Origin of the sequence: Chryseobacterium oleae (genome assembly GCF_900115055.1) — a bacterium.
Taxonomy (GTDB): Bacteria; Bacteroidota; Bacteroidia; order Flavobacteriales; family Weeksellaceae; genus Chryseobacterium; species Chryseobacterium oleae.
The window spans coordinates 519,043-576,713 of record NZ_FOVD01000002.1; the positions used below are offsets into that span (position 1 = coordinate 519,043).

Genomic DNA, 57,671 nt, shown 5'->3' on the forward strand with positions numbered 1-57,671 from the left:
ACTGGATCTTCCGATTCCTGATACCAATAATATTGCAAAACTGATTCCGCCAAGTCCCGGAATGAACATCGCAAAAGCTTTGGCTAAATATGATAAGCTGAAGCCTGAAGATCAAATGCTGGTGGATGAAATGAGAATGGTCCTCGATAATCCTGATGATCCGCGTTTCGATGTATTGGCGAGTGCCAGGAAAATGGAAGGCTGTATCAGGAATACCGGAATCCACGCCTGTGGGGTGATTATTACTCCCGAGGATGTAAGTAACCTGGTTCCGATCACCATTGCAGCGAAAGATGCAGATATTCTGGTTTCCCAGTTTGATAACTCGGTGGCGGAAAGTGCCGGACTTCTGAAAATGGACTTCCTGGGACTTCGTACGCTGACGATCATTAAAGATGCTATGAAACTGGTAAAGCAAAGGCATAATATAGACCTTGATCCGGATGAAATTCCGCTGGATGATACAAAAACATACCAGTTGTTTAAAGAAGGTAGAACTGTCGGGATTTTCCAGTATGAAAGCCCCGGAATGCAGAAGTACATGAGAGAGCTTAAGCCTACGGTTTTTGCCGATCTCATTGCCATGAACGCCTTATACCGTCCGGGACCGATCAAATATATCCCGAACTTTATCAACAGGAAGCACGGGATTGAAGAAATTGTTTACGATTTACCGGAGACCGAAGAATATTTAAAAGAAACCTACGGGATTACCGTATACCAGGAGCAGGTAATGCTTTTATCCCAGAAGCTGGCCAACTTTACAAAAGGTGAAGCCGATACGCTGAGAAAGGCGATGGGTAAAAAGCAGATTGATGTTCTGAATAAAATGTACCCGAAATTCATTGAAGGAGGACGGAAAAACAATCTTAATGAAGAACGTTTAGAAAAAATCTGGAATGACTGGAAAGCCTTTGCAGAATATGCCTTCAACAAATCTCACTCTACATGCTATGCAATGATTGCGTATCATACTGCCTATCTGAAAGCTAATTTTCCTGCAGAATATATGGCGAGTGTGATGAGTAATAACATTAACAATACGGACTCTATCACCATGTTTATGGAGGATTGCAAGAGTATCGGGGTAGATGTTTTGGGGCCGGATGTGAATGAATCTCAATATAAATTCTCTGTAAACGAAAAAGGTCAGATCCGTTTCGGTTTGGGAGCAATCAAAGGGATTGGAGAGGGGCCGAGTGAGGCGATTACAAGAGAAAGAGCCAATGGAAGGTTTAAAAATATTTATGATTTCTTCGAGAGAATTCAGCCTTCCCAAATGAATAAAAGAGTGGCTGAAAGTTTGGTGTTGGCAGGAGCTTTCGATGAACTGGGTTCTTACCACAGAGGTCAGTATTTCGATATTGATATGGCTGGGAAAACCAATCTGGAAAGATTGATCAGATACGGACAGAGCTTCCAGGAGAGTAAAAACGAAATGGAACACTCTCTTTTTGCAGACTTTGCCGATGAGGTGCAGATCGAGCAGCCGAAACTGCCGCCTTGCCCGGAATGGCCGAATATGCATAAGCTTAATAAAGAAAAAGAGATCATTGGATTCTATCTGTCTGCGCATCCGCTGGATGAATTTAAATATCATTTTCAGTTTATGCAGGGGCAGTTATCTAAGAAGTCTGTCCTGGAAAAAGATGAAGAGGAAAAGTTGGTGACAGATGAAGTTCCTATTTTGGAAAAAGATTCTCTGGATGAAACGGTGGATCTTATTGAAGTTGTTTCTGATGAATTGTCGATAGGAGAAGAGGAAGTGATAGAAGAAGTCACGAAAAAAGCCGAACCAAAGGGGAATTTCATGTTCCTGAATCTCGATGAGGTAGATGCTTACAAAGAACAGGCTTTTGCCAATAAACAGGAAGAGCTATTTGAAGAGAAGAAGAAAGACTGGAAAACACTTCAGAAAGAAAGAGAAAACGGCGGTGGCGGAAAAGAATATACCGTAGCCGGACTTATTACTGAGTATAGAGTGCAGGATGGCTTCAGAAGCGGTGAGAAAGTCGCTTTTGTAACATTGGAAGATTATTCCGGATCCTATTCTTTCAGGCTTGGAGACAGGGATTATATGCGTTTGAAAGAAAAGCTGGAAGTTCAGCGATTTGTGATTTTTAAAATAAAATTCGCACAGGTAAAAGACGGAAGGGTTTTCGTAAATGTAAACGATGTCATAGAGCTTCAGGAAGCTTTTGAAAGGTTTGCAAAAAGCATTTCTCTGGTGATGGATGTCATGGATGTGCGTGCTGAAGATCTTGACTTCTTCAGAACTGTTCTCGACAGGAATAAAGGAAATCAGAAACTTAAATTCTATATCAAAAATATTGAGGATGATTCCCAGATAGAAGTTCAGTCTATGAAACATTCCGTAGATCTGAACGGAGATCTGATTAAGGAAATTCAGCTCCTCAATAAATATGAGTTCTATCTGAATTGATCATAGGGGATGATAAAAAATATAAAAGCGGCATTTTGTCGCTTTTTTTGTTTTTTAAATTGAAAATGAGGGCAATAGATTTGAAAAATTATTTTATGTTAACTTAATATTTTTCCTTTTTAAGTGATTTTAATTTTTGACGTAAAATATTGATAGTCAGTATTGTTTAATTTATCTTCTGATTGTGAATTTTAAGTTAAAATTAAACAAATATTTAATTTTGTTTAAAAATTTAACTTATTTATGTTATTTGATTTAATGTTTTATGTTAATTTTTGATTCATTATTGAATATTTAAGTACATTTACAACCCTAATTTTTATTTTTACTATTTATGAAAAAAACTCTATTGTCGTTTTTATTCTTCTTAATGGCGACACTCATCAATGCCCAGGTTACTCTGGGCAGCGGAACTGCCCAGGGCGGATACATGCCTGTGGATGTGAATTTCGGCTATAATTATAGTCAGCAGATCTTTACCAAGACTGAAATTAATACAACAGCAGCAGGTAATATTACAGGCTTAAAATTCTTTCTTCCGAGTACTGCAGATATTTCTAAATCTGTTGATTGGGTGGTGTATGTAGGACATACCACTAAGACAAGCTTTAGCTCTGTTACAGACTGGGTTCCTGTAGCCAGTTTGACTCAGGTATTTTCAGGAACAGTGAGTGCAGCTGGTGGTGAAGTTACCGTTAACTTCAGTTCACCATTTGCCTATAACAATACAGATAATCTGATTATCGCTATTGATGAAAATACGGCAGACTTTACAGCCACCAGCAATAAGTTCTACACGTATACAGGACCTTCCAATTCCGGATTGGCGTACAGAAGTGACACCACCAACCCGGATCCTGCATCACCTCCTTCAGGAACACGTGGAACCGTTAAATCTGTTACAGGATTACTGGGACTTTCCCCTGCGGCGCCGCTTTGTCCGGTAGTTTCAGCTCCTGCAGCGAATGCTACCAGTGTGTCTGTTTTACCTACAATTACCTGGGCGGGATCCAATTCTGCAACTTCTTACAAATTGAGCGTAGGAACTACACCGGGAGGTACAGATGTAATGAATATGGTAGATCTGGGGAATGTGACCACTTATACTTTTACCAATGCTCTTAATTTCAGTACGCAATACTACTATACGGTGACTGCTTTAAACGCAGTAGGAACAAGTAGCGGGTGTGCGGAAAGAAGCTTTACTACCGTTTCGTTGGGCTGTCCTTCCGTAAGTCTTCCTGCATCGGCTGTACTGGGAACTTCGGTGAAGCCAACATTTACATGGTCTTCCATAACAGGCGTTCAGGGATACCGTTTAAATATCGGAACATCTGCAGGAGCTAATAATGTGTTGAGTAATTTCGATTTAGGAAATGTATTAACTTACACTTTAACTGCAGCACAGCAGCTAAACCCTTCTACTCAATATTTTTATACCATAATAGCTTACACTGCCAGTACTTCTTCTACAGGATGTACGGAAAGAAACTTCACTACAGGAGCTACATTGCCTCCTGCCAATGATGACTGTTCAGGAGCAGTTGCATTAACAGTTAATCCTGGATTGACCTGTACTGCTACAACACCGGGGAATACCCTTGGTGCTACTTTCTCTATGGCAGCTACACCTTGTAGCGGTAACCCGGGAGATGATGTTTGGTACAGCTTTACAGCTACCGGAAGCAGCCACCTGATTACCATTTCTAATGTAGTTTCAACGGGTGTGAGCTCGGATACCGATATGTACTTCCAGGTTCTTGGAGGAAGCTGCGGTACAATGACCAGTCTATTGTGTTCCGATGACAATATCAATATGGTGAACGGACTTACTGCAGGCCAGACCTATTATGTAAGAGTGTATACGTACTCATCCAATGCCAATACAAACGCAAGTTTTAATATCTGCGTATCAACACCTCCGCCGCCACCGGCAAACGACGATTGTGCGAATGCTGTAACAGTTACGGTAAATGCTGATATGAACTGTGGTTCTGTAACTGCAGGAAACACTTCAGGAGGAACTAATTCCAATGTACCTTTAGGAACTTGTACCGGAGGAACTCCGGATGATGATGTATGGTATAAATTTGTTGCTACAGGCACAAAGCATACGATCTGGTTTAAGAATGTAGCTTCTGTAGGAACTTCTTCATCTACTTCATTGTATGCTCAGGTGTTCAGTGGTGCGTGCGGTACATTGACGAGCACTACATGTATTACCTCAAATTCAACTTATACTGTTTTGTCTAACCTGACAGCAGGGGAGACTTATTATGTAAGAGCTTATAACTCAAATGCTAACTCCGGGGCTTCATTGTATGCCAATACATTTGATCTGTGTATAGGAACACTACCTCCCCCTCCGGCCAATGACGAATGTTCAGGGGCTGCCACTTTGACTGTGAATCCAGATATGGCCTGCGGATCTGTAACTTCAGGAACTACTTTGGGAGCAACCAATTCTTCAGTTCCGGTAGGTACCTGTTCAGGAACTCCTGACGACGATGTGTGGTATGCATTTACAGCAACAGGAACTGCACATACAATTTGGTTAAAGAACGTGGTATCAGCAGGAAGCAGCTCATCTACGAGCCTTTATGCACAGGTATTCACAGGAGGATGCGGAGCTTTGGTTAACAAAACCTGTATCACTTCAAATTCAAGCTATACTGCACTTACAGGCCTTACAGCCGGAGAAACGTACTATGTAAGAGTGTATAACTCCAGTGCCAATACTTCTACTACAGTTTACGCCAATACATTTAGTGTATGTATCGGTACACTGCCTCCTCCTCCGGCCAATGATGACTGTGCTAACGCAGTTTCATTAACTGTGAGCGGAACAGGAATTTGTACAAATCCTGTAAACGGTTCTACGTATAGTGCGACTCAAAGTACAGGAACCACTCCAACCTGTGCTGCCAGCGGAATCAATGATGATGTTTGGTATTCGTTTACGGCTACTGCGGCCACCCATTTGGTAACAGTAAATTATACAGATAATGCTACGGCTACACAGGTGTATTCAGGAGCTTGTGGCAGTTTTACTGCAGTGGCGTGTACAGATGGAGCCTTTGGGAATTCAAATGTGCTTTTACAGAGCTTAACGGTAGGTCAGGTTTATTATGTAAGAGTGTACTCTTCATCAAGTACAGCTACAATAGCTTCATCTTTCAGCATCTGTATCACTACACCGGTAGCACCTGCTAACGATACCTGTGATACTGCCATTGCAATCCCTTGCGGTGGAACAGTAGAAGGCAACAATGCGCTTGCTGCCAACGAAACTTTACCTGCCAGTACCTGTGGCAGTACAACCACTACAGCAAGTTATAAAGGAGTATGGTATACGGTAAAAGCTCATGCAGCAGGGCCTATTACAATCAGCGCTTGCGGAGCAGAATTTGACAGCTACTTAAGAGTGTATTCAGGAAGTTGTGCTGCACTTTCATGTGTGAACAATACTTCGGGAATTGGTTATGCTGATGGCGGATGTCCTGGTGCCAATCTTAATGATGCATCTACTTTAACATTCAATGCTACGGCAGGAACTACGTATTATGTATTGCTGACAGGTTATACTGCAGCAAGATTTGGAAAATATACGATTTCTGTAACGCAGGATTGTTCTACAATGGGTACTTCTGAGGTTAAAAAAGAAAACAACCTTAAAGCGTATCCGAATCCTTTCGCAGATGTTCTGAATATCTCTGATATTTCTAAAGTGAAGTCGGTATCTGTTGTTGATCTGGCCGGAAGAGTTGTAAAAACGATTGATAATCCTTCTTCAGCCCTTCAGTTGGGAGATCTGAAACAAGGAATGTATCTGGTGACTTTGAATATGAAAGACGGATCTAAACAAATCATTAAGGCCATTAAAAAATAAAATTTTATTGACCATATCTTATTATAGAGCAGCAGCCGAAAGGCTGCTGTTTTTTTTGATGATAATAATCTTGTGTGGTTATCTGGTATAAGTGGGCGATAATTGGCAAAGAATTCTTTTTATTTTAATACTCTTAATTAGGTGAATTATTAGGAGGTGTTAAAATATAATATAAAATACTATTATTAATGAAAATGATTTAATTGTTTGTATTATTTGTATTTAATTTATTCATTTAGTGCAGTTATTGTAATTAATTAAGTAATTTAATGTCATTAATTTAAAGCATTTACCCTATGAAAAAACTCTTATTTTTTATTATGATGTTTCCTGTCTTTATTTTTGGACAATGGACAGAAACTTTTGATTCTGGTACTGCACTTCCGGCAGGCTGGGCCGTCATCAATAATGGTGGAAACAATAGTTGGGATATTCGTATGCCCAACATAGATGTGGCACACTCAGCAACCAATGTAGCGGGAATTACCTACAACAGTACAGCCCATAATGATTATTTGATTACAAAGTCTATCAATGTACAGGCAGGGATTAGTGAAAGAATTTCTTTCTATATAAAATCTGGTTCTACAACATTCCTTGAAAATTATGAAGTATTACTTTCAACAACAGACCAAACGCAGAGTGCTTTTTCAACTGTACTTCAGGCAACTGCGAAAGCACCGGCAGTATGGACCAAAAAAACAATTAGCTTATCTGCATATACTGGTCAGACGGTTTATGTGGCTATTCATGCAACAGACACTGACCAGCTTTATCTTTTTGCTGATAGTTTTATTGTAGATGCGAATCCTACCACAATACCTTCATGTACAACAATTACTTTACCTGCAAATGGAGCTACGGGAGTAAATGCAGATGGAGTACTTAATTGGGATATGGTATCTTCAGCTACAGGATATAAGGTAAAAGTGGGGACAACCACCGGAGGAAATGATATTGTAAATAATATTGATGTAGGAGATGTATTTACCTACAATATCCCGGGACTTCTCAATGCAGGTACTACTTATTATGTTACAATTACGCCTTACAATCTTGTTGGTGATGCCTCTGGCTGTAGTGAGAGTTCTTTCACAACAAATCAGGTTCCTGCTAATGATGACTGTACCAATGCAGTTTCATTACCGGTAAGTAGTACGGGAACCTGTACAAATCCTGTAAGCAGTACCACTGGTGGAGCGACTCAAAGTACAGAAACGGTTCCTGCATGTTCTGATACTGGAATTAATGATGATGTGTGGTATTCGTTTACGGCTACTGCGGCCACCCATTTGGTAACCGTAAATTATAAAGATAATACTACTGCAACGCAGGTTTATTCAGGAGCTTGTGGAAGTTTAGTAAAGGTTGCTTGTGCAGACGGAAGCTATGGTAATTCAAATGTTCTGTTGCAGAACTTAACAGCAGGTCAGGTATATTATATTAGAGTATATTCTTCATCAAGTACAGCGACAATAATTTCAAGATTCAACATTTGTGTTACAACACCGGTAGCGCCTGCTAATGATACCTGCGATACTGCCATTGCCATTGCTTGTGGTGGTACAGTAGAGGGTAATAATGCACTTGCAGCTGATGAAACTTTACCTGCCAGTACTTGCGGTGGAACAACTACTACAGCAAGTTATAAAGGAGTATGGTATACCGTAAAAGCTAATGCGGCAGGGCCTATTACAATCAGTGCTTGTGGAACAGAATTTGACAGCTACTTAAGAGTGTATTCAGGAAGTTGTTCAGCACCAATATGTGTCAGTGATGCTTCAGGAGTAGGGTATGCTGACGGCGGATGCCCGGTTCCTAATATTTATGATGCATCTACTTTAAAATTCAATGCCACAGCAGGAACTACCTATTATATATTATTGACCGGTTATAGTGCAGCTAGATTAGGAAAATACACGATTTCTGTGACACAGGATTGCTCTACAATGGGGACTGCTGAGGCTAATAAAGAAAGCCGTCTTCAAGCACACCCAAATCCTTTCGCAGATGTTCTGAATATTTCTGACATTTCTAAAGTGAAGTCGGTATCTGTTGTTGATCTGACCGGAAGACTTGTAAAAACGATTGACAATCCTTCTTCAGCCCTGCAGTTGGGAGATCTGAAACAAGGAATGTATCTGGTAACTTTGAATATGAAAGACGGATCTAAACAAATCATTAAGGCCATTAAAAAATAAAATTTTATTGACCATATCCTATAGAACAGCAGCCGGAAGGCTGCTGTTTTTTTTATGATAACTATTGAATAAGATCAGTTGAAAAAGATCAGTAATTCAATAGTTAATGATATTTTTTAGAAACATTGTTTTTTAAATGTAAAAAATGATTATGTTGTGTTTTTTTTATTAAATTAGCTAATACCATTAAAAAATATTATATGAAAAAGATTTTACTTGCGAATCTGTTAATGATTGGCGCGTCCGTATTTGCGCAAACCTATTGTATCCCCGAGTTTTCAAGTGGGTGCGATGGAGGAGATGTAATTAACAGTTTTACGATTCCGGCAGCGGGATTCAGCCATCTGGATACAGGGTGCTCACAGGGAGCATACGGAGATTATATCACGCAGACCATCAGCATGAATGTAGGTGTGAATTATGCCTTTTCTATTACCCATGGCTATTCTGATCAGAATATCAGAGTATGGATCGATTTTGATAACAATGGAACCTTTGATGATGCAGCACCAGAATTGGTTGCTGAAGCAAGCAGTACCGGGCCGGACGCCAACTCAGTTACTAATGGTACTATCACTATTCCTTTAACTGCTGCACCAGGAACTTACAGAATGAGAGTTGGAGACCGTTTTTCCAGCCAGCCGGAACCTTGTAATACGGCAGGCTATGGAGAAGCCCATGATTATACTGTAGTCATTGGAGCTGTTCCAAGTTGCCTTGCACCAGGTGATTTATCTTCAAGTACAGTTACTTCAAACTCAGCGTCTATTTCATGGACAGCTCCTTCAAGCACTGTTGGGGTAGGGTATGAATATTACCATTCTGAGACAAGTACAGGACCTACAAGCACTACCGTAGCTACAGGAAGTGTAGGGGCATCCGCTCTTACGGCATCATTATCTTTACTTTCTCCTGCTACTACCTATTACGTATGGGTGAGATCCGTATGCAGTACTTCCGATAAAAGTGCGTGGTCTGTAGGAACATCGTTTACAACAGAATGTGCCACCATAGTACCTACGGTAACATATACCAATGATTTTGCCACATTCCCGGGCGACTGCTGGGCACAGGCCTCTGGTGGAGATCCTGCTACAGGACCGGATGATACTGAAGAATTATGGTATCAAGGAGACTTCCTAAACGCTGATGACGGCAATAATTCTGGTAAGATCAATCTTTATTTTACAGGTAATGCGGCATGGCTGAAGACTGTACCTTTCGATCTTTCAGCGGGAGGCTACAGAGTTAAGTTTGATTACGGAGTTACAGAGTTTTTCGGTACCGCACCGTCCGGTATGGGGTCTGATGATGTTGTTCAATTCCTGGTATCAGGAGATGGAGGAAGTACATGGACCATTCTGCAGACCTGGGATGCTGCAAACGCTCCTTCTAATACCTCTGCTACCTATTCTTATAATCTGACTTCCTACACCGGAGCGAACACGGTTTTTGCATTTTATGCCTCCGACGGAACCGTAAATGATCCGGAAGACTACGAATTCTTTATCGATAACTTTAAAGTAGAAACTGCATCACTGTCAACATCTGAAGTTTCCAAAGCAAAAGAAACCATTAAAGCATATCCAAACCCGTTTACAGATGTTCTGAATATCTCAAAAGCGGATCTGGTGAAATCTGTTTCCATATCCGATGCTTCGGGAAGACTAGTGAAAACCATCGATAATCCTTCTTCAGCCCTTCATCTGGGAGATTTGAAACAGGGATTGTATTTTGTGACACTGAATATGAAAGACGGCTCCAAGCAAAGCATTAAAGCGATAAAGAGATAATCTTGTCATTTATCATAAAAAAAGCGGTTATAGTATATCCGCTTTTTTTTATCTTTCCATATTGAAAAAAGACTAACATGAAACTATTAAACAGATCCTTACTATTATTAATATTAACCTTTAATGTATATATATCAGCACAAATACTCCCTCCCCCTGCCAATGATGATTGTGTCAACGCAATTCCTTTAGCGGTAAATGGAGATATGAGCTGTACAATTATTGGTTCCGGAAATACTTTGGGTGCTACATCATCTGGAATACCTTCAGGATGTTTTGGTAATCCAGACGATGATGTTTGGTTTAGTTTTATAGCAGTTGGAACCTCACATACGGTTAGCACTTCAAATATTGTCAATACCGGAACTTCGCCCAACCAACAAAACGTGACTTTTGAAGTAATGAAGGGGGATTGTGGGGCATTGGTGAATGTACTTTGTGGTGAATGGAATTTTGTTACGCTAACAAATCTTACCCCGGGAGAAAAATATTATATCAGAGTTTATACTACTAGTTCAGGTATTGCTAATGCTTCTAGTTTTAAATTATGTATAGGTACTCACGTTCCTCCTCCAAATGATGAATGCGCAAATGCTATTGCTTTATCAGTGAATCCAGATTCAAATTGTGGGATCGTTACATCTGGAACTACGCTTTCTGCTACTTATTCAGGAATGTTACCATCTCCTTGTACGGGCAGCACTGATGATGATGTTTGGTATAAATTTACAGCAACCGCGAATACTCATACGCTATGGTTGAAAAATACGGTAGCTTTAAGCCCTTATTTAAGCCCTAAACTATATGCACAGGTATTTAAGGGAAGCTGTGGAAGTTTAGTAAGTACGATTTGTATTACTGCTAATGATATAGCATCCGTTATGTCTGGGCTAAATATCGGGGAAACATATTATATTAGGGTTTATAGTTATGGAAGTACTACGCCTACAATACTTCATGCTTTTACATTTGATATATGTATTGGTAGTATTGCTGTGCCGACTCCGGTTAATAATGAATTTGCCAACGCTACTGTACTGCCTGTAAATCCTACTAAAAACTGTGGGACCTTTGTTTCAGGAACTACTTATGGAGCATCTGAATCTCTCCCTTCAATACCGTCACCATGTTCAGGAAGTGTATCTAATGATGTTTGGTATAAATTTACAGCAACCAAAACCTTACATACTGTTGATTTTAAAAATATTAGTTCTGTAGGGCCTGTTTATTCAAATTATCTTGTAGCAGCAGTGTATAGTGGGTCATTAGGAAATTTAACGAGTATTGAATGTATCAGCGTCAGCATCTATGCAACTGGTGGTGGATATTATTCAAATCCTACGAATTTGATAGGTCTTACTCCTGGAGAAACATATTATATAAGGGTTTATGCATCAACTACAAATATGGCGTATAAGTTTAATATTTGTGTAGGTACTCCGAATGCTCCAGTCAATGATTATTGTAGCAACGCCATTGTTGTACCTGTAAATACCGGAACAACTTGTAATCTAACAGTTCCAGGTACGACTTCTGATGCTTCGGAATCTATTCCTAATTTGGTGGGATGTAATTCAACAAGTAATACATTTATCGATGATGATGTATGGTATAAATTTACAGCAACTCAAAATGTTCATGGAATTAGTTTAAAAAATCTGACCTCTGTGGGAATTAATCCTTCAACAGTTTGGATAAAGATATATAAAGGCTCTGATTGTGGGTCGCTGGTCGCTTTCGAATGTACTCAGAAGGAAATGACTTACAATTATGACAGTATTTTTGGCTACATAAATAGTAAATTGTTTGTACCAGGTGAAACGTACTATATAAGGATTTATACTGAATATAGCGGTCCTTCCTATGCATATACATTTGATTTATGTATAACGTCCCCACTTACAAATACCATATGTGATAATCCTATATCATTAGCGGTCGCAGACAGTTTTGATGCTGGTGCTGTTACAGTATCAAATGTTGGAGGTACCCGTTCAGGTTCTACGTGTTCAGGCTATGGCAGTTATTACGCTTGGTTTAAAGCTATAATTCCGGCTTCAGGAAGTATGATTATTGAAACAGGTCCTGTAGCAGGTTCTCCATTTGTTGATTCTGTAATTGCAAATTCATCAAGCTGTGGGACTACATTTAGCTTTTGTAATGATAATATTTCTCCAACTAATTTATTTTCACGAGTAATATTAACCGGAAGAGTCCCGGGTGAAACCATTCGGTTTGCTGTTTTAAGCAACGGAACAGTGGAACAATATAACGGGATTCCTAGTGCTAAGGCAGGTGAGTTTAAAATTTCAGTATATGATCCGGGTAATTTATTAGCAACTGATGAAACCGATATGAAGAATAAGAGTATCAATATTCATCCCAACCCGTTCACAGATGTACTGAATATCTCAAAAGCAGAACTTGTGAAATCTGTTTCCATATCCGATGCTTCGGGAAGATTGGTGAAAACCATTGATAACCCTTCTTCAGCACTTCATCTTGGAGATCTGAAACAGGGATTGTATTTTGTGACACTGAATATGAAAGATGGTTCTAAGCAAAGTATTAAAGCAATTAAGAAATAATCTGAATTTAACGAAAATTATAAAGGCGAATATTTTTATTCGCCTTTTTTTTGTAAATAAAATTTATCATGAGAATCGATAGGATAGTATTTTTTTAACTTATTTTTTTTTCAATAAGAGAATGAATGATTGAAAATAATTGACTAATGGGAAAAATAAATTCAATAGGGTAATATACACTGATCCATGAAAAATAATTTTGTTGAATTTATTTTTGAAAAAAATGATCATGTATTTAAATTGCCGTATAATTTAAACACATACATATGAAAAAAGTATTATTTTTTATTCTAGGATGGCCTTTGTTATGCTTTGGGCAATGGACAGAAAATTTTGATTCCGGCAGTGCATTACCATCAGGTTGGGCGATTATCAATAATGGAGGAGTCAATAGTTGGGAAGTTGGTGGCTCACTTAATCCACAATCCGGATCAAATTCTGTAACAATTGCTTCTGAAACTGCAGCTCACAATGATTATCTGATTACCAAAGCTATCCCTGTACAATCCGGTGTCAGTGATAAAATATCTTTTTATGTTGTATCAATGGTAGAATTTGTTCCTGATAATTATGAGGTTTTGCTTTCTACAACCAATCAAACGGCAGGCGCTTTTACAGTAGTACTTCAGCCGTCACAACAAGCGAATGATTCATGGGTTAAAAAAACATTTAATCTTTCATCATATGTAGGACAAACAGTATATATTGCGATTCATGCTGTCGGAGCCAATCAGGGGCAGCTTGCTGTTGATACTTTTGCAGTGAATTCAGCAACATTATCAACTTCTGAAACTTCAGGTGTTAATAAAGAGAGTGTAATAAGTCCTAATCCGTTTTCTGAGGCCCTCCATATTTCTAATTCAACCCATGTGAAATCCGTTTCAGTATCCGATGTTTCAGGAAGATTGGTAAAAAACATTGATAGCCCTTCTTCTATGCTTCATTTAGGAGATCTGAAACAGGGATTATACTTTGTAACCATGAATATGAAAGACGGCTCAAAACAAATGATCAAAGCCATAAAAAAATAAAGAATAACAACAGTGTTATATTGAAAAAAGACGGTGCCAGCCGTCTTTTTATATTACTTATTACCCATCACTTATTACTCATCATTTATTTGGTACCGGCTGTATATCTCCCGTATTCATATGTTCAAATATAGTTGGGAAAAACATGACAAGGATAAAATAAATAATGATCATTAATACAATTAAGGAAAAAAGGATAATGACCAGACTGTTGGGCTTATTTTTCTTTTGTGGTTCCATGATTTTTGTGGTATTTGGTTAATAGATTAATTCAATACCAGATACTAAGCTAATTTCTTGCCACACTGTTTGCAGTATCTTGCGTCGTCATCAATATCTTCGTTACCACACTGTTCGCAGATCTTCTCCAGATTCTGTCTTTTATTTCTCATTTCGGCAGTAACAATTCCTGTAGGAACTGCGATGATGGAATAACCTGCCAGCATCAGAATAACAGCAAAGAATTTACCCATCGGTGTGATTGGGGAGACGTCGCCATAACCCACAGTCGTCACGGTAACCACAGCCCAGTAAATAGACTGGGGTATGGTTTCAAAACCAGGCCTTCCACCTTCCACCATAAACATCAGGGACCCCACGATCACGGAAAAGATAATCAGGAATAAAAGGAAAATATAGATCTTTCTGGAACTGTGCTTTAAGGCTCTTACGATGAGGTAACCATCGTTCATGAAATCCAGAAGATTAAAAATTCTGAAAACCCTCAGCATTCTCAGCATTCTGAAAATCAGGAAATATTTAGTTACCGGAAAGAAAAAGCTCAGGAAGAAAGGAACCAGTGCCAAAAAATCGATGATTCCGAAAAAACTGAAAATATAGTTTTTCTTATTTTTTACCACACTGATACGCATCCAGTATTCGACCGTGAAAAAAATAGAAATAATCCATTCGAGGATCAGAAAAGTTCTGTGAAATTTTTTGTCGAGTTGAGGTACACTTTCCATCATAATAATGGCCGTACTAATCAGGATCAGAGATAATAATGTAATGTCAAATAACTTCCCGAGTTTGGTGTCGGCACGGTAGATGACCCTGTAAAGAAACCTTTTCCAAAGCTTGTCTTCAGGAACAAGATTATGTTCTCTTTCCATTTTTAATGTTTTTTAAAATTAACAAATTATCGTTATTTTCGTAGCAAACATACAGAATAAAATGACAATAAGCGAAGTAATTTCAAAAATAGAACAGCGCATTCCACTGCAACAGGCAGAAGATTTTGACAATGTAGGATTGCTGTGCGGCGTTCCGGACCGGAATGTAAGCGGAATACTGGTTTGCCATGATGCTCTGGAGAATGTTGTGGATGAGGCTATTCAGAAAAACTGTAATCTGATCGTATGTTTTCATCCCATAATTTTTTCGGGATTAAAATCGCTTACGGGAAAGAATTATGTGGAAAGGGCTGTATTAAAAGCTATTGAGAATAAAATTGCCATCTATGCCATTCATACGGCATTTGATAATGATTTCTTTGGAGTCAATCACGGAATCTGCAGTCAGTTGGGATTAAAAGACCTTACAATTCTTCAGCCTAAAAGGAATAATTTGAAACAGTTAACGGTTTTTGTGCCAAAAGAGCAGTCTGAGCAGGTGAAGGAAGCTCTTTTTTCTGCAGGAGCCGGAAATATAGGATTTTATGATGAATGTAGCTTCACCCTCAACGGAAAAGGAACATTCAGACCAACGGAAGGCTCAAATCCATTTTCGGGACAGCAGGACGTTCGTGAAAATGCTGATGAAGACATGATTTCTGTGATTTTTGAAGGATACAAACAAGGGAGAATCATCTCAGCCATGAAGGCAGCGCATCCCTACGAAGAAGTCGCTCATCAGGTTTATCAGCTGGAGAACAATAACCAGCATACAGGTTTGGGGATGTACGGGGATTTGGAAGAAGAAATGGAGGAACAGGATTTTTTAAGATTTGTGAAAGAAAAATTCGGGCTGGAACTGATTAAACATTCTGATCTTACAGGCAAAAAAATCAAAAGAGTAGGCGTTCTTGGAGGTTCAGGAGCAAGCGGAATTAAGGCTGCATTATCCCAAAAATGTGATGCTTACCTCACCGGAGATATCAAATACCACGACTATTTTCTGGCAGAATCCAAAATGATGATCTGTGACATAGGCCATTATGAATCAGAACAATTTGTAACTCAACAATTATTTGAAATTTTATCACAAAAATTTAGTACATTTGCAATTTCAAAATCTATTGAAAAAACAAACCCAGTAAATTATTTCATTTAAGATATGGCAAAAACCAACGATATTTCAGTTGAAGAAAAATTAAGAGCTTTATACGATTTGCAGATCATTGATTCAAGATTGGATGAAATCCGAAATACCAGAGGAGAATTGCCAATTGAAGTTGAAGATCTTGAAATTGAGATTGAAGGACTTGAAAAAAGAGCTGAAAAATTTCATGCAGACATCAAAGATCAGGACGATCAGATCAAAACTAAGCATGAAGTGATTAACCATGCAAAAACTTTAATTGAAAAATACAAATCTCAGCAGGATAACGTAAGAAACAATAAAGAGTTTGAAGCATTAGGAAAAGAAATGGAATTCCAGGATCTTGAAATTCAGCTTGCTGAAAAAAGAATTAAAGAATTCGGAGCTAAAATTGCTCACAAAAATGAAACTTTAAGCGAACTTAACAGTAAAATAGAAGATCTTAAAAACCATTTAAAATTCAAAAAAGAAGAATTGGATGGTCTTGTATCTGAAACTCAAAAAGAAGAAGAGTACTTAATAGAGCAGTCTAAAGAGTATGCAGGTAAGATCGACGAAAGATTACTGGCTTCATATAACAGAATCAGAAAGAGCTCTATCAACGGACTTGCTGTAGTAGGATTAGAAAGAGGAGCACCGAAAGGTTCATTCTTCACTATTCCTCCTCAAAAGCAGATGGAAATCGCTCAGAGAAAGAAAATTATTATCGATGAGCATTCAGGAAAAATCCTGGTTGATGACGAATTGGTAATGGAAGAAAACGACAGAATGAAATCTGTAATTAAATTTTAATTACAATTCAAACCATATAAAAAGTGCTTCATTTCTGAAGCACTTTTTTTGTGTTTAACAGGATGCCTTGAAATCCTTAATCACCAAGAAGATTCAGTGGCAATGGGCTTTAGCCCGTTGCCTCGTCCCGGAAACAAAACAATGTTCATGTATTTTGACAACCTTATAAATGCTTAATGATAATATTCAATAGGAACGGGCTTTAGCCCGTTTACGTCGCGTTTAATAATTTCACCCACGGCTTCAGCCAAAACATAAAAAAAGCTGCTTCATTGGAAGCAGCTCATTGTATTTTTAATCGTGATGCTCATACATTTTATTGTACAGATCCATGAATTTCTCTTTGACTGCTTTTCTTTTCAGCTTTAAAGTAGGCGTCAGAAGTCCTGTTTCGATCGCCCAAACTTCAGGGGTAAGCTCGATTCTTTTGATCTTTTCCCAGTTGCCGAGGTGTTCGTTGATGCCTTCTATTTCCTTTTCAATTCTTTCTTTTAATTCAGGGCTTTTGGCGATTTCTGCCGGAGTGGAACCGATATTCAGGTTGTTTCTCATGGCCCAGTTTTTAGCAAATTCGAAATCAGGTTGTACCAGGGCACACGGCATTTTTTCACCGTCACCTACTACCATGATCTGTTCTATGAATTTTGAAGCCTTCGCTTGATTTTCAATCGTTTGTGGAGCAATGTATTTTCCACCGGATGTTTTGAACATTTCTTTTTTACGGTCGGTGATCTGAAGGAATCCTTCCGCATCAACATGTCCGATGTCTCCCGTTTTAAAGAATCCGTCTTCTGTAAAAGCTTCTTTGGTCATTTCTTCAGCCTTGAAATAACCTTTGAAAATAGAAGGCCCTTTTACTGTAATTTCGCCATCTTCCTGAATCTTCACTTGCAAGTTATCCAACGGTAGCCCAACGGTTCCAACTTTCATTTTCTCAAAACTGTTAACAGCAATTACCGGTGAAGTTTCTGTCAGTCCGTAGCCTTCCAGAATAGGAATTCCGGCATTCTGAAACATCATATTCAGCCTCGTAGACAATGCGGCAGAACCGGAAACCAGGGTGACGATTTCTCCCCCCATACCTTCTCTCCACTTGGAAAATACCAGTTTGTCGGCAATGATTTCCTGCAGTCCGGATGGTTTTGAGATGGTTTTCTTTTTGCTGATCAGATTTAAGGCCCAGAAGAATATTTTAGATTTCAGGCCTCCCGCAGAAGAGCCTGTATTGTAGATCTTATCGTATACTTTTTCTACCAGTCTTGGTACCACAGTCATATAATGAGGCTTCACTTCTTTGATGTTTTCCCCCATTTTATCGATGCTTTCAGCGAAATAGATGGAAAATCCATTGTACTGGTACAGATAGAAAAGCATTCTTTCAAAAATATGACATATCGGAAGGAAGCTCAATGCTCTGGAATCTTTGTAATCAAGGCTTTTTCGCTTAGGAATTCTTGGAATTGAACCCAGAACATTCGAAACGATATTATGATGGGTAAGCATCACTCCTTTGGGCCTTCCCGTAGTTCCTGATGTATAAATAATAGTGGCGAGATCCTCAGAATTAATTGCATTGGAAAGGTCTTCCACTTCAATCTGGGTGGAATCATCTTCGCCAAGATCCAGGATTTCTCTCCAGTTGGCGGCTCCGCTTATGGTATCAAAAGTGAAAATACCCTGTAAAGAAGGGATATTATGCTTTACCTTCATCACTTTCGTCAGAAGTTCTTTATCGGACACAAAGCAATACTGTATTTCAGCATTATTAAAGATGAATTCATAATCTTCAGCAGAAATACTCGGATATACAGGAACGGAAACTACACCGATCTGAGAGAGTCCAAAATCCATCACTGCCCATTCTGTACGTGAATTGGTAGTAATAAGAGCAATCTTATCTCCGGGCTTGATCCCTAGTTTCAAAAGTCCTCTGGATATTTTATTTCCCTGATTGATAAACTCTAACGTTGAAGTTTTTTTCCATTCGCCCTGATATTTGGTAACAAACATATCCGTTTTAGGAAATTTTTCTAAAGCGTAGTGTGGAATATCGAATAATCTTTTGATCGTCATGATTTTTTAAGCAATTTTTAAAGAATTTTAAATATAAGCATTTTTTTTAATTGTAGTAATCAGAAATCACCAATTGAAAATTAATTGAATGCCTGCCATAACAAACAAAGAATTTATGACCATTATATAAAAAATACCGATACTATATATCATTTAACCTGACCCTTAATTTTAGTCTCTATCACCTTCATTCACTGATCCCTGCCACCTAATCCCTGCCACCTGCTCCCTAATTTCTAATTCTATTTTCAGATTTCGTTAAAAAGTGTAAATTTACGGCTATCTAATTATTATTTTTTATGGACTTTAATTTATCGGAAGAACAGCTGATGATTCAGCAGGCTGCAAGAGATTTTGCACAAAATGAACTATTACCCGAAGTTATCGAAAGAGACCGCGAGCAGAAATTCCCTACAGAGCAAGTAAAGAAAATGGGAGAGATGGGGCTTCTGGGAATGATGGTAGATCCTAAATACGGAGGTGCTGGTATGGACAGTGTTTCTTACGTTCTGGCTATGGAGGAGATCGCAAAAATTGATGCTTCTGCAGCTGTGGTAATGTCTGTAAACAACTCATTGGTATGTGCCGGTCTTGAAAAATTTGCTTCCGAAGAACAGAAAGTGAAATACCTTACACCTCTTGCAAGCGGAAAGGTAATTGGAGCTTTCGCATTATCTGAGCCTGAAGCAGGTTCTGATGCTACTTCTCAAAAAACAACAGCAGAAGACAAAGGAGATTATTACCTTTTAAATGGTATTAAAAACTGGATCACAAATGGTGGAACAGCTTCTTACTATATCGTAATTGCACAAACGGATCCTGAGAAAAAACATAAAGGAATCAACGCTTTCATCGTAGAAAGAGGATGGGAAGGTTTTGAAGTGGGCGTAAAAGAAGACAAATTAGGAATCAGAGGAAGTGATACACACTCTTTGATCTTCAACAATGTGAAAGTGCCTAAAGAAAACAGAATCGGGGAAGACGGTTTCGGCTTCAATTTTGCAATGGCAGTATTGAACGGAGGAAGAATCGGTATTGCTTCTCAGGCTTTAGGAATTGCTTCAGGAGCTTACGAACTGGCTTTAAAATATGCTAAGACAAGAAAAGCGTTCAAAACGGAGATCATCAATCACCAGGCGATTGCGTTCAAATTAGCAGATATGGCTACTCAGATTACAGCGGCAAGAATGTTATGTTTCAAAGCTGCATGTGAGAAAGATGCCGGTAAAGATATCTCTGAAAGTGGAGCTATGGCAAAACTATACGCTTCTCAGGTAGCAATGGATACCACTATTGAAGCGGTACAGATCCACGGTGGATACGGATACGTGAAAGAATACCACGTAGAGAGAATGATGAGAGATGCGAAGATCACGCAGATCTATGAAGGTACTTCTGAAATCCAGAAAATTGTGATTTCAAGAAGCATCGCAAAATAAATGATTTAAAACACATTACTTATGAAAAAAACTTTGTGGATCAGTCTGGGCGTAGTCCTTATTCTGGTAAGCGTTTTTGTATGGTACAAATACTTTTTCGTTTTTGGAGAGGGCGTAAAATCCGGCTACCTGAATTATGCCATGAAAAAAGGCTATGTCTTCAAAACCTATGAAGGAAAATTGATCCAGGAAGGTTTTGGAAAAGGGAAAACAGGAACCATTACAAGCTACGAGTTTGAATTTTCTGTAGATGATCCTGAAATTTTTAAGCAGTTGGAAACCAACAGCGGTAAAACTTTTGATCTTCATTACAAAGAATACAATGGAGCACTTCCCTGGAGAGGAAACACAAAGTTTGTTGTAGACAAAGTAGTGAATATGAAATAGCGAAAGGCTCCCATTGGGGAGCCTTTCATTTACAAACCACTTACTTTAATAATATATAAGCGCTTTTTCAAGCGATATTATTCACTTTTAATCTTCTGTTTTATAATGAGCTGGTCTGACTTCGGAAACTGATCAACAATATCATCACCTACACCAAAATTACCTTTTAAAATATCCTTCGGATTTCCACTGATCCAGCTGCTTAGGTCAATCGCTTCGTAAAGACCGTTATTAAATCCTAACAGAACAATCAGTTTTTCAGATCCTATGTTTTTGATGTAGTGTCCGGCTCCCATCGGAACATAGCCTACGTCGCCTTTTTCAAACTCATCTTTTACAAACTGCTCTTCAGCCAGGAATACACCCATTTCTGCACGCCCCTGAATATAATACTGCCATTCATCTGCATTCGGATGCCAATGCATTTCTCTCAGGCCGCCGGGTTCTATCTCGAAAATACTACCTGTAATTGTCTTTGCAATAGGGAACTCTTTCTGGGTAACCACTTTTTGCAAACCTCCGCCCGGAACCGTAATCGGCTGTTGGGCCCCGAGAGGATAGCGATGGGTGGATACCAATGAAATTTCACCTCTTGCCGTAGAAAGCCCCGATCGGATGTCGGGAAGCTCACATTGGGCGAAATAGGCTTCACCCTGATATAGCTTTCTAACCTCTTCTTCAGTAATCCCAAGATTCTGTGCCGCAATGTCTGCAGGAACACTTGAAATAAAATCTGTAATGCTGAACGTATGATCTTCGGAAAAATCCCCGTTGTCAAATATCAGAATGAAATGACAGCTTTCATTACTGATGCACTGCAAAACATGACCAAACCCCCTGGGAAAATACCAGACATCTCCCGGATTGAAAATATCAACAGAAACATGGCCCTCCGGATCAATCACCGTGGTTCTCATTTGTCCTTCCAGTACATAACCCCATTCCGCAGCATTGGCATGCCAGTGAAGTTCGCGGATGGCTCCCGGATCCAGATGCATACTCACTCCTGCCAGATTTGGTGAAGCTTCAAATTCCTTTACGGAAACACCTCTCGCGATCCCACCGGGTCCTAATCTGGGTTCCTTTTTTTCCAGTTCATATTTAAAATGGGGAAGCGTCTTATCCATGGATTATTATGCTTGTCTTAATAAATATAAATATAGGAAGAAGTAATGGTTTTAAATTTTTGTATTCATTAAAATAATATTAAAAAATCCATCTTTCGATGGATTCTGTTTTATTGAGGATGGTCGTCGGTTGTTTTTTTGTTTTTCTTCTTATAAAAATAGTATCCTATTCCACCGATAACGAATAATGGCCACAGGGGAAGAATGAAAAGAAAGGCAGATGTGATGACTCCCCAGCCGGATGAAATGGCTGCCAGTGATTTCCCACCGAAAGTTTTAGGTTCTTTTTCAATATCCGATTTGTCGCTCAGGGTTACCGTTATCGTACATAGGGTATTGTCTGCATAGTTATTTCCGGTAACCTGTATATTTTTGGTTTCTATATCACCAATGTTGCTCAGGTCATTCATTAAGGTGTCAAAATTTCGGATTGGCACTTTAATATCCATATAATATACCCTTTGCGTATTTTCTGTGTAAGAAGATTCCCTTCTGACAGGCTCTGCAGTAATATAGGCAAGCTCTTCACCTTTTACGTACCCGTTATTTCTCAGGGTCTCTTCTCTTACCAATTCTTTTACGGTATCAGCATTGTCTGCCTTTACAGAGAGCACTCCGGTTTTTACCATTCTATTTTTCGCATTGAGCTCGTAGCTGTCGTTTTTCAGCTGGTCTTTGTATACGATTTTGGTTTCTTTGATAACTTTCGGGGCCGGAACATTCACAACGATCTTTTCAGTTTTTTTCTCTGCAGAATCTTTTTTCTCAATTTTCGATTCCAGTTTGGTAGAGGTAATTTTATCAGACAGAGAGTCTACCATTTTCGAAGTATGTTCTATTTTCTGCTGAATTTCACCTTTCGCATCTTCAAAATCTTTTATTCTGATACTCGCAGAATCGAGAGCTTTATCCGCAGCATTGCTCATAGAATTAACGGTTTCGCTCACTGCCGCAGCTGTACTGTCTGCTGCATGTAATGTATCTTCTATCTTGGATTGGGTACCTTCTGCCTTTTTACACATTATAAAAGTGCTGGATATCGCCACGAGTAATATGAACTTTTTCATAACATTATTTTTTTTGATGAAGTAAAATTAGCAGTGAACGGAGCCAAACTTTTGTAAATGGAAAGTATTGTCCTGGTAAAGTTGTAATTAACTTGTTATCAGTATTTTGTTTTTATTTTACAAAAGATTTACAAGGGATTTGCCGATGAAATAGTGTGTGTTTTCAAGCAGAAATAAAAGAATCCATAGGAAATTTCCATGGATGGTGTGCTTTTTAAATGTTGAGGAGATTATTCCGTTGCCAAGTTTTCATATTTATATTTTGCAGGGAAACGCTGCTTCAGTCTTGCTTTGTTATTTAAATTATTAGTTATTTTAAAGTATTTATATGATTTTAATAATTCATTATTGTGTTTTTTGGTTAATTTAACAGTTATTTGATAGTTTTTTAAAAAATATTTATAATTTACATTTTGAATTTTTACATTTGTGTTTTAATATTTTAATAATGAAAAGATTATTTTTGTTGAGCTTTTTACTGCTTTTGTTTGGATTCGGAGGAGGATTAGGCTGTACAAATGTTTCTGCTTCAAAAAATAGTGTTAAAACAGAATCAGTCATGAGTAGAAATAATACTGAAATTATATTTTCAGAAGTACGAAGACTGAATAAAGATATACCATTAAAAGAGTACACCATTGTACAATCTTTTGAGGAAACCATGAAATTATACCGTTTAATGGAAGATAAGAGATTTTCCCGGTCAGCACCAATTCCTACATTAGATGAAAATGAGTTTCTGCTGGTACTGAAACCCAAATTGAAAACACAGCCATACGGAGATATTGAAATAGAGAAGATAGAAGAAGTGAAATCTGTTTTACATGTTTATTACAAAGAAATTAATAACGAAGAATATCAATTGAACAAAGAAAAGAATCCCATACTGATTCTTAAAATAGAAGGGAAAATTCCTTCAAGTGTTAAGCTAATAACCTCTTAATTTAAATTAAAAAAAAATAAATAGATGAGAAAAAAATTACTGGTTTTGGGAACCTTACTCATGTTTTCAGCAGTGGGGTTTGCTCAAAAAAATTATTGGAAAAAATCTGACTCGAAAATCAACAGTGAAATTCGTGAAAGTAATGTAAAGATTACTGATTTCACTTTGTTTAAACTTAATGTCAGTGAGATTCAAAATCAACTTAAAAATTTGCCGGACAGTGACCTGCATTTGTCCCGAAAAGGAGTACTCTTGAATTTTCCAAACCTTGAAGGAGGTTTCGATACCTATGAGGTTTTCGAATCATCAACGATGCATCCCGACCTTCAGAACAGATATTCAGAGATCCGTTCTTATACTGGCTTCAAAAAAGGTGACCAGTCAGCAGTTTTAAAGTTTACCATAGATCCTTATTTTGGATTTAACGGGATGATCAGAAATAATCAGGGAATTTATTATATCGATCCCTATACAAAAGATAATAACGTTTATAAACTTTATGACAGAAAAAAAGCTTCATCTCCTAATCAGTTTGAATGTCTTTTTGATGGAAATAGTGAACTGAATGAATCAGCTCTACATGTTCAGAAAACAGTTATTGACGGATTACTTCGAAAGTACAGGCTGGCTATTACAACCACAACAGAATATACTGCTTATATTGCAGGACAAGCCGGTGTAGGTTCTGGAACTGATGCTCAGAAAAAAACGGCAGTTCTTGCAGCTGTTAACCTGGCTGTAACAAGACTAAATGAAGTTTTTGAAAAAGATATCTCCGTAAGATTACAGCTTATTCCCAATACAGATTCTTTATTCTTTATCAGTACAGATACTTTTAATACCCTGGATGCCGGCCAGATGTTAAATGAAAATATTACGGTTACCAATACTGTTATTGGTGCTGCCAACTACGATATCGGACACCTGTTCTTTCAGGCAAACGCAGGAAATGATAATGGTTTAGCCGCTACTCCTTCAATTTGCGGAAATAGTAAGGCGGGTGGAGTTACAGGTTCTGCAATTCCGGTAGGAGATCCTTTTGTAATAGATTATGTAGCCCATGAAATGGGGCATCAGTTTGGTGCCAACCATACGCAGAACAATGGCTGTAACAGAAATACCCCTACATCCATAGAGCCGGGAAGTGCCAGCTCTATTATGGGATATGCAGGTATTTGTGCTCCCAATGTACAACCGCATAGTGACGCTTATTTTCATGCAGTAAGTATTGCAGAAATGTATACCAGGTTAACTTCAGGGACAACTTCCAACTGCGGTGTTAAAACGCCTATTGCCAATGCAGAGCCTATTGCCAATGCCGGCTTAGACAGAAGCATACCGAAGAGTACACCGTTTTTGTTAACAGCAACTGCTACAGATGCAGATAATGACGCGCTTACCTATACCTGGGAACAAACTGATTTTGGGGTTGCGGCTCAACCGCCTCAACCGACCAATGCAGTGGGACCTCTTTTCAGGTCTGTAATGCCTACGTCATCACCTTCAAGATACTTTCCGAGACTTTCAACCATTGTTTCAGGCTATAACCCTGCCATTGTAACTCCTACAGATGTGAGAGCATGGGAGAAGCTTGCCTCCACAGGAAGAGATCTTAATTTTTCAGTTCTTGTAAGAGATAATAATCCTCTTGGAGGACAGACAGGACGTGATAATGTGAAACTTACCGTTGTAAATGCTGCGGGACCTTTCGTGGTTACTTCACAAAACACTGCAGGAGTTGTTTGGACTCAGGGGCAGTCATACGCCATTACATGGGATGTTGCCAATACGACAGCTGCGCCTGTAAGTACACCTAATGTAACAATCCTGTTGTCAAAAGACGGTGGTCTTACTTTCCCAACGGTTTTGGTAGCAAGTACTCCTAACAGTGGTACTTATAATTATACCGTTCCGGCTGGTCTGGGAACGATTTCGAACAATGCCAGAATTATGGTGAAAGCTGTGGATAATGTATTTTTAAATGTTAATTCACAAAATTTTACAATTAATTCAGCCGTGATAGTAGATCCAGGTCCAAATCCGGGGAATCCAGTAATAACCCCTACAAGAATTTACCAGGGGCTGATGATATATCCTGTACCTTCCAACGATGGTTATGTTTATATTAAAGCAGATTTCCCTAGACAGGTTCCTTTACGTCCTTATGTTATTTCTTACGAAATATTTTCAATGGATGGAAAACTGGTTGTTCCTAAAAAGACTAAATATATATTTGACAACGATCTGGAACAGATTAACTTAAAACATTTACCTACCGAATCCTATATGATTCATGTTAAGGTAGATGGAGAAAAAATTGTTAAGAAATTAATGATGGTACCGAAGTAAATTATTCCAATAAATTCAATAAAAAAACCGTTCATAGGAACGGTTTTTTGTTTTTTATGGGATTTAATATTACTCATTATTAAACTCACTGATGAAATGCAGTTTCACATTCGGGAATTTCTCCTGTGTCATATGTATTGTAAATGAAGAATCTGCCAGGAATACCAGCTGATCATATTTATCTCTTGCAAGGAAACGCTGCTTCAGTCTTGCAAACTCTTTAAATTCCTCAGATTTCTCATCAGCTTCCACCCAACATGCTTTGTGCATGGAAAGAGGTTCGTAGGTACATTTTGCACCATATTCATGCTCAAGACGGTACTGGATAACTTCATACTGAAGGGCACCTACCGTTCCAATGATCTTTCTGTTGTTCATTTCAAGGGTAAATAACTGGGCAACCCCTTCATCCATCAGCTGATCAATACCTTTGGCCAGTTGTTTAGCTTTAAGCGGATCATTGTTGTTGATATAACGGAAATGTTCCGGAGAGAAGCTTGGAACTCCTTTGAAGCTCAGTTTTTCACCTCCTGTCAGCGTATCACCGATTCTGAAACTTCCGGTATCGTGAAGACCTACAATATCTCCAGGGAAACTTTCGTCTACAACCTCTTTCTTATCAGCGAAGAATGCGTTCGGGGAAGAGAACTTCATTTTTTTGCCTTCTCTAACCAGTAGATAATTTTCATTTCTTTTGAATGTTCCCGAAACAATTTTCACAAAGGCCAGACGGTCTCTGTGCTTCGGATCCATATTCGCATGGATCTTGAAAACGAATCCTGTAAAAGTACTTTCTTCAGGCTTCACAAGACGTGTGTCACTTTCTTTAGGCTGAGGCATCGGTGCGATTTCAATGAAAGCATCCAGTAGCTCACGTACCCCGAAGTTATTCAAAGCAGAACCAAAGAATACAGGCTGAAGATCACCCGCCATATAATCCTCACGGCTGAATTCAGGATACACAGACTGTACAAGCTCCAATTCATCTCTTAAGTTTTGAGCCGCTTTTTCTCCAATCACTTCGTCAATTGAAGGATCATTGATATCGTCAAACTTAATCGTTTCACCTACTTTCTGTTTTTTCTCTTCAAGGAATAACTGAATATTGTTTTCCCAGATGTTATAAATTCCCTGGAAGTCACTTCCCATCCCGATCGGAATAGATAACGGAACGACTCTTAATCCTAATTTCTGCTCTACTTCATCCAAAAGATCAAAAGCGTCCTTACCTTCACGGTCAAGCTTATTAATAAAAACAAGCATCGGGATGTTTCTCATTCTGCAGACCTTCACCAATTTTTCAGTCTGTTCCTCAACCCCTTTTGCAACGTCGATCACAACGATTACGGAATCTACGGCAGTTAAAGTTCTGTAGGTATCTTCAGCGAAATCCTTGTGACCCGGTGTATCCAGGATGTTTATTTTATGGTCTTTATATTCAAATGCCAATACGGAAGTCGCTACAGAGATCCCTCTCTGTCTTTCGATTTCCATAAAGTCGGAGGTAGCTCCTTTTTTTATTTTGTTGGACTTTACCGCACCGGCTTCCTGAATAGCCCCCCCGAAAAGAAGTAATTTTTCAGTAAGGGTTGTTTTTCCGGCATCCGGGTGGGAAATGATCCCGAAAGTCTTTCTTTTTTGTATTTCTTTGATTAAGTCTGACATAGTGTATTTTGAAGTTGCAAAAATCGGGATTTTTTGCGAGGTTTTCAAATAATTTAGGCGAATAAATGGTTGGTAAGGTTGAATAGGGGCTTTATAGGTTGCGAGGGGGAGAGTTTTAAGGTATGAATGCTTAGTTAAGGCTTAAAGTTGAACATTAGTCTAAATTCTTTTTTTACGTAAAATAAAATACCAGCCAAAGGATAAGTCCACAGATTAAAAAAGCTGCTAATATAACGAACAGAAGGATAAGTCCCTCACTTTTCCGATCTATTTTCCATGTTTCCGGATCAATGAAATAGCTATGAAAAACCTGAGGAGCAATTGTCAGGTCCGGTCGAAAAATACTGATTCCCTGCAGAAAACGAGCGTATAGTGTATAGCGGTCTTTGACGACATGGAGTGGAAGAGTCATTTCAACATATAAAGAATTTGAAGCTCCTTTTTCAGATTTGGTAAAAACCTCGAGCAACGGTATAATCCCGCTATTCCTGGTATTGTGTGATGAGATGTCAAATTCTTTTCCGGAAGCAACAAGATCGGCATACAGTATTGTTTTTACAGTTTCATTTTTTGAATTACAATAAAGAATTCCGGTTTCATTAATGATAATTTTACTTGCTGTAAGATTTCTTTTGATGATATAATGCTTTACTGAAGGAATTAAAATGCCAAATCCTATAGGGAAACAGATTAATGCCGGAATAAGCATCACCTCAATACCTCTTTTGTAAATTCCGTACGCGGGAAGAAGGATGAGAAAACCACAACCGAAAAGCAATACGCCATAAAGAAGTGTCTGAAGTATGAATGTCGGAAATATGTTGATTTTAGATTCTAAACTTTGGAAAGACTTTTCTGAGTTCATTCTGGCTGTGATTGTGATGAATAGGCGAAAATAAGTATTTCCTTTTTTAGTTGCTTAGGGCTTTCAAAAAAATTATCTTTGTTTTCATAAATTTTTTACAGAGAAAAGCATGGAAAATAGCAGTTATCCGAAGTTTACGTTCACATGGATCGGTGGGCTTGTCCTGGTGGCAGGATTATTCATAGGAACAATGGCTGTTACCTTTTTTGGAAGTTTCTGGAAAATTGCCTTCAGAGAAAACCTTGAACTGAAAGACTGGTTTTTAATGCTGACGAATGCTGTTGGATTTTTGACGGCGATTGCTTTCTTTGATTTTTTCATTGTGAGGCCAAGCACAGGAAAAAAACTGAATTTCAACTTTTCACCCACGAATTTTTATACCTACATCCTGATATTCCCTATGATGCTTGGGATGATGTTTATCTCAGAATTTATCACTTCACTGATTCCTGTCACGGGACCGTTTTGGGGAAAGTATTATGAATATTTTGCCCAGCTGATGGAGCAACTGACCTTTGAACCCGTGATTATGATCATCATGACTGTGATTATGGCTCCGATTTTTGAGGAAATTATTTTCAGGGGAATTATCCAGAAAGGATTAATGAATAAAGGAGTAGATCCTAAAAGAGCGATCTTTTATGCATCCGTAATCTTCGGACTGATCCATGGAAATCCATGGCAGTTTGTAGGTGCGGTATTGCTGGGAGGTGTGTTAGGATTAGTCTATTATAAAACAAAATCCCTGTTGCTGCCCATGTTGCTGCACGGATTTAACAACCTGTGTTCTTCAATGCTGGTGACTTACACGAAAAGCGAAAGTTTTGCAGATGCTTTAAAAATTTCCGAATGGGTTATTTTAGCCGTTGGAATTGTTCTTTTTTCTTTATTCTACTACCTTTTTATGAAAAAGAATAAAGTGCATTACGCTGAAATTTAAGAATAACAGGAGTAAATAAGCCGTAACAAAATACGGACAAACGAATTGAGCAAAAATGAATATAGATATGGAATTATTGGTTGCTACGCACAACGTACACAAAAAAGAAGAGATCCAGCAGATTCTGGGAAATGATTTTACAGTAAAAAGCCTTACAGATTATAATATTCACGAAGAGATCGTAGAAGACGGCGATTCTTTTAACGCCAATGCCCTGATCAAAGCGAAATACTGTTTTGAGAAAACGGGAATTCCCAGTCTAGGAGACGACAGCGGACTTGTCGTGGAAGGTTTGGATGGCAGACCCGGAATTTTTTCTGCCCGTTATGCAGGAGACCATGATTTTGCTAAAAACATGGAAAAGGTTTTAAGCGAATTGGAAGGTGAAGAAAACAGAAAGGCTTATTTCATCACCGTTTTGTGTTATTATGATGAAAACGGAGCCCGCTATTTTGAAGGGAAAGCCCATGGGAATTTACTGACAGAAAATAAAGGCCATAAAGGATTCGGATATGATCCTATCTTCGCTCCTGAAGGATATGAGATGACTTTTGCAGAAATGAATCCGGAAGATAAAAACAGAATCAGCCACCGTAAACAGGCATTAGACCTGTTCCTGGACTTCTTAAAAGTAAAAGATTAATTCTAAACCTATGTTTAGATTTTCTGTCGTACATTTGTTTCAATAAACTATTGATTTGAGTACTTATTTAACGATACTGGGTTTTAACTCAGCTATTCCGACCATTAATTCTTCGCCTACAGCCCAGCTGCTGGAAATAGAAGAAAGACACTTCCTGATCGATTGTGGAGAGGGAACACAGGTACAGTTGAGAAAAGCAAAAGCAAGATTTTCAAAGATCAATCATATCTTTATTTCACACCTGCACGGCGACCATTGTTTCGGGTTGCCGGGGCTTATTGCGTCTTTCCGTCTGCTTGGAAGGGATATTCCTATTCATATTTACGGTCCGAAAGGAATAAAAAAAATGCTGGAAACCATCTTTACGATTACGGAAACGCACCGCGGTTTTGATGTCATCTATCACGAGCTGGATAAAGATTATTCCGAAAAGATCTATGAAGACAGCAGGGTAGAAGTATATACCATTCCTTTGGACCACAGAATATACTGTAACGGTTATCTTTTTAAAGAAAAACCGAAAGACAGACACCTCAACATGAAGGAAATCGCTAAATACAGCGAAATTGCAAGCTGCGATTATCATAATATAAAAGCAGGAAAAGACGTTGTACTGAGTGATGGGTACGTTCTTAAAAATGAAATACTGACTCTGGATCCGGCCCCTCCGGTTTCCTATGCGTTCTGCAGCGATACCCGTTATCTTGAAACAGTGCTTCCAATCATTAAGAATGTAACCGTTTTGTACCATGAGTCCACTTTTCTTCATGATCTGAAAGAAATGGCGGATTATACAGGACATTCAACGGCTCTGGAAGCGGCAACAATTGCTCAGAAAGCTGAAGTGGGGAAACTTATTCTGGGGCATTTTTCAAACCGATACGGAGACCTTACGGTATTTACCGATGAAGCCAGAACTGTTTTTCCCAATACCTTCCTTCCAAAAGCCCTGGAAAGTGTAAAAATTTAAAACCTGTATGCTTAATTTTGAAGAATTAAAAAGCTTTTTGAACGAAAAGGCAGACCAGTACAACAGTCCCGATTTTATAGAAGATGACCCGATACAGATTCCACACCGTTTTTCCTTACAACAGGACGTAGAAATTGCAGGGTTTCTGGCGGCCACTATTTCCTGGGGAAACCGGAAATCGATTGTGAAATCTGCAGAGAAAATGCTGGATATCATGGGAAATTCTCCTTATGATTTTGTGTTGAATCATTCCGAAAAAGATCTGGAAGCCCTTCAGGACAAAAGTATACACAGAACTTTTAACGGCCAGGATTTTGCTTACTTCATCAGGCAGTTCAATAAGATCTATAAAGAAAATGAAAGCCTCGAGAACTTATTTTTAGTAAAAGATCAGGAAACCAATTTTCTTCATGCCATTGAAAGGTTCAGAAACAGTTTTCTGGAAACGGAGAAGCACAGAAGCCATAAACATGTCAGCTCGCCATATAAAAATTCTTCCTCCAAAAGGATCATTATGTTTCTGCGCTGGATGGTAAGAAAAGATAAACATGGCGTAGATTTCGGGATTTGGAAAAATATAGACCAGAAACACCTGTCGATTCCTCTGGATGTTCATACGGGAAATATGTCGAGAAAGCTCGGTTTGGTTTCCAGAACACAGAATGACTGGAAAACGGTGGAAGAATTGGATATTGCTATCAGACAATTTGATGAGAAAGATCCCGCCAAATATGATTTTGCTCTGTTTGGACTGGGAGTGACCAAAGAACTCTTATAACACTAAAAGGATGAAAAAAGAAGAAGAAAAAACAGAAATCTTAGAGAAAATAGCCAACGGTATTACTTGGTGGGTAGGTTCTATTCCGTCACTTATCGTTCATACCTTATTTTTTATTACGTCATTTCTATTGCCGATGCTCAATCTGGTTGAGTTCGATAAAATGCTTTTGATTCTTACAACAGTTGTATCTCTGGAAGCTATTTATCTGGCTATTTTCATTCAGATGTCGGTGAATAAAAGTCACGAGAAAATTGAAGATATCCAGGAAGATATCGAGGAAATCAGCGAAGATATTGAAGACATTCAGGAAGATATTGAGGAGATCAGCGAAGACATTGAAGAGATCAGTGAAGATATCGAGGAGATCAATGAAGACATTGAGGATATTCAGGAAGATATTGAAGAGATTAATGAGGACGAAGATGACGAAGACCACAATGAAAGAGCAAAAAATGTGATTCTTAAAAGCAATGTGAATTCCAACAAAAATGAAATCAAAGCTTTAAAAGATATCATCAGCCAGCTTAAGAATGAAATTGAGGAGTTGAAGAAATAAAATTTACGATTATTAAATTCAAAGACAGTTTCTAATGATTGTCTTAATAGATAGAAAATCAGACAGGTAGATTTTACATGTCTGATTTTTTTTCTTTCATTTTTAAACTAAAAAGTAAATCCTACTGATTTTATCGAATATGTAATTATAAAATATATTTGTTGTGAATATTGGTGGTGAATTATTTGTTTGTGCTAAAAGAGAGTGGTTTTAATGATATTTTTGCTACATTTGAACAAACAATAATAAAATGTTAAGTTATAGATTGAATAATTACTTTTTAGTTACACTGTTTCTACTCACTTCTGTTTTGGTATTTTCCCAAAGGGCAGATAGAAAACCAAAACCTGAAAAGTTTACTGCAGAAAGTAAGAAAGCAGGTGTATTCATAGATGTCAATGTACCCACTTATCCACCTTCAGTCTACACAATAGAAGATATTGTAAAAAAAGTGCTGATTTCCGGAGGATCGGTCTGTGCGGCTCCCAATGTGAGCAATGTAACCATAACTCCCAATCAGCTCTCAACAGATACGGAGAGAGCCTGGGGATATTTCAATAAAGGAACGACCAATTTCCCTTTTACTGATGGAGTTCTTTTGGTGACAGGAAAAGCAAGAAGAGCAGGAAACGGATTGGAAGGACCGAATTCATTAAGCGATGTCGTTCCGGGTGCCGGAATGAATGATCCCGATCTGGTAGCAGCCATTAATCCACCGGGTAATCTTAAAGATGTAGTTTCCCTGGAATTTGACTTTGTGCCGAATAGCAATCAGGTGAAATTTAATTATTTGTTTGCCTCAGAAGAATACACCAGCGGGTTTCCTTGTGGTGACTTCGCAGACGGTTTTGCACTTTTACTTAAAAAAGTAGGAGATCCTACCTATGAAAACCTGGCTATTCTTCCCAACGGAGACGGACCTGTGAGCGTAACGAATATCGTTCCGGCAGGAGTAGGGTGTGGTCCTGCAGACATTAAAAATGAACAGTATTTCGCTGGATTGAACACACTGAATGTAGAAACTAATTTTATAGGAAGAACGATACCTCTTAAAGCGGTTGCTACCGTTATTCCTGGCCAGACTTATCATTTTAAAATGGTTTTGGCGGATGCGATAGATAATAATTATGATTCTGCTGTATTCTTACAGGGAGGATCTTTTGATATCGGAATGACCATTGTTGACAATAACGGAAACCCTCTGGGAGAAACATTGAATATGTGCGACAATACTCCACAGGTTTTAAAAGCACAGGTGACAACCGTTCCGGGAATGACTTACAAATGGTACAAAAACGGCGTCCTGATTCCTAATGCAACAAGTGCAATATATATAGCCACTTCTCCGGGAGTATATGAAGTGAAAACTTTTGTGGGAGGAACGGAATGTCAGAAAGCAAGCATCACGATCATAGGAGGAACTTCTCCAACAGCTCAGAGTGCAACACTCAAACTTTGTGCTACTCCGACTTTAAGTACTTTTAATCTGGACAGTGCTAAACCGCAGATCAGTACAACAGCTGGAGCTGTATTCCGTTTTTATGCTAATCAGGCTGATGCACAGGCACAAAATAACAGTTTCATTACCAATACCACAGCTTATAACGGTACAGACAATCAGGTTATTTATGTGTTGGTTTCCAATGGAGCTTTCTGTAGCAAAATTGTTACCCTGACATTAAGAAGAGAAGAAACTCCGGTTGCTCAGGTGACTGCTCCAAGAATGAGAATCTGTGCCGGTGAATCTCTGATCTTAACCGCTTCCGGCGGAGTAACTTATCAGTGGGGTGATACGTCAACGAATGGCGGAGTAAGAACTGTAAGCCCAACCCAAACGACAACTTATACAGTATATGCTATTGGCGCACAGGGATGCAGATCTCTACAGCCAGCTACTATTACGATTGATGTTGTACCGGCTATTGTATCTTCTCTGAAAGGAGGGCACATCTGTGAAGGCGATATGATTCTTTTAGACGCCGGATCAGGACCGGGATATACTTATGAATGGAATACCGGTGAAACCACTCAGGCTATTACGGTGGGAACTCCGGGAGAATATACCGTAAAGATCAGCAATGGAGTGTGTTTCAAAGAATTTAAAACCCAGGTGATACGCGCTATTGTTCCTCAAATCATAAAAGTGGATTATAACGTGAACGGAACCATGGTTCTTACCGCAAGTAACCCTAGTAACGGAACACTTGAGTATTCTGTAGATAATGGTTTCACATGGCAGTCTTCCAATGTGTTCTCCAATGTTCCTAAAAATAAGGTGATCTCTATCCGTGTCAAAGTGAAAAATACCAGCTGCGTAGGATTCCTTGAATATTTTACATTTGTAATAAAGAATGTGATCACGCCAAACGGTGATAAAGTAAACGATATCATCGATTTCAGCGGAGTGAGTGGGTATAAAGACTTTAAAGGTCTTGTTTTCGACCGCTATGGAAGAGAGGTGTTTAAGGCTGTGAAAACCCGACCGTACTGGGATGGTTATTTCCAGGGAAAACGTCTGCCTACTTCATCTTATTGGTATCAGGTGACCTATGAGGATCCTGCCAGTAAAGAGCTGGCAGTGAAAACAGGATGGATCCTTCTTAAAAATCTGGAATAATTTTTTTATACAATATTTACAAAGACTGGTATTTTTGCCAGTCTTTTTTATTATTTTCAAATAAAGCAAGTTTATATTGTAAAATAAATAAACTTGTATTAGTGATAATGTAAATTGTGCTAAATTGAATTTCAATCAAAAAAAATAGTATTTTTGTTTCAAATACTATAAAATGTTAAATAGGAGGATTGGAAGTTTATTTTTGGCGTTATTTTTTGTACTCTTGGGAATTTCTGTTTTTGCTCAAAACAGAGACAGAACAACAGTAACTCCAAAAAAGGTAAACCCAGCTTCTATGAAAGCCGGTGCTTTTATAGATGTCAATACACCCAATTATCCGGAATCCAATTACAGCATCACACAGCTGGTGAAAGACGTGTTGATATCCGGGGGAGCCTGTTCTACGTCAAATGTGAGCAACGTTAATGTTTCTCCCAATTTATCAGTCAATGATCCGAATCGCAGCTGGGGATTTTTTAACAAAGGAACTACTGCTTTCCCTTTTGCGAAAGGAATTATCCTTACTACAGGGTTTGCCAGAAGAGCAGGAAATAGCCTTGAAACGTCATTAAGTGATGCTCTGCCTTCTTCTTCCGGAGATATAGATCTTGCTGCCGCATTGAATGTAAACAATAATTCACTGAAAGATGCTACCTACATTGAATTTGATTTTGTTCCTACCTCTACTGAGATTACATTCAGATATTTATTTGCTTCCAAAGAATACGATACAAGCCACCAGTTTGCCTGTAATATATCAGATGGATTTGCTTTACTGTTAAAGAAATCCACAGATCCTACCTATACGAATCTTGCAGTACTTCCCAATTCAGCGGGCCCCGTGAGTGTGACCAATATTCACCCGACCGTTCCCGGAACTTCAGGTTGTGGTCCTGTCAATCAGCAGTATTTTGCAGGGATCAATAATAACCCTATGATTGAGACCAATTTTGACGGGCGTACTGTGCCATTAATTGCAAAAGCAACAGTTGTTCCCGGTCAAACCTATCATTTTAAAATGGTTTTGGCGGATTATTCAGATTCCAATTTCGATTCAGGTGTTTTTCTTGAAGCGGGATCATTCGATATCGGGGTGAAAATCCTGGATCCTGCTGGAGTACAGCTTCCTGCTACCATCACGATGTGTGACAATGCACCACAGACATTTACAGCTTCTGTACAGGCTCCGAATGTTACCTATCAGTGGTTTTTAAATAACAACCCTATTAATAATGCAACCGGACCAAGCTATACTGCCACACAGCCGGGAGTATACAGTGTACAGGTATTTATTCAGGGAAACAGCTGTCCGGGAACGGCTACTGTAACGGTAGTGGGAGGAACGTCTCCTACTGTACAAAATGCAGTGCTTACAGCCTGCTATGCCGCCGGAAATGCAATTTTCAATTTGCCTTCAGCACAGGCTTCCATAAGCACAACACCCGGTGCTACGTTTGATTATTACATCAATCAGGCCGATGCACTTGCCGGAAATGCAAGTACGATTCCAAGTCCTGCCACTTATTCAAGCCCGGGAGGACAAACGGTATATGTAAGAGTCAAGAACGGCTTCTGTGCCAAAGTAGCTGAACTCCAGCTCGTAAAGGCAGCTCAGATAGCCCCGTCTATTTTGCCTGCGGCCGTATTAACCTGCGCCAGTTCTCAGACCACTTTAGATGCTTCTGCTTCGGTATATCCTGCAGGATCTGTTTTCAGCTGGGCAACTACAGGAGGGAATATAGTTTCAGGAGGAAATACATTAACTCCGGTTATCAATGCTCCGGGAACCTATACATTAACGATATCAAACACCTTCCAGCCGGGTAGTGTGGTATGTACTGGAACTGCAAACGTGACAGTGACAGGAGACAGTGCCCCGCCGGTAACAGGCCTTACAGCAAGTAAAATACAAATCTGTAACGGTGAATCTGTTACTTTAACAGCATCCGGAGGGACCACTTATAACTGGGCGACGCTTCCGGGAACTGGAAATACACAAACAGTAACCCCTACTGCTACCACTACTTATACAGTAACTGCTGTAGGAGCTAATGGATGTGTGTCTCAAAACCCTGCTACCATCACCATTGAAGTTTCCCAACCGATCACAGTACAGAATGCCATACTACATAAATGCTACGCTCCGGGACTTACTTATGATCTTACCACTGCCCAAAGCCAGATCACTGCTGCCGGAGGTGGGGTAACATTTACTTATTATGTTCTGCAGGCTGATGCTCAGGCAGGTAATGCCAATTTTATAGCAACACCTACGACATATGCACCACCGGCCAATCAAACCATCTATGTTTTAGTGAAAAACGGAGGATGTCATTATGTGGTTGAACTTCAATTATTGAGAACGGCTGAAACAACACTTACAATCGCTGCACCACAGGAAATTACCTGTACAAATCCACAGACGACTCTCAATGCTTCGGCGTCTGTCGTGCCTGCAGGCTCTACTATTGCCTGGACAACAACAGGAGGCGGAAATATTGTATCAGGAGCAAATACCCTAAATCCTGTAGTGAATGCAGGTGGAGTGTATACCCTTACAGTGACGAATGTTTCTCAACCGGGTAATTTAACCTGTACTTATACAGCTTCGGTTACAGTAACACAAAACACAACACAGCCAACAGCTACAGTAGTATCTTCACAACCCAGAATATGCGTAGGAGAATCGGTAACACTGACTGCTTCAGGAGGCGTAACTTATAACTGGGTAGGACTTCCGGGAAATGGAAATACTCAGGTAGTTTCTCCAACGCTGACCACTGTATATACGGTATTTGCAGTAGGAGCCAACGGATGTATTTCTGCAACTCCTGCAACGGTTACTGTTGTTGTTGGTCCGCCAACAGCCGGGGTCTCTGCGTCTAAATTAAAGATATGTGCCGGAGAATCTGTAACCCTTACCGCTACCGGAGGATTTACCTATAACTGGGTAGGACTTCCAGGAAACGGAAACACACAGGTGGTTACTCCGGCAGTGACTACAGAATACTCAGTTTTTGCATTGGGAGGTAACGGCTGTAGCTCTGTACTTCCTGCAAAGGTGACCATTGAGGTAGTGCCTGCCATTGTTTCTACATTAAAAGATGTGTACGTCTGTGTAGGAGATACCGGAATACTGGACGCAGGAGCAGGTGTTAATTATACATATTTATGGAGTACGGGAGCCACTACCCAGACCATATCTACCAATCTTCCGGGAACCTATAGTGTGACCATCAGTAATGGGGTATGTTCTAAGGTTTTCACTGCAAAACTGATGAATCCGGAACTGCCTAAGTTTACGAATGTGGTATATGAAAAGAATGTCCTTACTCTTACCGCCAGCAATCCTTCGGGAGCCGTTTTAGAGTTTTCAATAGACGGGGGAGTGGTTTGGCAGACGTCCAATATTTTCAATAATGTTCTGGATAATACAAATTATCATCTGAGAGTAAGAGAAAAAGATGCAAAATGCTATACATCGCTGGATTACTTCACATTTGTAATCAGCAATGCCATTACACCGAATATGGACGGTATTAATGATACCATCAACTTTACGGGAATAAGCGGCTATAATAATTTTGCAGCGTCCGTTTTTGACAGGTACGGAGCAGAACTGTTCAGGGCCACCAAAACCGATGCGGTCTGGAGGGGGACTTTAAAAGGCCTGAACCTCGCCACAGGCACCTACTGGTACAAAGTACAATGGGAAAATCCAGCCAGTAAAAAACTTGAACAGCGTTCAGGTTGGATATTGTTAAAAAATAGGAACTAATAAGCAAACCTTCCACATTTGGGAGGTTTGCTTTTTTTATGTTAAAAAAAAAGTAAAAAATACGCGGTATATTTGAAAATAAATTAAATTTGTTGAAACAAAAGTATTATGCGAAGAAATCTCCTGTTTTTTTTATTTTTTTTAGTCACCTCGACTCTTTTATATTCACAAACTGGCAAGCCCAGAGTTCCCCACAAAGAAAATATTCCCACAGCAAATAAGGCTGGAGCTTTTATTGACGTTAATGTTCCTCCATATCCGGAATCCTCATATTCCATTACACAGCTGGTAAAAGATGTTCTGATATCTTCGGGAACAAACACCTGTGTGACACCCAGTGTAACCAATGTGAAAATAACACCTAACCATGCAGTAAGCAATGCTGACAGATCATGGGGTTATTTCCATAAAGGAACAACCAATTTCCCTTTTAAAGATGGGATTGTGTTGTCTACCGGGAAAGCCAGAAGAACAGGAAATGGTCCTGAAGGAAACTTAGGAGATGATAACGGAGGCGGAACAGACTCAGATCTTGCTCAGGTGATCGGAGGTACCGGAACACTTGCAGATGCCGTTCTTCTGGAATTTGATTTTGTCCCTACAACTTCTCAGATTAAATTTAATTATATCTTAGCCTCTGAAGAATACTACGGAGGATTCCCTTGTGATTATGCCGATGCTTTTGCGATTCTGCTTAGACCTACGGCAGGAGGACCGTATCAAAATATGGCCATACTTCCCGGTGGTGCAGGACCTGTAAGTGTTACCAATATTCACCCGGCAATACCAGGTGGATGCGCAGCGGTTAATGAGCAGTATTTTGGAGGATACAATACCACCAATATTGAAACCAATTTTGAAGGAAGAACAGTTCCTCTGACGGCTACCGCTACTGTAGTGGCAGGTCAGGAATATCACTTTAAGATGGTGATTGCAGATTATACCCCTTATACTTTCCCGGATCACATTTATGACTCTGCTGTATTTCTGGAAGGAGGATCATTTAATATCGGTGTAGAACTATTAGATCCAAGCGGTGCGACTTTACCTTCAGATATCAATGTCTGTGATAATGTACCACAGGTAATCACAGCTTCAGTAAGCGATCCTAACTTATTATACAAATGGTTCCTGAATGGAGTTGCCATCCCGGGTGCTACCACAAACACTGTGACAGCCGTACAGCCGGGAATCTACACCATTGAAGTAAGTGTTCCCGGAAATCCTTGTCCAGGGAAAGCAAGTATAGAAATCCATGGAGGAACGACTCCGCAGGCACAGGATGCAACATTACTGCTTTGTGCTACTCCGGACATCACCACTTTTGACCTTACGAATGCGATGCCATCCATCAGCCCAACACCCGGAGCTGTATTTAAATTCTATGCCAACCAGGCAGATGCAATTGCTCAGAATACGAACAATATTCAGAATATTTTAAATTATAATGGTACAGACGGCCAGATCCTTTACACCGTGGTGTCAAACGGAGGCTTCTGTAGCAAGCTTATCGAATTAAAATTACTTAAGGAAACTACACCAATAGCGGGTGTGAAATCTTCCAGAATAAAAGTATGTCCCGGAGAATCTGTGACGCTGACTGCTGAAGGAGGAGTAACCTATCAATGGGTAAACTTCCCGGGCACAGGCAATACACAGACGGTAACATTGCATCAGACTACCACATTCACCGTGTATGCAGTGGGAGCAAAAGGATGCCGTTCATTGAACCCTGCTACCATAAGAGTTGAGGTTACACCGGAAATCACTTCTCCTCTGAAAGATGTGGAAATGTGTCTGGGAGACCGTGTAGTTCTGGATGCCGGTGCAGGACCTAATTATAAGTATTTATGGAGTACGGGAGCATCCACACAAACTATTACGGTAGACAGCTGGGGTGTTTATACGGTAGAAGTAGATAACGGATTCTGTAAAAAGATTTTCACTGCGAAAGTAGGTGGAGCAGCCACTCCGTTTGTAACCGCCATAAATTATGAAAGTGCTAAAAAGACAGTCACTATTATCGCAGAAAACCCTTCTATGAACAATACACCAAGCACCTTGGAGTATTCTATCAACAATGGAATCACATGGCAGGATTCCAATATTTTCACCAACCTTTTAGATAACACGAATTATACGGTACAGGTGAGAAGAGTAGGAACACATTGTGTAGGAGCATTTGATTTCTATACCCTGCAGATCAATAATATCATTACCCCTAATGACGATGGAGTGAATGATGTGCTGGATCTTAAAGAACTTATTGGATTCAAAAACTTCACAGGATCAGTCTTTGACAGATACGGAGTGGAAATGTTCAGGTTCTCAAAAGAAAAACCGGTATGGGACGGAACCGTAGGAGGGAAAAAGCTCTCTACTGCTACATATTGGTACAAATTTAATTTCGAATATCCTAAGTCTAAAGTTCAGATGAACTGGTCCGGATGGATCATGCTTAAGAACAGAGAATAAAAGATAAAGCATACAGAAAAAGCCTTTCAAGAGAACTTGAAAGGCTTTTTTGTTTTTTGAAACAGACTTTACTGATTTTCTTTCCAGAGATTGGTAAAGCCAATAAAATCCATGACGCTGAGCTCTTCCGCTCTTTTGTCTAAGAATTCATGGGTTTTTAAAGCCTCAGGAATGTTCAGTATTTTCAGGGAATTTGACAGTTTTTTTCTTCTCTGATTAAATCCTGCTTTCACGATTTGTTTAAAAAGAACCTCGTTCCCGGCCAAACCTTCTTTAGGATTTCTCGTAAGTCTGATGACTCCTGACTTTACTTTCGGAGGTGGATTGAACACATTTTCATGTACGGTGAACAGATAGGTCACATCGTAATACGCCTGAATCAGGACAGACAGAATACCGTAATCTTTAGTTCTCGGCACCGCGGCCGTTCTTTCTGCGACTTCCTTCTGGAACATGCCTACCATTTCAGGAACCTGTCCGTAATAATCAATTATTTTAAACAGGATCTGTGAAGAAATATTGTACGGGAAATTACCAATGATCGCTATCTGCTCTCCATTGATAAAATTGAAGTCCTGTTTCAGAAAATCGCCTACAAAAGTGTTTTCTGTAATCTTTGAATAGTTCTTTTTCAGGTATTCAATAGATTCTGTATCAATCTCGGCAAGGTAGATCGTCTGATCCTTATCGAGCAGATATTTGGTGAGGACTCCCATTCCGGGACCAACTTCCATGACGTTTTTATAGTCTTCAAAACTAAGACCTTCCACGATTTTTCTCGCGATATTTTCATCTGTCAGAAAGTGCTGTCCAAGATGTTTTTTTGCTTTTACACTCAAAGTTTTTTATGATTTTATTAACATTGATTTTCTCAATTTCGTCCCAAATTTCGGAAGTTTTTTTCTAATTTAGCCAAAAATTTTAATATTAATGGCTAAATCTGTAGATGAGTTTAATAAGAAAAGGCTTCGGTCCAGCAATATTACAGTAGTAATAAGTATTGCCTTAGTGTTATTTTTGTTAGGATTAATGGGGCTTATTTTAATCAATGCCCAGAAATATTCTGACTATATCAAAGAACAGTTGGTAGTAAATGCTTATTTTGATGAAAACTATGACGCGAAAGATTCTGTGAAAATTGCAAAACTGGAGGAAGAAACTTTTAAAAAGGTACAGACGTTAGCTCCTGTAAAAAAAGCGACCTACATCTCAAGGGATATGGCGGCAAAAGAAGCCAAGAAAACCATGGGGATAGACAGCGATGCGCTTTTTGAAGAAAATATTTTCCCTTCATCTATTGAGGTGGCTTTAAAGCCTGAATACGTAGACCCAGCGAAAATAGACGGTGCAATTAAAATAATCAAATCTGTTCCGGGTATCGTGGATGTGAAAAATGACAGTACGCTGATGGTGGATGTTTATAACAACCTGAGCAGGATTTTAAAGTGGATCTTAGGATTCTCCGTTCTCTTCCTGATCCTGGCTGTCGTATTGATCAACAACTCCATCAGGCTGAAGATCTTCTCTAAAAGATTTATCATCAAAACCATGCAGCTTGTTGGGGCAAAAAGAAGGTTTATCCTTAAGCCGTTTATCATCGAAGCTGTTATTTTAGGTGCTATCGGTTCTGCAATTGGACTTCTGGCGCTTGGAGGCGTATGGTATTATTTCACAAGTCAGATTGGTTCGGCTTTCGTGCAGGACAATAATCAGTACTTCTGGTTAGTTATTTTAGTACTTGGAGTAGGGGTGTTTATTTCCGTCCTAAGTACCATTTTCGCTACATGGAGATTCTTAAAATCAAACGTTGACGATCTATATTACTCTTAATAATGAGCAAAAAAACAAATAAACTGGCCGCTTCAGAGTTTGGCAAAGAAACCGAAGTTACACAGGAAAGTACCTTTTACTTCGGGCAGCAGAACTTCAAGTGGATGCTGATAGGTCTGGCATTTATCGTAGTGGGATTCCTGCTGATGATGGGGCCTGATGCTAATACCGTAGATGGTAAATTTGATCCCAATTCATGGAATGACGATATTTTTTCCATTCGGAGGATCAGAATTGCGCCACTGTTCATAGTGATAGGCTTCGTCATAGAAGTGTACGCTATTTTAAAAAGAAAATAAATACAAACTTTATTTAAGGATTAAGAGATTAAGGAATTCGGAAACATCTGGATTTCAAAATCTCTTAATCTTTTAATTTTTACAATATTATGGATTTAATCAAAGCGATTATTATTGCTATTATTGAAGGACTTACCGAGTATCTTCCTATCTCTTCCACAGCACACATGGGATTTACGGCCAACCTTTTGGGCCTTCAGGATGATGAATTTCTGAAAATGTTTCAGGTTTCCATTCAGTTTGGGGCTATTTTATCTGTGGTGGTGGCGTATTGGAAGAAGTTCTTTGATCTGAAAAATATCCAGTTCTATTATAAACTTGCTTTTGCTGTTGTTCCTGCATTGGTTTTGGGGTATTTGTTTGATGATAAAATTGAAGCGATCCTTGGAAACCAGATCGCTATTTCTTCAGTCCTTGTACTGGGAGGAGTGGTGCTTCTTTTTGCAGACAAATGGTTTAAAAATCCCAGAATTGATGATGAAAAGGGCATTACGATAAGAAGTGCCATTACCATCGGCTTCTGGCAGTGTCTTGCGATGATGCCTGGAACCAGCCGTAGTGCGGCTTCCATTATCGGAGGAATGTCCCAGGGGCTTACCAGAAAGGCCGCTGCAGAATTCTCATTCTTTTTAGCTGTTCCAACGATGCTGGCGGTGACGGTTTATTCCGTTTTCCTGAAAACATGGGGTAAAGAAACTGCTCATCCTCAGAAAGGATATGAAATGATCATGGCCTCTCAGGATCACATCATGATCTTTGTGATTGGAAATATTGTCGCATTTATTGTCGCACTGATCGCGATTAAAGCATTTATCGGAGTGCTGAACAAATATGGTTTCAAGCCTTGGGGTTGGTACCGTATTTTCGTAGGAGTTGCTCTGTTGATTTATTTCTATTTCTTTAAGTAAGAGTATGAAAAATAATATTCTAAAAATACTGGCTTTTTCCGGATTAATTGCTTCGTGCACTCCTGCACATACGCTGTTCGTTAAAAATAATACGAAAGAAAGGATAGAGTTTGTGGTAGAGCTTAAAGAGAAGACTGCTACAGCCCAGGATTTACTGATCTGTAAAGAACTTGTTCCGGATGAAAAACTGGATCACAAAGCTTTTATGGAGTATTCCAAGGAAGGAAAATGTTACAGCCAGAAAATTACAGCGATTAATAAGACCAGCTATAAATTTAATTTACCGGAAAACTATACTGTAAATATTGTTCCGAATAGTTCTGTATATCCGTTTCACAACATCTACTACTTCATCGGAGATAAAAAATGCTTTGTGAATGTAGAAAACGGTCCCGATTGCAAACAAAGAGTCAATAAGCTTCCCAGCTTAGTAAGTATCACCGAAATTACAGAATAATGACAGCTGAAGAACTGCAATCAGGATATGTGTTTTTATTGGACAAGCCTCTGGACTGGACTTCTTTCCAGGCTGTCAATAAAATGAAATATAAGCTCAAAAGAGAGTTTAATCTTCCCAAGAAATTTAAAATAGGCCACGCTGGAACTTTAGACCCGAGAGCTACGGGGCTTCTTATTGTTTGCTGTGGAAAATTCACCAAGAGAATTCCTGAAATTCAGGATGCTCCCAAAGAATATTGGACCGAGATCAAAATAGGCGTTCAGACAGAATCCTATGATACGGAAAAACCGGAAATTCTTCAGCAGGATTTCTCCCACATCACAGAAGAGCAGATCAATGAGGCATTGGGAAAATTTGTTGGAGAAATTGAGCAGAAACCTCCTGTATATTCAGCGATCAAGATAGACGGACAGAGAGCTTACAATCTGGCAAGAGCAGGCGAAGAAGTGGAAATGAAATCCAGAAAAACGACGATTTTCTATATCAATGATATTAAGATCGATCTTCCTTTGGTCAGCTTTACAGTAGGATGTTCAAAAGGAACCTACATCAGAAGTCTGGCTCATGATATCGGGCAGGAACTGGGAGTAGGGGCTTATCTGACTCAGCTCAGACGTACAAAGATCGGAGATTATACCATTGAAAATGCAACGACTGATTTTCTGGAAAACGAATACAGATTTGAAGGCTTATGATAAAAAATTTACTCCTGATTTCAGGACTCTTATTTTCCGCAGTATTTTTTTCGCAGGAAACAGAGACAAAGAAAGAAAAAATGGGGTTTTACGTGAACCCGTCATTGAATATAGGCCTGAATCTTCAGACTAAAGATAATCAGTTCAGCAATTCGCAGTATATCGAGCCCAAACGAGTGGGTAAAATGACATATGGCATTACAGCCATTGGTGGTTACAATTTTCTTCCTAACTTTGCAATTGGAACCGGATTGAAATACAGTTTTATAGAAGACAATTATCATCTGGTATACTGGATGATCCAGCCGAAGATCATATTCAGCCCGGGAGACCGTCCTTTTTATATTGATTTAAATTACGGAAAGCAGCTTAATCATTCAGCAATTTCAAATTCTGAATTATGGGGTGCAAGGCTTGGAATCATGGTTTCTTATTCAAAAAGAATGAGCCAGGAAGGGGGAATTACGTTTGAAGGACATCAGCTCAACGGGAAATCAAATGGTTTTTTCATTGGCTTAAGCTATGGAGTTACCATTTTCAGCAATAAAAATTATACAGGTTACGGAGAAGACTAATGGAAAAAACGCGCATCAATAAATATTTATCAGAAGTAGGCTACTGTTCAAGAAGAGCTGCAGATAAACTTTTGGAAGAAGGAAGAATTACGATTAATGGAAAGGTTCCTGAGATGGGTACAAAAGTTTCCGATGAAGATGTGGTGGAAGTGGATGGGAAACCTATCCGTGAGCCGCAGGATAAGCCTGTTTATATCGCTTTTAATAAACCCGTGGGGATTGTCTGCACCACAGACACCAAACGTGAAAAAAACAATATCGTAGACTATATCAACTACCAGAAAAGGATTTTCCCGATCGGAAGGCTGGACAAACCGAGTGAAGGGTTAATACTGCTGACCAGTGACGGCGATATTGTAAACAAAATCCTCAGAGCAAGAAACAACCACGAAAAAGAATACATCGTACGCCTTGACAAACCTATGTCTCCTAAATTCCTTGATAAAATGAGGAATGGGGTTCCTATTCTGGATACCGTCACTAAAAAATGTGATGTGGAAAGAATCGATGATATGACGTTCCGTATCATTCTTACCCAGGGACTGAACAGACAGATCCGCAGAATGTGCGAATACCTTGGTTATGAAGTGAAAAAACTGAAACGTATCCGTATCATGAACATCAAACTGGATCTTCCCGTTGGAAAATGGCGTGAGCTTACAGAAGAGGAACTAAGTTCGCTTAATAATCTCCTTTCTGATTCTGTCAAAACAATCGATTAAGATCATATGATAAATAATAAAAAGGTAAGCAGGGAATATTTTCCTGCTTATTTTTTTTATTCCTGTTTTGGTCAGGCAAATTAGAGCTGTGATCTATGTGAAGAAAAGCAATGGAAAAAATGTTTAAAGTGTTGTATTTTAATAAAATTCACACATTGGTGTAATATTTTTAGTTTGTTGGTGGATATGTCATATATTTATACTGATAACCACTAAAAACCTGGAAACCATGAAATTAAAGTTTAATCCACTTTCCTTTGTTATTTTATTAGCATTTTCAAATTGCCAAAATGATAACCATAATCCGGATCTCCCGCACGATTCTACATTTTACATTGATTACAGAAGCCTGAAAGGATTACCGGATGGAATAGCTGTCATTGAGCTCGATCCTGAAGCTCCCAATTTTGGACATATCAGCAGCAAACTTGAGCTAGGCGTTGGTGTCCTGCCTCATCATCTTTATTATAATCAGACTGCGAACAAATTATACACTACTGCTTTAGGAGGAAGCTATCTTTACCAGATAAAAACGGAAAAAGATAAAAACGGACAGCCACAATTAGTGAATGCAACACCTATTGATACAGGTGAGAATAAAGTAGGCGAAAATTTGTTTTTTACTAATGACGGAAGATATTTTATGACTTTTATGGGAGGGGCAGGAGGACCAAAGGATGGGAGTATAGGTGTTTTTAATGCCAATAATAACCAGCTTATCAAAACTATTAAAGCTCCGATTCAAGACAATCCAAATCAATTTATTATGTACCCGCATGGTATTTCCGTTAATGAGGAAAAAGGCATCATGATGGTCACCTCAACCATTCACCCGGATCTTACTACCGGAATGGGAAACACCTGTACTTTATTAGATATGAATACCTATGAATTAAAAGAGACCTATCTGGTAGCAGACTCGCAAACGGATATGTCCAGTCCAGTCGAGGTTCTGTTGCTACGTGGGAAATTTCCACAATATGCCCTTGCAACGACAATGCTGGGCGGTGATATCTGGATCGCTCCATACAATGCTGTAACCAAGAAGTATGATGCTTTTAGTAAAATTTTTGACGGAAGCACGCAGGGATTAGGTTGGACACTCGAAATGTATATTGATGATAACAGCAAGCTCTATGTAAGTTTTGCAGATCCTGGAAAAGTTTTGGTCTTTGATATCAGTAATCTTCCTCAACTCAAACTTTTAAAAACCCTTACCGCAGACAAAGGAGCACATCATATGGTTTTCTTTAAAACCAAAAAAGGAAAAGAAGTGGTAGCAGTACAAAATAACCTGCTGGATATTCCTAACTTAAATTCCGGCACCATTAGTGTCATTGAAATAGAGACAGGGAAAACCTTAGGTACTGTCGATTTACGCACCAAATATGGAATATTGCCCGAATCAATTGAAGGTACCAATGGTCCCGGCAGCTACATGCACCACTAAGATGTAAAATAGCCTGAGTTCGGGATAAGGGGTTTTCAACTGGGAGTAAAAATGTAAATGGTGAATTTTAGGGAGCAGGTAGCAGATATTAGGTAGCAGGTTGTAGGGATTAGGAACTCTGCCGAAGGTTGAGGTTATAGTCCTTTGATTTTAGTCAAGAGCTAAGAAACAAGATGCCAGATAATAAATATTAAGCATGAGGCGATTATCCATCGGCTTAATTACTACGAACTAGCAACTGACAACCAAAAAACTGACAACCAAAATCACCCCGAAACTCATAACTGATCATTCATAACTCATAACTTTTCCTCCGATTATTTTAAATATAATTTCATTCTTTCCTCATATTCGGGCTTTAATTTTAAAAGCTTCAGAATTTTCTTATCATCATGGTAGGTAGTCCGGTAGAATATAATTTTGTCAGCAGAATATTTGAAGTAGGGATGATCTTTCAGCCATTCTTCAGGGGCTTCTGTTAAAGCATATTTAGGAACGTTTGAGACATCTAGCGGAGCCATAGAAATTAATTTTTGAACCAAATCTTTATCAATATTATAGGTATCTAAAATTTGCTGTTTATTGACAAAACCTCTCAGTTTTTTTCTGAAGCCAATCATTGATCCGGCACTTTTCTCATCCAGACCAAATTCGAGCAACTGCTTGAATGTAATCGTATTTAAATCAATTTTTGAAAAATCAGTTTCCTGTTTTTTGTCCACAGTAAGGTTGAGTTTAATGTATGGTTTTAACTCCTGAAATTTCTCTGAGGAAATAACAAAACATTTCTGAAGATCTTCCAATGTCTTAAAGCTTCCCCTAAGATTTTTGTCACGGTAGTTGACAATCGTTTGAGCCTGTCTTTCCGAAAACCCTAAATCCTTCCAGCCCTCTGAATCTGTTGTATTCGGATCAAAATTGCGGTATTGAATGTTAGATTTTACAGTATAACTTTTAGTTGAATTTTTGAAATCATTAGGAGTTTTTTCAGGAAGTAGTACATAAGGTTCCAGTTTGTTATAATTTTCAGAGGAAATGATAAAACATTCTTTGAATTTTTCCTTGCTGACAAAGCTTCCTCCTAAATAATTTTTATATTTTAGAATGGCTTCGGCCTGCCTTTCACTGAAGCCCATATTCACCCAATCAGCAGTGGAAAGTCCATCCGGATTGAACTTTCGGGAGACAATGATCTCTTTCTTTTCATAATTTTTAAACTTCCCAGAAGAATGGTCTTTGGCCGTCTCAGGAAGTAACAGATAAGATTCCAGCTCTGCAAATTTTTCACGAGAAACGGCGTAGCATTTTTTAAATTGGGCTTTCGAACTAAACTGACCTCCTATGATTTTTTTATAATTAAGAAGGGTAGCCACCTGTTTTTCAGAAAATCCTAAATGTTCCCACTGTTTTGCATCCAGTTCATTAGGATCAAAGTCTGTCAGATTCAAGGGAACTGAAGTTTCTGTAATAAATCTAACCTCAGGAAATATCTCTTTTTCCCTGCCGGTGTAGTTTTGAAAGGCAAGAAGAACGATCATCAAGATTCCCATCAATGCCAGTTTGCGGTAGTCATTTTTTCTCATCATCCCGTAAACTTAACAATAAAAATAAATCGGGGCAATGGAGGAAAGTATAATGCATCGTTTTGTACAACAAATACTTATGAATAGTTTTTAATTTACACTTGAATGTTTTTCGGATAGAATGATTTGAAGAAATTGTGAAGAGAACAAGGCCATAAAAAAACAAAAGCATCCTTAGTAAAGATGCTTTTTATAATGTAGTCTATTTATTCAGAATCTCTGTCTGCGAGGGAAGCTTTCAGTTTTTGAAGCTCAGCCTTTATAAATTCAAGACGGTCAATAATGGTCACGGTTTCAGAAATCTTACTGTTGGTAGTCAGAGCGATTCTTGCACCATCCAGTGTATAGCCTTTTTCCTTGACCAGATGATAGATCATTTGAAGGTTTTTAATATCTTCCGGAGTGAAGTAACGGTTACCTTTTTTGTTCTTTTTAGGTTTAATGATGGGGAATTCCTGTTCCCAATACCGTATCAGTGAGGTGTTTACATCAAAAGCCTTTGCCACTTCTCCTATTGAATAATACAGTTTGTCAGGTAAATTTATCTTCATTGTATGAATCCTAAAAGCCAAAGATAAATATTTTTTAAACTCTGATGCAAATATGCGCGGCTAAATCATTATAATAGGAATGTTTTTTTAAATCAAGATAGACGTAGTGTAGCAGTGAAAGTAATAATTTCTATAATTATGAATATTATATGTATTTTTTTTATAAAATTAAAGATTATGATTAATATTGGATTTGCTTTGAGGATTCGGTGTATAATTATCATAAAATGAACCTTTTATGTTATTATTTTTCGTTAATTTGGCTTACGCTAAAAAATATTAATTTATGAAAAACTACTTCTTCCTTTCCATGGTGCTTCTTCCTTTTTTAGGAGCTGCTCAATGGACTAAAACTTCCGTGAGGACGCAGAAAGTCAAGGCCTCCCAGGAAAAACTGGAATACTCGGCTTTGTATTCTTTAGATGCTAATCAACTTAAGAACTCACTGAGAGGTGCTTCCGACCGTTTTTCCGGATCTAAAGGAGTGATTGTGTCACTTCCTACAGCAGGAGGTAAAATTGAAAAATTTCAGGTTTGGGAATCTTCCAATATGGATACTGCTCTTCAGAAAAAATATCCGGATATCAAATCCTACGTAGGAACCGGGGTAGATGATCCTTCTGTATATCTGAGATTCAGTATGTCGCCTGTAGGATTTTCATCCATGATCACCAGATCCGGTCTTTCAGAATTCATTGAACCTTATACCGAAGACAGAACCGTATATGCGGTTTTCGACTCCAACGCGAGAAGAGGTCAGGATAAAGAACCTTTTGAATGCTCTGTGATAGAGGGAGCAGAGAAAAATGCCACTGAAAAAAAAAACGAAAGTGTCAATAAGAAAACAGCAGGTTTTAATATTTTCAAATTGGCATTATCCTGTACGGGAGAATATGCACAATATCATTTAACGGCTGCAGGTACTCCTGCTACGGCCACAGATGCCGAAAAAAAAGCAGTGATTCTTGCTGCAATGAATGCATCACTGACAAGACTGAACAGTGTTTTTGAAAAAGACCTGTCTTTTCATTTTAACCTGATCGCTAATAACGACACCATCATATTTTTAGATCCGGCTGGAGATCCATACACAAATGGGGGCCCGAACGAGGCTCATGCTCAGATCTCAGCAAGGATCGCTCCTGAGGATTATGATATGGGTCATTTAATAGATAAAAAAGGAGGTAACGGATCTGCCGGTGTAGGCGTTATCTGCAACAACAATTCAAAAGGAGCCGGATGGACTGCCCATAATTTTCCGGAAGGAGATAAGTTTGATATAGATTACGTAGCTCACGAAATGGGACACCAGCTGGGTGCGGGACACTCTTATACCTACAGATCTGCACAGGCGGATCAGAGAGTGGAACCGGGAAGCGGCAGTACAATAATGGCATACACAGGAATTACAACGGCTTCTGATGTTCAGTTTAATTCCAATGATTATTTCCATACCAACAGTGTTACCCAGATTAAAAATAAAATCAACAGTATTGTCTGCGGGGTTAATACACCTTTTGCAAACCCTGCTCCGGATGTTAATGCCGGTGCAGATTATACCATTCCTAAATCTACCCCATTTGTACTGAAAGCAACCTCAGCAGATGCCAATACCGCTTCTTATACGTATACCTGGGAACAGGCGGATCAGGCTGCAGCAGCTCAGATCGGGGCAGGGGATATTTCGTCAGCTTATCCTGCGAAACCTACAGGACCTACTTTCAGATCTTTTACTCCGATAAGTTCTCCGGTAAGATATTTCCCTGATTTCAATAAAGTACTGGCAGGTGTTTTATCTACCCGTTGGGAATCGGTTTCAAGTGTAGCCAGAAGCCTTAATTTTGCTGCTACCGTAAGAAACAACAGTCCGGCGCAGCCACAGGTTTCCAAAGATGCCACGGTACTAACAGTGGATGCAGCTTCCGGTCCTTTTCAGGTGACAGCCCCAATATTCGGGCAATCATTAGCTTCAGGAGGAGCCATTAATGTGACCTGGGATGTAGCCAATACCAATCAAGCCCCTGTAAGTACAGCTAATGTTAATATTAAGCTATCTAAAGACGGTGGACAAACTTTCACAACTATATCAGCCAATACTGCCAATGATGGAAGTGAGCAGGTAACCATACCGGCTGGATCTACCTCCGCCAATGCCTATATTTTGGTAGAGTCAGTAGGAAATGTCTATTATGCGGTAAGCCCAAGTTTTGTTATCGATTATAATGTAACAGGTGAAACTTGTAATACATATACTTATAATGGGCCGGCTGTTGCCATTACAGATAGCCCTGGCGGCGGAGGTATCTCAGCCCCGAGAATCAACATTCCTTTAATGGTCAACAATACGGGAACCATTACTAAAATAAAAGTGACTCCGTCTGTTACCCATCCGAACATCAGTCAGCTCGCTATAGGAATTGAAAGTCCTGTTGGATCTTCGGCTCTTGTCTGGAACAGACAATGCTCCGGGCAGTCAGGAATTACCGGATCATTCAGTGAGGCGGGCAGTGTGGTAGCGTGTGCATCACCTCTTGCGGGAGAAACGAGGTCCAATGAATCCTTAGCGATATTCAAAGGACATAAAGCTCAGGGAGAATGGAAACTTTTTGCTACAGATAACAATCCTGGAAGTACAGGAACCGTTACAGCATGGTCTCTGGAAGTATGTACAAGAGAAACCCAGACGCTGGGAACCCATGAGGTTTCTTCTCCATTAGCAGATGATATTAAGATTTATCCTAACCCAAGTGACGGTAATTTCTTCATTAAGTCTAGAAACTTAAAAGGAGAAGTGAAAGTAGGAATGTTTGATGCCAGCGGAAGAATAGTATTCTCATCTGCTTACCAGAGTGAAGGTAACAGTACCAAAGAATTTAATGTGAACGTTCCGAAAGGAGTATATGTGATCAGCATCACTTCTTCAAAAGGAGCTTACAATACGAAGCTTGTGATCAAATAAAAGATGCATAGCTTATGAATTAAGGACTGGTGAAAACCGGTCCTTTTTTATGCCCATTTGTGTTGTCTCTCTTTTTGCAGTACTTTTATACAATAACTACCATCCGTCTATTATCAGAATGAATTCTATCTCTGTTCTTCATATCGAGCTTTTCCAGTCCGGCAGGAATACGTCAGATTTTTATTTCAATACCATGAAAGAACATCTGGTGGTAGGTCATCGTCATATTGAAAAACCACACCGCCACGATTTCTATGCGGCTGTTCTCTTTACAAAAGGACAAGGGACTCATGAGATCGATTTCCAGAAATACGAGGTGTCTGAAGGAAGTCTTTTCTTCCTGTCTCCGGGACAGATCCACAGCTGGGAACTTTCGGAAGATATTGACGGATATATTTTTTTCTGCTCACAGGAGTTTTATGAAATGCACTATGTAAGCCAGAAATTGAGGAATTTTCCCTTTTTCGGTTCCGTATCTTTTCCCCGTAAACTGCAGCTTGATGCCGGAGAATTGATGAAAACAGACAGCTTATTTCAGGAGCTTGGAAAAGAGCATCAGTCTCAATATCTGATGAAAGAAGGATTTATTCTTTCTTTGATGTCACAGGTTTTTATCAATGCAACAAGACTGTTTTCGAAAGATATTGATATCCGTTCTTCTTCTGCCAGCCTATCTTATTTTAAACATTATCAGGATTTCGAAAATCTGATAGAGCAGCATTTTACAACGCAGAAATCAATATCCCATTATGCATCATTACTGGGAATTACGCCCAAGCACCTGAATCGGATCGCACAGACTGTTGTTCAGAAAACAGCAACCGATGTCATTACCGAAAGGGTAGTTCTGGAAGCCAAAAGAATGCTGATGTATCTCGATGAAAGTCTCGTGGAAATTGCTTTCAGACTTGGATATGAAGAATATTCCTACTTTGTAAGAGTATTCCGGAAAAGCTCCGGAATGACTCCTACTCAGTTTATGAGAAAATACAAGGTTTAAAATACTAGATATCAGATGTCAGATTTCAGATATCAGAGGCAAGACATGTGCTCACTCATCCTTTATCTCGTATCTCCAGTCTAAAATCTGACATCTGACATCTATAACATAAGCTTAAACGGCCCCTCAAACGTCGTCTCAAATGAATCCAGCATTTCTCCCTTTTCATCAAAGACTCCGATAACCATATTTTGTTTCGAGAATTTAATATCTTCTTCAGGGAAGGTAATATTGATGTTTCCTTTCAGAATTTCGTCACCTTTCAGGATGATCTTTTCAGAACCGAAATAATTGATTTCTGCATGCGCCGGAGTCATGACTTTAATGGTCAGGATTTTTTTCTCGTTGGATTTATTTAAAAGGGTATAAATAAAAGTATTGGTGATTTTTCCGTTTTTGATAAAGAACGTAGAACCCGCTGGTTTAATAAATTTTGCTTCCATAGAGCCACGATCATACATTAGGAAGCCTAAGAATCCGATGAGCAGGGCTAAAAACACCGTCGTCGCTTTCATTCTTGAAGTGAATTTGAAACTGTCCTGGTTTTCAATTTCTGCTTCTGTAGCATATCGGACCAGTCCTTTTGGAAGTCCTACCTTCTCCATCACCTCATCGCAGGCATCTATACAGGCTGTACAGTTCACACATTCCAGCTGCTGTCCGTTTCTGATGTCAATTCCGGTAGGGCAGACTACGACACACTGATGGCAATCGATGCAGTCCCCTTTTCCTGCTGCTTTACGGTCTTCATTATTTCTCCATTTTGAACGGCCTTCTCCTCTTTTGAAATCATAATAGACATTGATCGTCTGTTTGTCGATCAGTACGCCCTGAAGTCTTCCGTAGGGACATACCAGTGTACATACCTGCTCACGTAGCCACGCGAAAACAAAATAGAACGTCATGGTGAAAAATATCATGGTAATGAATTTCAGGGGATGCTCCTGCGGCCCTTCACTCATAATCCGGAACAATTCCTCGTATCCTACAATGTACATGAACATAACGTGAGCGATGATCAGTGAAATTAAGGCAAAAACAGACCATTTTAACAGCCTTTTTCTGATTTTTTCAGCGTCCCATTCCTGTCTGTCCAGCTTCATCTGCTTGTTTCTGTCACCTTCGATCAGGTATTCAATCTTCCGGAATACCATCTCCATAAAAAGGGTTTGCGGGCACAGCCATCCACAGAATATTCTTCCAAAAACGACAGTGAAAAGCATAACGAAGATCACAGAAGTAACTGCTCCCAGCGCCAGGATAAAGAAATCCTGAAGGTAAAACGGCTGTCCGAGGATGAAAAACCTCCTGTCGATCACATTGACCAGAAGAAATGGATTACCGTTGATCTTTACAAATGGCAGCCCGAAAAATATAGCAAGCATAACGTAGCTCGCATAATTCCTGTAGTTGGTATATTTTCCTTTTGGTTTTCGTGGAAAGACCCATTTTCTTTTGCCCGTTTCGTCCATGGTTCCCACCGAATTCCTAAACGTATCGTTTTCTATTTCTACAAATTGGCTGTTGCCTGATTCTGCACTCATTGCGGTACTTTTGTTAAGTTAAAAAAGTATTAAGGTGATATTTGAGGCCGGATCAAGCTGTTTTTTCAGTCAGTTTTATAAAGGAAAAAGGAGTGTTGATCTTACCATGACAAAGGTCTATATAAAACTGTTTTTTAACTAATACCATCTGCTTCCAAAATAGGACAATTGGGACATTATGCTTTGTCGCAGAGATGATTGTTCCCAAAAATTATTATATATTTTAGAAGTAGTTGAAATCCAGGGTTTTCAATTCTTTTTTTTCGTAGTTTAGCCCTACCCGGGGGAAGACAGATTTACATTTTATTTTTTGTAAAGTTTTCCACTTTGGAGGGTTTTACTAAACAAGATATCCGTGAAAAATAAAATTTCTATCGTATGCCTCCTGTTGTTCATTGGTTCAGCATTATCGGCTCAGATTCCAAATAAACTGACGCTCAATGAGAAAATCTATGGATTGTCTAAATTCTGGAGCGATGTGGAATACAATTTTGTCTATCTGTACAAAACAGATCAGCCCAAATGGGATAAAGCTTACAGGGAAGCTATTGTAAACATCCAGAAAACGGAAAACGATTACCAATACTATAAAGAACTTAAGAAATTATGTGCTGTTTTAAAAGACGGACATACACAGGTGTATTTTCCGGAGGATATCGAAAATAAGATCATGGTTTCTATGTTTGGAGAATACAGGCTTTTTCTGATGAATGTACAGGGAAGGGTTTATGTTATCGGGACCAATAAAAGCAAAGAAAAAGAGATTCCGCTCGGAAGTGAGATTATTACAGTGAACGGCTTGTCTACAGCTGAATATCAGGATAAATTCGTTAAGCCTTACATTTCCTCTTCTACCGTGAGTTATCTCAATTTTAAAGCAGGGGTGAATCTGTTGGAAGGAGTCAATGGAGACACTTACGACGTGGAAATAAAAACTCCGAAAGGAGACATCAGAAAGCTGCATCTTACCCATTCAAAAACGGAGGAAACGGCTGTCAATCCTGAAGCTCTGCCCAATCAGTCGCTTTTTGAATTCAAATGGCTGAAGAATAATATTGCCTATGTAAAGATCAGCAGCTTTGAGAACTCTTCCGTTGTGAAAGATTTCGAATCCAGGATGGCTGAACTTAGGAATGCAAAAGGAATTATTCTGGATATTAGAAATAACGGCGGCGGCAGTTCGAAAAACTCAAAAAATATTGCAAAATATTTCGTCAAAGGAGATACCATTTATGGGGCAAAAAACTACAGCCGGAAGATCATTCCGACAGAAAGAGCCCTTGGTTCCTTTCTTACACCAAAAGATACAATCGCCGGAAAAACTGAGTGGGGACTTTCAAAGCAGGAAACCACGGATTTGTTTAAGGCCTATTCAGGGAGCAAGTTTCATGAATTTGAATACAAACCTCAGGTGATAGAGCCTG

The 57,671-nt window shown here is 39.1% G+C and carries 41 protein-coding genes (2 of these 41 only partly in view); 31 read left to right on the plus strand and 10 right to left on the minus strand.

All coding sequences use genetic code 11. The features are described from left to right. The 6 genes from dnaE to BM143_RS09490 all read left to right on the plus strand — a co-directional run. Positions 1 to 2,443, plus strand: the 3' portion of a protein-coding gene (dnaE, locus tag BM143_RS09465) for a DNA polymerase III subunit alpha (RefSeq protein ID WP_090024252.1). Its footprint begins 2,225 nt before the window's first position; only the last 2,443 of its 4,668 coding nucleotides appear in the window; its start codon lies beyond the left edge, outside the window; it ends in the stop codon at positions 2,441 to 2,443. 334 nt (positions 2,444 to 2,777) lie between these two features. Further along, complete coding sequence (locus tag BM143_RS09470) at positions 2,778 to 6,332, plus strand: T9SS type A sorting domain-containing protein (protein WP_090024253.1); 3,555 nt, start codon at positions 2,778 to 2,780, stop codon at positions 6,330 to 6,332. Positions 6,333 to 6,628: 296 nt separating this feature from the next. Next, entirely contained in the window at positions 6,629 to 8,533 is a 1,905-nt protein-coding gene (locus tag BM143_RS09475) for a T9SS-dependent choice-of-anchor J family protein (RefSeq protein ID WP_090024254.1), read from the plus strand. Between the two features lie 200 nt (positions 8,534 to 8,733). Beyond that, positions 8,734 to 10,326, plus strand: coding sequence for a GEVED domain-containing protein (locus BM143_RS09480; protein WP_090024255.1), 1,593 nt, complete (start codon positions 8,734 to 8,736; stop codon positions 10,324 to 10,326). Between the two features lie 77 nt (positions 10,327 to 10,403). Continuing rightward, a complete protein-coding gene (locus tag BM143_RS09485) occupies positions 10,404 to 12,914 on the plus strand; it encodes a T9SS type A sorting domain-containing protein (RefSeq protein ID WP_090024256.1) in 2,511 nt (836 codons plus the stop codon). A 266-nt stretch (positions 12,915 to 13,180) separates the two neighbouring features. After that, positions 13,181 to 13,945, plus strand: coding sequence for a T9SS-dependent choice-of-anchor J family protein (locus tag BM143_RS09490; protein ID WP_090024257.1), 765 nt, complete (start codon positions 13,181 to 13,183; stop codon positions 13,943 to 13,945). Positions 13,946 to 14,229: 284 nt separating this feature from the next. Here BM143_RS09490 and BM143_RS09495 read toward each other — a convergent pair whose 3' ends face one another. Beyond that, positions 14,230 to 15,057, minus strand: coding sequence for an ion transporter (locus BM143_RS09495; protein ID WP_090024258.1), 828 nt, complete (start codon positions 15,055 to 15,057; stop codon positions 14,230 to 14,232). 61 nt (positions 15,058 to 15,118) lie between these two features. Between BM143_RS09495 and BM143_RS09500 the strand changes: the two genes are divergently transcribed. Further along, on the plus strand, positions 15,119 to 16,216 hold the full coding sequence (locus BM143_RS09500) for a Nif3-like dinuclear metal center hexameric protein (RefSeq protein WP_090024259.1): 1,098 nt from the start codon (positions 15,119 to 15,121) through the stop codon (positions 16,214 to 16,216). A 3-nt stretch (positions 16,217 to 16,219) separates the two neighbouring features. After that, on the plus strand, positions 16,220 to 16,996 hold the full coding sequence (locus BM143_RS09505; protein ID WP_034726472.1) for a zinc ribbon domain-containing protein: 777 nt from the start codon (positions 16,220 to 16,222) through the stop codon (positions 16,994 to 16,996). Between the two features lie 294 nt (positions 16,997 to 17,290). Here BM143_RS09505 and BM143_RS09510 read toward each other — a convergent pair whose 3' ends face one another. Continuing rightward, positions 17,291 to 19,069, minus strand: coding sequence for an AMP-dependent synthetase/ligase (locus BM143_RS09510; RefSeq protein ID WP_090024260.1), 1,779 nt, complete (start codon positions 19,067 to 19,069; stop codon positions 17,291 to 17,293). 299 nt (positions 19,070 to 19,368) lie between these two features. Here BM143_RS09510 and BM143_RS09515 point away from each other — a divergent pair, with 299 nt between their 5' ends. Together BM143_RS09515 and BM143_RS09520 are read left to right on the plus strand one after the other, a co-directional pair. After that, positions 19,369 to 20,508 carry an acyl-CoA dehydrogenase gene (locus BM143_RS09515; RefSeq protein ID WP_072922884.1) on the plus strand — a complete coding sequence of 380 codons (1,140 nt, stop codon included), beginning with the start codon at positions 19,369 to 19,371 and terminating at the stop codon, positions 20,506 to 20,508. Between the two features lie 21 nt (positions 20,509 to 20,529). Beyond that, positions 20,530 to 20,895, plus strand: a complete 366-nt coding sequence (locus tag BM143_RS09520; protein WP_034726468.1) for a hypothetical protein — start codon at positions 20,530 to 20,532, stop codon at positions 20,893 to 20,895. Positions 20,896 to 20,972: 77 nt separating this feature from the next. Here BM143_RS09520 and BM143_RS09525 read toward each other — a convergent pair whose 3' ends face one another. Together BM143_RS09525 and BM143_RS09530 are read right to left on the minus strand one after the other, a co-directional pair. Next, positions 20,973 to 22,022, minus strand: a complete 1,050-nt coding sequence (locus BM143_RS09525) for a cupin domain-containing protein (RefSeq protein WP_090024261.1) — start codon at positions 22,020 to 22,022, stop codon at positions 20,973 to 20,975. Positions 22,023 to 22,132: 110 nt separating this feature from the next. Next, positions 22,133 to 23,089, minus strand: coding sequence for a DUF4349 domain-containing protein (locus BM143_RS09530; protein ID WP_090024262.1), 957 nt, complete (start codon positions 23,087 to 23,089; stop codon positions 22,133 to 22,135). A 448-nt stretch (positions 23,090 to 23,537) separates the two neighbouring features. Between BM143_RS09530 and BM143_RS09535 the strand changes: the two genes are divergently transcribed. Then, positions 23,538 to 24,032, plus strand: a complete 495-nt coding sequence (locus BM143_RS09535) for a hypothetical protein (RefSeq protein ID WP_090024263.1) — start codon at positions 23,538 to 23,540, stop codon at positions 24,030 to 24,032. A gap of 24 nt (positions 24,033 to 24,056) precedes the next feature. Next, entirely contained in the window at positions 24,057 to 26,381 is a 2,325-nt protein-coding gene (locus tag BM143_RS09540; RefSeq protein ID WP_090024264.1) for a reprolysin-like metallopeptidase, read from the plus strand. Between the two features lie 69 nt (positions 26,382 to 26,450). On the opposite strand, the gene BM143_RS09545 is transcribed toward BM143_RS09540, so the two are convergent. Together BM143_RS09545 and BM143_RS09550 are read right to left on the minus strand one after the other, a co-directional pair. After that, the gene (locus BM143_RS09545) at positions 26,451 to 28,046 is read right to left on the minus strand and encodes a peptide chain release factor 3 (RefSeq protein ID WP_072922889.1); all 1,596 of its coding nucleotides are present in this window, start codon (positions 28,044 to 28,046) and stop codon (positions 26,451 to 26,453) included. A gap of 172 nt (positions 28,047 to 28,218) precedes the next feature. Continuing rightward, positions 28,219 to 28,911, minus strand: coding sequence for a hypothetical protein (locus BM143_RS09550; RefSeq protein WP_090024265.1), 693 nt, complete (start codon positions 28,909 to 28,911; stop codon positions 28,219 to 28,221). Between the two features lie 109 nt (positions 28,912 to 29,020). Here BM143_RS09550 and BM143_RS09555 point away from each other — a divergent pair, with 109 nt between their 5' ends. From BM143_RS09555 to BM143_RS09590, 8 genes are all read left to right on the plus strand, one after another. Beyond that, on the plus strand, positions 29,021 to 29,851 hold the full coding sequence (locus BM143_RS09555; RefSeq protein ID WP_090024266.1) for a CPBP family intramembrane glutamic endopeptidase: 831 nt from the start codon (positions 29,021 to 29,023) through the stop codon (positions 29,849 to 29,851). A 67-nt stretch (positions 29,852 to 29,918) separates the two neighbouring features. Then, the gene (gene rdgB / locus BM143_RS09560; protein WP_394332568.1) at positions 29,919 to 30,494 is read left to right on the plus strand and encodes an RdgB/HAM1 family non-canonical purine NTP pyrophosphatase; all 576 of its coding nucleotides are present in this window, start codon (positions 29,919 to 29,921) and stop codon (positions 30,492 to 30,494) included. A gap of 55 nt (positions 30,495 to 30,549) precedes the next feature. Then, on the plus strand, positions 30,550 to 31,464 hold the full coding sequence (locus BM143_RS09565; RefSeq protein ID WP_090024267.1) for a ribonuclease Z: 915 nt from the start codon (positions 30,550 to 30,552) through the stop codon (positions 31,462 to 31,464). 7 nt (positions 31,465 to 31,471) lie between these two features. Further along, the gene (locus BM143_RS09570) at positions 31,472 to 32,242 is read left to right on the plus strand and encodes a TIGR02757 family protein (protein ID WP_090024268.1); all 771 of its coding nucleotides are present in this window, start codon (positions 31,472 to 31,474) and stop codon (positions 32,240 to 32,242) included. 10 nt (positions 32,243 to 32,252) lie between these two features. Continuing rightward, the gene (locus BM143_RS09575) at positions 32,253 to 32,801 is read left to right on the plus strand and encodes a DUF1003 domain-containing protein (protein ID WP_090024269.1); all 549 of its coding nucleotides are present in this window, start codon (positions 32,253 to 32,255) and stop codon (positions 32,799 to 32,801) included. 250 nt (positions 32,802 to 33,051) lie between these two features. Further along, complete coding sequence (locus BM143_RS09580) at positions 33,052 to 35,418, plus strand: choice-of-anchor L domain-containing protein (RefSeq protein WP_090024270.1); 2,367 nt, start codon at positions 33,052 to 33,054, stop codon at positions 35,416 to 35,418. Between the two features lie 172 nt (positions 35,419 to 35,590). After that, positions 35,591 to 39,196, plus strand: a complete 3,606-nt coding sequence (locus BM143_RS09585) for a choice-of-anchor L domain-containing protein (RefSeq protein ID WP_090024271.1) — start codon at positions 35,591 to 35,593, stop codon at positions 39,194 to 39,196. Positions 39,197 to 39,304: 108 nt separating this feature from the next. Then, positions 39,305 to 41,671, plus strand: a complete 2,367-nt coding sequence (locus tag BM143_RS09590; protein WP_090024272.1) for a choice-of-anchor L domain-containing protein — start codon at positions 39,305 to 39,307, stop codon at positions 41,669 to 41,671. A 68-nt stretch (positions 41,672 to 41,739) separates the two neighbouring features. On the opposite strand, the gene rsmA is transcribed toward BM143_RS09590, so the two are convergent. Then, the gene (gene rsmA / locus BM143_RS09595) at positions 41,740 to 42,510 is read right to left on the minus strand and encodes a 16S rRNA (adenine(1518)-N(6)/adenine(1519)-N(6))-dimethyltransferase RsmA (RefSeq protein ID WP_090024273.1); all 771 of its coding nucleotides are present in this window, start codon (positions 42,508 to 42,510) and stop codon (positions 41,740 to 41,742) included. A gap of 91 nt (positions 42,511 to 42,601) precedes the next feature. Here rsmA and BM143_RS09600 point away from each other — a divergent pair, with 91 nt between their 5' ends. The 8 genes from BM143_RS09600 to BM143_RS09635 all read left to right on the plus strand — a co-directional run bounded on the left by BM143_RS09600 (position 42,602) and on the right by BM143_RS09635 (position 48,610). Continuing rightward, the gene (locus tag BM143_RS09600) at positions 42,602 to 43,501 is read left to right on the plus strand and encodes a cell division protein FtsX (RefSeq protein ID WP_034726445.1); all 900 of its coding nucleotides are present in this window, start codon (positions 42,602 to 42,604) and stop codon (positions 43,499 to 43,501) included. A 2-nt stretch (positions 43,502 to 43,503) separates the two neighbouring features. Further along, complete coding sequence (locus tag BM143_RS09605) at positions 43,504 to 43,800, plus strand: DUF3098 domain-containing protein (RefSeq protein WP_034726444.1); 297 nt, start codon at positions 43,504 to 43,506, stop codon at positions 43,798 to 43,800. An 89-nt stretch (positions 43,801 to 43,889) separates the two neighbouring features. Beyond that, positions 43,890 to 44,708: an undecaprenyl-diphosphate phosphatase gene (locus tag BM143_RS09610; protein ID WP_090024274.1), complete on the plus strand. Its 819-nt coding sequence runs from the start codon at positions 43,890 to 43,892 to the stop codon at positions 44,706 to 44,708. A 4-nt stretch (positions 44,709 to 44,712) separates the two neighbouring features. Then, positions 44,713 to 45,165, plus strand: coding sequence for a hypothetical protein (locus BM143_RS09615; RefSeq protein WP_090024275.1), 453 nt, complete (start codon positions 44,713 to 44,715; stop codon positions 45,163 to 45,165). Continuing rightward, positions 45,165 to 45,863 (plus strand): tRNA pseudouridine(55) synthase TruB, encoded by a 699-nt coding sequence (truB, locus tag BM143_RS09620; RefSeq protein ID WP_090024276.1) that lies wholly within the window; start codon positions 45,165 to 45,167, stop codon positions 45,861 to 45,863. Before BM143_RS09615 ends, truB begins: the two co-directional genes overlap by 1 nt. Then, a complete protein-coding gene (locus BM143_RS09625; protein ID WP_090024277.1) occupies positions 45,860 to 46,438 on the plus strand; it encodes a hypothetical protein in 579 nt (192 codons plus the stop codon). The genes truB and BM143_RS09625 overlap by 4 nt, the downstream gene beginning before the upstream one ends. Further along, positions 46,438 to 47,160 carry a 23S rRNA pseudouridine(2604) synthase RluF gene (rluF, locus tag BM143_RS09630; RefSeq protein WP_090024278.1) on the plus strand — a complete coding sequence of 241 codons (723 nt, stop codon included), beginning with the start codon at positions 46,438 to 46,440 and terminating at the stop codon, positions 47,158 to 47,160. The genes BM143_RS09625 and rluF overlap by 1 nt, the downstream gene beginning before the upstream one ends. A 229-nt stretch (positions 47,161 to 47,389) precedes the next feature. Continuing rightward, positions 47,390 to 48,610 (plus strand): YncE family protein, encoded by a 1,221-nt coding sequence (locus tag BM143_RS09635; protein WP_090024279.1) that lies wholly within the window; start codon positions 47,390 to 47,392, stop codon positions 48,608 to 48,610. Between the two features lie 317 nt (positions 48,611 to 48,927). On the opposite strand, the gene BM143_RS09640 is transcribed toward BM143_RS09635, so the two are convergent. Continuing rightward, on the minus strand, positions 48,928 to 50,196 hold the full coding sequence (locus BM143_RS09640; protein WP_090024280.1) for a helix-hairpin-helix domain-containing protein: 1,269 nt from the start codon (positions 50,194 to 50,196) through the stop codon (positions 48,928 to 48,930). Between the two features lie 203 nt (positions 50,197 to 50,399). Beyond that, positions 50,400 to 50,744 carry a MerR family transcriptional regulator gene (locus BM143_RS09645; protein ID WP_034704939.1) on the minus strand — a complete coding sequence of 115 codons (345 nt, stop codon included), beginning with the start codon at positions 50,742 to 50,744 and terminating at the stop codon, positions 50,400 to 50,402. A gap of 286 nt (positions 50,745 to 51,030) precedes the next feature. On the opposite strand from BM143_RS09645, the gene BM143_RS09650 reads away from it, so the two are divergent. After that, on the plus strand, positions 51,031 to 53,703 hold the full coding sequence (locus tag BM143_RS09650) for a reprolysin-like metallopeptidase (RefSeq protein ID WP_090024281.1): 2,673 nt from the start codon (positions 51,031 to 51,033) through the stop codon (positions 53,701 to 53,703). A 49-nt stretch (positions 53,704 to 53,752) separates the two neighbouring features. Continuing rightward, positions 53,753 to 54,703: an AraC family transcriptional regulator gene (locus BM143_RS09655; RefSeq protein ID WP_228430745.1), complete on the plus strand. Its 951-nt coding sequence runs from the start codon at positions 53,753 to 53,755 to the stop codon at positions 54,701 to 54,703. A 101-nt stretch (positions 54,704 to 54,804) separates the two neighbouring features. Here BM143_RS09655 and ccoG read toward each other — a convergent pair whose 3' ends face one another. Further along, positions 54,805 to 56,247 carry a cytochrome c oxidase accessory protein CcoG gene (gene ccoG / locus BM143_RS09660; protein ID WP_090024283.1) on the minus strand — a complete coding sequence of 481 codons (1,443 nt, stop codon included), beginning with the start codon at positions 56,245 to 56,247 and terminating at the stop codon, positions 54,805 to 54,807. A gap of 355 nt (positions 56,248 to 56,602) precedes the next feature. Between ccoG and BM143_RS09665 the strand changes: the two genes are divergently transcribed. Then, positions 56,603 to 57,671, plus strand: partial view of a S41 family peptidase gene (locus BM143_RS09665; protein WP_090024284.1) — the 5' portion only. 344 nt of this gene lie beyond the right edge of the window; only the first 1,069 of its 1,413 coding nucleotides appear in the window; it begins with the start codon at positions 56,603 to 56,605; the stop codon falls past the right edge of the window.

Excerpts from the sequence above, each read along its gene's own strand:
- BM143_RS09470 (WP_090024253.1), top strand. The coding sequence starts at position 2,778 with ATGAAAAAAACTCTATTGTCGTTTTTATTCTTCTTAATGGCGACACTC.
- BM143_RS09475 (WP_090024254.1), top strand. The coding sequence starts at position 6,629 with ATGAAAAAACTCTTATTTTTTATTATGATGTTTCCTGTCTTTATTTTT.
- BM143_RS09480 (WP_090024255.1), top strand. The coding sequence starts at position 8,734 with ATGAAAAAGATTTTACTTGCGAATCTGTTAATGATTGGCGCGTCCGTA.
- BM143_RS09485 (WP_090024256.1), top strand. The coding sequence starts at position 10,404 with ATGAAACTATTAAACAGATCCTTACTATTATTAATATTAACCTTTAAT.
- BM143_RS09490 (WP_090024257.1), top strand. The coding sequence starts at position 13,181 with ATGAAAAAAGTATTATTTTTTATTCTAGGATGGCCTTTGTTATGCTTT.
- BM143_RS09495 (WP_090024258.1), bottom strand. The coding sequence starts at position 15,057 with ATGGAAAGAGAACATAATCTTGTTCCTGAAGACAAGCTTTGGAAAAGG.
- BM143_RS09500 (WP_090024259.1), top strand. The coding sequence starts at position 15,119 with ATGACAATAAGCGAAGTAATTTCAAAAATAGAACAGCGCATTCCACTG.
- BM143_RS09505 (WP_034726472.1), top strand. The coding sequence starts at position 16,220 with ATGGCAAAAACCAACGATATTTCAGTTGAAGAAAAATTAAGAGCTTTA.
- BM143_RS09510 (WP_090024260.1), bottom strand. The coding sequence starts at position 19,069 with ATGACGATCAAAAGATTATTCGATATTCCACACTACGCTTTAGAAAAA.
- BM143_RS09515 (WP_072922884.1), top strand. The coding sequence starts at position 19,369 with ATGGACTTTAATTTATCGGAAGAACAGCTGATGATTCAGCAGGCTGCA.
- BM143_RS09520 (WP_034726468.1), top strand. The coding sequence starts at position 20,530 with ATGAAAAAAACTTTGTGGATCAGTCTGGGCGTAGTCCTTATTCTGGTA.
- BM143_RS09525 (WP_090024261.1), bottom strand. The coding sequence starts at position 22,022 with ATGGATAAGACGCTTCCCCATTTTAAATATGAACTGGAAAAAAAGGAA.
- BM143_RS09530 (WP_090024262.1), bottom strand. The coding sequence starts at position 23,089 with ATGAAAAAGTTCATATTACTCGTGGCGATATCCAGCACTTTTATAATG.
- BM143_RS09535 (WP_090024263.1), top strand. The coding sequence starts at position 23,538 with ATGAAAAGATTATTTTTGTTGAGCTTTTTACTGCTTTTGTTTGGATTC.
- BM143_RS09540 (WP_090024264.1), top strand. The coding sequence starts at position 24,057 with ATGAGAAAAAAATTACTGGTTTTGGGAACCTTACTCATGTTTTCAGCA.
- BM143_RS09545 (WP_072922889.1), bottom strand. The coding sequence starts at position 28,046 with ATGTCAGACTTAATCAAAGAAATACAAAAAAGAAAGACTTTCGGGATC.
- BM143_RS09550 (WP_090024265.1), bottom strand. The coding sequence starts at position 28,911 with ATGAACTCAGAAAAGTCTTTCCAAAGTTTAGAATCTAAAATCAACATA.
- BM143_RS09555 (WP_090024266.1), top strand. The coding sequence starts at position 29,021 with ATGGAAAATAGCAGTTATCCGAAGTTTACGTTCACATGGATCGGTGGG.
- rdgB (WP_394332568.1), top strand. The coding sequence starts at position 29,919 with ATGGAATTATTGGTTGCTACGCACAACGTACACAAAAAAGAAGAGATC.
- BM143_RS09570 (WP_090024268.1), top strand. The coding sequence starts at position 31,472 with ATGCTTAATTTTGAAGAATTAAAAAGCTTTTTGAACGAAAAGGCAGAC.
- BM143_RS09575 (WP_090024269.1), top strand. The coding sequence starts at position 32,253 with ATGAAAAAAGAAGAAGAAAAAACAGAAATCTTAGAGAAAATAGCCAAC.
- BM143_RS09580 (WP_090024270.1), top strand. The coding sequence starts at position 33,052 with ATGTTAAGTTATAGATTGAATAATTACTTTTTAGTTACACTGTTTCTA.
- BM143_RS09585 (WP_090024271.1), top strand. The coding sequence starts at position 35,591 with ATGTTAAATAGGAGGATTGGAAGTTTATTTTTGGCGTTATTTTTTGTA.
- BM143_RS09590 (WP_090024272.1), top strand. The coding sequence starts at position 39,305 with ATGCGAAGAAATCTCCTGTTTTTTTTATTTTTTTTAGTCACCTCGACT.
- BM143_RS09600 (WP_034726445.1), top strand. The coding sequence starts at position 42,602 with ATGGCTAAATCTGTAGATGAGTTTAATAAGAAAAGGCTTCGGTCCAGC.
- BM143_RS09605 (WP_034726444.1), top strand. The coding sequence starts at position 43,504 with ATGAGCAAAAAAACAAATAAACTGGCCGCTTCAGAGTTTGGCAAAGAA.
- BM143_RS09610 (WP_090024274.1), top strand. The coding sequence starts at position 43,890 with ATGGATTTAATCAAAGCGATTATTATTGCTATTATTGAAGGACTTACC.
- BM143_RS09615 (WP_090024275.1), top strand. The coding sequence starts at position 44,713 with ATGAAAAATAATATTCTAAAAATACTGGCTTTTTCCGGATTAATTGCT.
- truB (WP_090024276.1), top strand. The coding sequence starts at position 45,165 with ATGACAGCTGAAGAACTGCAATCAGGATATGTGTTTTTATTGGACAAG.
- BM143_RS09625 (WP_090024277.1), top strand. The coding sequence starts at position 45,860 with ATGATAAAAAATTTACTCCTGATTTCAGGACTCTTATTTTCCGCAGTA.
- rluF (WP_090024278.1), top strand. The coding sequence starts at position 46,438 with ATGGAAAAAACGCGCATCAATAAATATTTATCAGAAGTAGGCTACTGT.
- BM143_RS09635 (WP_090024279.1), top strand. The coding sequence starts at position 47,390 with ATGAAATTAAAGTTTAATCCACTTTCCTTTGTTATTTTATTAGCATTT.
- BM143_RS09640 (WP_090024280.1), bottom strand. The coding sequence starts at position 50,196 with ATGATGAGAAAAAATGACTACCGCAAACTGGCATTGATGGGAATCTTG.
- BM143_RS09645 (WP_034704939.1), bottom strand. The coding sequence starts at position 50,744 with ATGAAGATAAATTTACCTGACAAACTGTATTATTCAATAGGAGAAGTG.
- BM143_RS09650 (WP_090024281.1), top strand. The coding sequence starts at position 51,031 with ATGAAAAACTACTTCTTCCTTTCCATGGTGCTTCTTCCTTTTTTAGGA.
- BM143_RS09655 (WP_228430745.1), top strand. The coding sequence starts at position 53,753 with ATGCCCATTTGTGTTGTCTCTCTTTTTGCAGTACTTTTATACAATAAC.
- ccoG (WP_090024283.1), bottom strand. The coding sequence starts at position 56,247 with ATGAGTGCAGAATCAGGCAACAGCCAATTTGTAGAAATAGAAAACGAT.